Below are 46,109 nucleotides of genomic sequence, written 5' to 3'. Positions count from 1 at the left end.
TGGGGGGGTGGTGTTGTGTCTTGTGCGCGGGGGCGGGGGTACCTGCCCGGTCCAGGGCCACGGCGTCCAGGAGTTCTCATGCCCCACCGCCAGAAAACCCTTCTCCGCGGGCTGGTCACGTTGTCGACCGTCACGGCCTGCCTGCTGACCGTGTGGGCGCCGGCCACGGCGCAAGTGTCCATCGTGCCCGATCGGACCTCCGGCGGTGGTACCCGGACCTTCGCCTTCCGGATGGCCAACGAGCGGAAGGACACCAGGAGCACGCGGCTCGAGCTGGCCTTCCCGGAGACACCGCCGATCGCCTACGTCCGGGTCGATCCCGTGCCGGGGTGGAGGGTGAATATCCGTCCCCGGCCGTCGAGCCCGCCGCCGCGGCCCGGCGATCGGACGGCAGGCGAGGTCGCCGCGTCACTCGTCTTCGAAGGGGGCGCGGTGCCGCCGGGAGAATTCGAGCAGTTCCTCGTCACGATGGGACCTTTGCCCGCCGACGGACGGCTGGTCTTCGACGCGACGCAGAATTACGCCGACGGCGCGGTCGCCCGCTGGACCGGGGCCTCCGCCGGACCGGCGATCCTGCTCGGTTCCGGTGCTGTGGCCGGTGCCCCTTCGGTGCCGGCCACCGGAGGAGGACCGGGGCAGCCGCCCATGGTGCCCGCGGCCGAGCACCCGGCCGCTTCCCACGGAACCGCCGCCGGCGGTCGCTCGCCGTTGGTGTTGTTGTGGGGTGCGCTCGGAGTCGCGGTGGCAGTGATCGCCGGAGTCTGGCTCCAGGCGCGCCGCCGCAAGGCACGTACCGCGGAGTCCAGCGTGGATCTCTTCGACGAACCCGGGCAGACGGACGACACCAGGGCGAGCACCCGATGACCACGGTCCAGGATCGTCCACAACGGACAGTGAAGCGCCGGAGCGGTTCCTGGGTCCGGATCGCCGCCTTGCTGTCCCTGGTCGCGGTCTGCTGGGGGACACTGCTTGCCACGACACCCGCGGCGACGGGGAACCCGGTGCTCACCACGACCTCGCCCGGCAACGGGCAGCTCGTCAAGTCACCCGATCACGTGCTGCTCACCTTCGACCGGCCGGTGCCCGCGGGACTGGCCACGGTGCGCGTCCTCGACCCGGCGACCGGGCGCCAGGTCGTCTTCGAGCGGCCGGTCCATCCCGGTGGCGATCGGAACACGATCTCCGTGCCGATGCCGAAGGAACGGCACCAAGGCACGTACGCGGTGTCATGGTCGCTGCCGTCCAGCGGACTCCAGCCCATCAGCGGCTCGTTCACCTTCGACGTGTTCGCCTCGATCCCGCCCGAGGGCGTGCCGGAAATCGAGACCACGCACGACGTCACGGTCACGGTGGTCCACGCGGTGAGCCGGGCCGCGGCGATCGTGGCGATGCTGCTCCTCACCGGCGCGGTGTTCTTCGTGGCGGCCATCGGACCGTCCGCCGCAAGGTCGCGGATTGTCGTCAGGCTGGTCAAGTACAGCTGGTGCGGGCTGGTCGCCGCCACGCTCGGCACCTTCTTGTCGTTCGGGCCCTACGCGTCGTGGGCGACACTGAGTGGCGCGTTCGATCCCAGGCTGCTGACGGCCACCGCCGAATCGGATGTGGGCGGCGCCTTGCTCGCCCGGCTGTACCTCTTGGTGCCGGTCGCTCTCGGCATCGCGCAGCTGATGACCAGCCCGCCCGCCGGGACCTCGCGGGAACGCTGGGTGCGTGGCGGCACCGTATTGGCGTGCGCGGCGGCGTTGTCGGCCACCTGGACGTTCGCCGATCCTCGTCCGGAGGGCGCCCCGTCACCCCTCGCGCTCGCCGTGGACGCGCTGTTGTTCACGACGATCGCGGTGGCGGTCGGCGGTCTCGTCCTGCTGCGGATGTCAGGCAGCGGAGACCGCGATGTCGTGTCGCGCTTCGCGCGCCTGGCGATCGGGTGTGCCGGAAGCCTCGTCGTAGCTTGCGGATATCAGGTGTGGCGCGGCCCGCGCGAGTTCGGCTGGCTGCTCGCCGGGACGCTCGCGCTGATGCTGGTGCTCGTAGCCGTCGCCGCGATCTGCCGTGCCTGGGCAGGCCGGATATCGGTGGGCGGGAAGACCTCCGGCCGGGAGGCGAGGCCGCGGCTACGCCGGGTTCGTTCCCTTCTCCTGGCCGTGAATGGAGCCGCCGTTCTGGTGCTCGCCGGCACGGCGACGCTGGTGACCGTCGTGCCTTCGCAGGCAGCGCACGCGCAGGGCGTCACGGCCACGATTCCCGCGGCTGTCCGGCAGCAGGCGGCGCCGGCCAGGCTCGCGTTCGACACCGGGAAACCGGGCGGCCAGGGCTCCCTGGACCTGGTCCTGATCCCCGCCACCGGCCAATGGGGCCGGGTCCGGCTCGACGTGCACGTCACCGTGCTCACCGACACCGGGAAGACGAGGGACGACACGGCGCTGACGGGAGTGTTCACCCTGCCGGATCAGCGTGCCCCGGCGGTGCCCGTCGTGTTCGGTCGTCGTGCGAGCGGCTTTTCGTCGGGCATGGCGAGCCTTCCCGAACGCGGCCGCTGGAAGCTCGCGATCACCCTCCGGACCGCTGACGGGGGCACGCAAACGGTCGCCCAGCCCATCGACGTTCGCTGAACAACGCGTCCCGGCCGACGAGGAGTTGCTTTGCACGCACCGGAAACCGAACCACGGGCGGAGGCACAGGGCCGCCGGGCCCACCGACGGAATCCCTCGCCGGGGCTGAGCACCACGATCCAGACCGTGGCCCGGCGCGTGCACTTCCAGGCGGGCATCCTGGTCGCGCCCTTTCTCGTCGTCCTGTGCCTGACGGGACTCGTGTACGTGTTCAGCCCGCAGATCCACGAGAACCTGTACCGGTCGGACTTGTTCGTCAACCGCGCCGGGGGCACACCGCGGTCCTTGACCGACCAGATCCGGGCGGCGCTCACGGCCCATCCGGAATCGAAGCTGAAGTCGGTCGTCACGGCACCGAGCCCGGATCGCACCACACGGATCGTGCTCTCCGTCCCGGGACCGGCGGGGACCCCGGACCGGACGGTATTCGTCGACCCGTACACCGGTTACCTCAACGGCGAGCTTTCCACGGTCGAGAACCGCCTGCCCGCCAACACCTGGTTACGTCAGCTGCACAGCAACCTGCACCTGGGCAACCCGGGCCGGCTTTACGCGGAGCTCGCCGCGAGCTGGTTGCCGATCGTCGTCGTCGGTGGTCTGGTCCTGTGGCTCGCCAAGACCCGTCGCAAACGCCGTCCGCGCGAAGTGTTCCTGCCCGCGGTGCGTGACAAGAAGGGCTGGCCACGGGTACGGGCGATGCACGGGGCGCTCGGTCTGTGGCTCACCGTCGGCCTGGTGGCCGTCGGCGTGAGCGGCCTGACGATGTCCCAGTTCGCCGGCGGCCGGGCGAACGGGGCGGCCGATCCCCTTCACCTGCGGGCACCGGTGCTCACCGCGACACCCGTGCCGATACCGGCCGGTGTTCGCCAGATCGGTATCGATCAGGCGCTGGGGATCGGCCGGGCCGCGGGACTGAGTGGCGAGTTGGTCGTCACCTCGCCGACGAGTCCTGGCGTGCCGTTCACCGTCACGGAGATCAGCGAGGGCCTGCCGATCCACCGCGGTGCCGTCGCGATCGATCCGTTCACGGGCACGGTGACCGAGCGGATCCGCTGGAGTGATTACCCGGTCCTGGCGAAGCTGAGCACGGTGGCGACCGAGTTCCACACCGGCTCCCTGCTCGGGCTCGCGAACCAGATCATCCTCGCGGTGCTGGCCGTCGCAACGCTCGTGCTGATCGCTTGGGGCTACCGCATGTGGTGGATTCACAACCCGTATCGGGGGCGGTGGGCGTCGTTGCCCCGGCCGGTGGCACGCCGGCTACCCCGTCCGGCGCTGATCACGACGCTGCTGGGGATCGCCGTACTGGGTGCGATGCTGCCCGTGTTCGGCGCCAGCCTCGTGGTGTTCTTCCTCGTCGACGCCGGCGTCGGCAGGATCAAACGACCCAAGAAGCCCGTCGCGGCAAGGGTGTCACCGAGGCCGGCTCCGCGGCCGGCGGGATCAGAGGGATGAGGACGAGGCGGGGAACGGCCCGTCACACCGATGCGTAGCTGTCGGGCCGTCGTTCGTCGAGGTGCCGTGGGGCGTGCCTGGCGCCCGGCGGCTGGGCGTCGAGATCGAGTTCCGCGACCGCGAGGGCGGGCCTGGCGCCGGTGCGGGCCCTGATCACACCTCCGGAGTCGACGACCTTGGCCTGACCGACGAACCGGACGCCGTGCAGCGAACCGGTCTGGTTGGCCGAGACGAACACGATCTGGTTCTCCGCGGCGCGGGCACAGTCGTACAGGTCGAACAGACGGGCTTGCCGATCCCTCGACTCGGTTGTCCGCCCGCCGGCCGCCGGCCACGCCGAAAGGCAAGCCACCACCCGTGCCCCGTCGAGGGCGAGCGTTCGCGCGGATTCGGGGAACACCTTGTCGTAGTCGATCACCATGCCGAATCGGCCGACCGGGGTGTCGAAGGCGGCGAACCGATCACCGGCCGCGTGGATGGACGGTTCACCGGAGGGCTGGTGCACTTGGCGATGGCGGCCGAGTATCCCGTCCCCGGTCACGCAAACCGCCGAGTTGTACCAGTTACCGTCGTCGGCGGCCTCGTGATAACCGGCGCAGACCACCATCTCCGCGGCGAGCCCCGCGATCCGGTGCAGGTGCTTGTCGTCCGAGCCGAGCGCGGGCGGCAGCGTGTCACAGCCCGTCCTCGGCAGGGTGAAGTGGCAGCCGCCGAGTGTCCCGTCGGGGAAGACCAGCACGGAAGCACCCGCCCGGCGTGCGTCGTCGACGAAAAACGCGATCCGCCGCATGTCGAACTCCAGATCCCGGCCGAAATGCGCGGCTACGGTCGCGATCCGCACGAGACTGCTCATGTGGCGTTCTTCCTTTCCGTGATCGCTCGAGCCAGGTACCTCTGAACAGAACATGGCGCTCTCGCTCTTCTTGGCGCCCGACTGATACTCGGTGCCCGGACAGTGACCATCGAAATACAAGAGATGCGACGAGTTCGAGTGGTCTCCAGGCGACACGATGGCACGCCGCCCGGCTTTTGACCAGCGGCTGCCGAAATGGGTCGCGTTCGCAGCGTAACCTGGCCGAAACGACACGTCGTGTCGACGGTATGCACAGTTCCCGATCCCGGTGGGGCAACTGCGTACCGCGACAGCGGGCCTGCCACCCCCGGTTGTGTCCGGCGAGTGGTTGAGCGGCTCCCCGGCAAATATGTTACGCCCGCCCGATGTTCACGAGCCGCGCGCATCTCGTTGAGCTGCGGGTGGGCGAGCGTCGATACCGGTGACGCGGGTGCGTCGGCTGGAATGTATTTGAATTGCGGCCTCGATCGAATGGATCGAAGAACTTGTATTGCCCGCCGTGAAAAGTAATGTCGACGGAACTTTGGTTATATGGTGGTAACGCTCTCGCAGGATCGCGCAAGCAGGACGGCGATCTCCTTGCGCGGACACTACCCGTGGCCGGAACGAGCTGGTCGTCCGGACCGTCCAGTCCGGCCTCGGGCTCCGATTTCTCAGCATTGTCCACTCCGGACATCTGCCGCTTGGTGTGTTCTGAACGTGGAGGGGAGTTGGTGTAGGCCGAGTCCTTGATGCGGTGCTGCCCGGATGACCCCGAACTCGCCATGGTCACCGTGGCGGGCGCGATGCTGTGTCTCGGCCAACTGCTGCACGATCAGCCCGACCGCGACTCCGCCGCGTAGCTACTGGCCCGGCGCGATCAAGGCCGTGAACAGCCGGGGAAGCACCTCGGTCAGGTACCGGCTGTCGGCCTTCTCGGGGAGTTCGTCGAGGATCGCGCGTTCCAGCATGGTCTCGTAGAGGGCCACGATCGTGACGACGGCACTGCGCGGATCGACGGTCAGCCGCAAGTCCAGCCGGCCGAGCAGGTTCTGCAGGATGTCGGCGAGCGCGTCGTGGAACCGGCCCTCGGCGGCCGCGGTCGGCCCGCGCAGCTCCGGCTGCCGCATGGCCTGGGCGCGAAACTCGGCGTTGAGCAGGTACCACGTTTCGTCGGCGGCGAGGGATTCCATGAACAGAAGGCCTGCCTCCCGCAGCACCCGGTCGATCCTGCCGGGTGAGCCCGGATCGGCAGCGCGGGCGGCCTGGTCGACAGCGACGCGCAGCCGTTCGGCGCGCTCCTGCATCTCCGTTTCGTAGATCGCCAGGAACAGCTCTTCCTTGCTGGCGAAGTTGGAGTAGAAGGCGCCGCGGGTGAAGCCGGCGCGGTCGCAGATCAACTCGACCGGGGCGTCCCGGATGCCCAGCTCGGTGAACACCTCGTAGGCCGCCGCCATGACCCGTCGCCGGGTCTCCGCGCGTCGCCGGGTCATGCCCTTCGGAGTGCCGAGACCCGCGCTGGTGGTCGCCATGGCGTTCACCCTACTTTCCCCGTCTCACCCAGTGGAGTGACGGGATCCACTGTGCATCGGATACATCATGCATTACGATACACGACGTATCCAACGAGGTCAGGAGTCCTTGTGTCGTCGTTCCTCTACCGTCTGGGCCGCGCCGCCGCCCGTGCCCGGGTGCTCGTGCTGGCGCTGTGGGTGGTGGTGCTGGCGGCGGCCGGCGGGGCGGCACTGGTGTTCAACCAGGGCACCGACGACGCGTTCGCCATTCCCGGCTCCGAGTCGCAGGACGCCCTGGACCACCTCGGCCGGGTCTTCCCCGAGGTCAGCGGCACGTCGGCCCAGCTGGTCCTCGTCGTCCCGGACGGCGCGAAGGCCGACACCCCGCAGAACCGCGCCGCGGTGGCGCAGGCGGTGACGCGGATCGGGAAGCTGGACCAGGTCGCCACGGTGGTGAACCCGTTCGACAAGAACGTCAACGGCGCGGTATCGAACGACGACCGGGCCGCGCTGATCGCCGTGCCGTTGAAGGTGCAGCTCGCCGCTGTCGACCCGGCGACCAAGACCGGGCTCGCGACGATCGCCGACGACCTCGGGAAGCAGACCGGCGCGAAGGTGTACACCGGCGGCGACGCGTTCTCCAACCGGGTGCCCAAGCTCAGCCCGACCGAGGGCATCGGCCTGCTCATCGCGCTGCTGGTCCTGGTGCTGATGTTCCGTTCCCTGATCGCCGCGGTCATGCCGCTGGTCACGGCGGTCCTCGGGGTCGGTGTCGCCGTCGGGCTGATCTTCCTGGCCACGTTGGTCACGCCGATCTCGTCGACCGCACCGATGCTGGCGGTGATGATCGGCCTCGCGGTCGGCATCGACTACGCCCTGTTCCTGCTGTCCCGGCACCGCGACCAGCTCGGCGAGGGCCTCGACGTCGAGGAATCGATCGCCCGCGCCACCGCCACCGCCGGGTCGGCGGTCATCTTCGCCGGTCTCACCGTCGTCATCGCCCTGCTCGGGCTGGCCGTGGCGGGGATCCCGTTCCTGACCACCATGGGCGTCGCCGCCGCGGTCGCCGTGGCCCTGGCGGTCGCGATCGCCGTGACGCTGGTGCCCGCGCTGATGTCCTTCGCGGGCAGGCGATTGCGGCCGCGCGCCCCGAAACCGCGGCGGACCCGGCGCCGCCGGAAGCCGCAGATCGCGCGCTGGTGGGTGCGCACCGCGACGAAGGCACCACTGGTCACGGTGCTGGTCGTGGTCGCCGGGCTGGCGGTCTGCGCGATCCCCGCGACTTCGCTGCGGCTGGCCTTGCCAGACAACGGAACCGAGGAACACGGCAGCCCGGCCCGCGACACGTACAAGGTCGTCAGCGAGCATTTCGGGCCCGGCTACAACGGCCCGCTGATCGTCACCGCCGACATCATCACCAGCACCGACCCGATCGGCCTGGTCAACAAGATCGCCGACGAGATCCGGCACGTCCCGGGCGTCGCCTCGGTCCCCCTGGCCACCCCGAATCCCAAGGGCGACACCGGCATCATCCAGGTCATCCCCACGACCGCGCCGGACTCCGTCCAGACCGACGACCTTGTCGCCCGGCTGCGCGGGCTGGAGCCGCATTTCCTCGCCGCGTACGGCACGCAGACCGCGGTCACCGGTATCACCGCCGTCGGCATCGACGTGTCCACCCAGCTCGGCGGCGCGCTGCTGCCGTTCGGGATCCTGGTCGTCGGGCTCTCGCTGATCCTGCTGGCGATGGTGTTCCGCTCGATCTGGGTGCCGATCAAGGCCACCATCGGCTACCTGCTCTCGGTTGGCGCGGCGTTCGGCGCGACGTCCTTCGTGTTCGTCCAAGGACATCTCGCGGACGCGCTCAACGTGACGCACACCGGCAGCGTGATCAGCTTCCTGCCGATCATCCTCATGGGTGTCCTCTTCGGACTCGCCATGGACTACGAGGTCTTCCTCGTTTCGCGGATCCGCGAGGACTATGTCCACAAGGGCGATCCGCACCACGCGATCGAGTCCGGGTTCGTCTCCGCCTCGCGTGTGGTCGTCGCGGCGGCGGTGATCATGTTCGCGGTCTTCGCCGCGTTCGTGCCCGAAGGCAGCGCGACCATCAAGCCGATCGCGTTCAGCCTCGCCGTCGGGGTCTTCGTCGACGCGTTCATCGTGCGGATGACCCTGGTGCCCGCGGTCCTGGCGCTGCTTGGCCGCCGGGCCTGGGGGCTGCCGCCGAAGCTGGACCGGGTACTGCCGGTGTTCGACGCCGAAGGCGACGCCCTCGTCCACGAACTGCGGCTCGCCGACTGGCCCACCCCGAACAGCACCGAAGCGATCAGCGCCCGCGCGCTCCGGCTCGAAGACGACCGGGGCCGCCCGGTCTACACCGACCTCGACCTCCATCTGCCGTGCGGGGAAGTCCTCGTGCTGCACGGCACCGGCGCCTGCGGGAAGACGGCCCTGCTTTACACCCTCGCCGGGCGCGTCACCAAGTTCACCGGCGACCTCAAAGTGCTCGGCCGCGTGCTGCCCCAGCACACTCACGCCCTGCGCCGCGACGTCGCCGTCGTTCCCTGCCGCGACACCGGGGACCCGGCCCGGCAGATCGCTGCCGCCCTCGACGGCGACGCCGGACTGATCGTCGTCGACGACATCGACCTCGTGCTCCGCACCGACGTCCGCGATCAGGTCCGTGCCCTGCTCGCCGAGCGACGCACCCGCTCCGCCGGGCCCGCGACCTTCGTGCTGACCTGCCAGGACCCCGAGCGCATCCGGGACCTGCTGCCCGAGGCCGCTCACCTGCACGCCCTCACCGCCGCCCAGCCCGCCGAGGTCTCCTGATGCTCAAGCCCTTCGCCAATTCCGCCCGCGCCCTCGCCACGGGCCCGCTGACCTGGCGCACCTGGACCGGCCTCATCGCCGTCCCGCTCATCATCATGGGTTTGCTCACCTGGGCGTTCTGGAAGCCCGACACCAACCACGGCACCGCCAAGGCCGCCGTGGTCAACAACGACGAACCCGTCCAGGTCAACGGCCAGACCATCCCGCTCGGCCGCCAGCTCGCCGGATACCTCACCCACAGCGGCGACTCCGCCTACACCTGGGTCCTCACCGACGCCGACGACGCCGCGTCCGGCCTCGCCGACGGCAGCTACGCCGCCACGGTCACCATCCCGAAGGACTTCTCCGCCCGCGCCACCTCGGCCGCCACCGGCAAACCCCTCGAGGCCCGGCAGGCACAGCTGCAAGTGCGGACGTCCGACGCGGCCGGTGTCAGCGATCCCGGCCTGGCGGACCACATTGCCCAAGCCACGCAACGGACTTTGAACCAGCAGGTCGTACAGACCTATTTGGACAACGTCTACATCGGATTCACGACCCTCCACCAGAAGGTCGGCCAAGCCGCTGACGGCGCGACGCAGCTGGCCGACGGAAACCGTCAGCTGGACGACGCCGCCGGTCAGCTGCACACCGGCGCCGACCAGCTCGCCGCCGGAACCGCGCAGCTCGCCACCGGCTCCGGCAAGCTGGCTTCCGGGCTCACCCAGGCCGAGCGCGACACCGCGCAGCTGCCCGCGTTGACCCGGCAGCTGGCCGACGGCGCCGGCCAGGTCGCCGACGGCAACGAACAACTCGCCGGCGTGGTCGTGCCGCTGGCCAACCGGATCATCGCCGCTATCGACGCCCTGCCCTCGGCGAGCGGTGCGGCGACGCAATTCCAACAACTGGCCGGCCAGTGCGCGACCAACGGCGGTTCGGCCGCGTTCTGCGACGACCTCCGCCGGACCGCGGACCGGTTCACCACCGACGCGCAGAAGATCGACAACGCCAAAGCCGCCGTCCGCGCCAACGCCGTCAAGGCCCGCGACTCCATCCAGGCGCTGGCGACCGGGGCCCGCAAGGTCGCCGACGGCAACGCCCAGCTAGCCACGAAGTCCCAGGAACTGGCCACCGGCATCGCATCCGCCGCCAACGGCGCGAGGCAGCTCGACAACGGTGTCCAGCAAGCGAACTCCGGCGCGCAGAAGCTCGCCTCCGGAGCCGGCCAGCTCAAGGACGGGACCAAGAAAGCCGCCGACGGCGCCAAGGAACTCGCCACCCAGCTGGACCAGGGCCGCGACCAGGTGCCCAGCTACACCGACGCCGAACGCGCACATCTCAAGACCGTCGCCGCCGACCCCAGCACCGCCACGACAGACGGCACTCCGATCGGCCCCCTGGCCCTGACACTGTTCGCCGCGCTCGCCCTCTGGGCACTGGCCCTGGCCACCTACATCGTCACCCGGGCCGTGCCGGACGGCGTCCTCACCGCGCGCGAGCCCACCTGGCGGATCATCCTCCGCGCCGCCCTCCCCGGCGCGACCGCAGCCGCGCTGGCCGCGCTCGCCATCACCGCGATCGCCGTCCCCGTCCTGAAACTCGGCTTCGCCGGCACCATCGGCTTCCTGCTGATCGCGCTGCTGGCCGCATCGGCGTTCGTCGCCCTCAACCAGGCCGCCACGGCGATCTTCGGCCGCGCCGGCCGGATCGCCTCCCTGGCCGTGCTGGTCCTGGCAGGCGCGACCGGCGTCGTCTCGACGCTCCCCGGACCGCTGTACGCACTCGCGGACTACCTCCCGACCCACGGCGCCGTCCTGGCGCTGCGTGCCGCGGCCACCGACGGCACCGGCCTCACGACCGGCGTCGCCCAGCTCGCCGCGTGGCTGCTAGTCGGCACCCTCGTCTCGATCCTGATCACCGACCGCCGCCGGTACCTGTCCGCCAAGAGCATCCGGCTCCGCCACGCGCACCCGCTCGCGACCGTCTGACCGAGAGGGCCCTCCCATGAGCCGTGCCCAGCGCATCGACACCCACCAGCACCTCGTGCCGCCCCGCTATGCGGAGTGGATGCGCAACAAGGGGATCCGGCCTGGCGGGGTCGATCTGCCGTCGTGGTCGCCGTCGACCGCGCTGAAATTCATGGACAGCCACGGGATCGCCACCGGCATCCTGTCGCTGTCCACGCCGGGGGTCTACTTCGGCGACGTCGCCGAGGCACGCCGTTGGGCCCGAGACGTCAACGAGTACACCGCTTCGGTGGTCGCGGATCGCCCAGCTCGCTTCGGGTTCTTCGCCACCCTGACCCTGCCCGACGTCGAAGGCGCGCTCGCCGAAGCCGAGTACGCCCTCGACACCCTGCACGCCGACGGCATCGTGCTGCTGGCCAACAACGACGGCCGCTACCTCGGCGACCCCGGCTTCGGACCGCTGCTGAAATTCCTCCACGATCGGCAGGCCGCGGTGTTCATCCACCCCGGTGAACTGCCCGCCCCCGAAGTGCCCGGCATCCCGACGTTCACCGCGGACTTCCTGCTCGATACCACCCGCACGGCGATCAGCCTGATCCTGTCGGGGGCGATGGCGAAGTACCCGGGGATCAAGTTCATCCTCGCCCACGCGGGCGGGTTCGTGCCCTACATCTCCTACCGCATCCTGCTCACGATGCTGAGCACCAAGAACAAGGCGCAGCAGGCGTGGGCGCTGCTGGACCAGAAACACCAGGTGCCCAAGCAACTCGCCGTGCTACGCCAGTTCTACTACGACATCGCGCTGTCGGCCTCACCCGCGGCCCTGCCGAGCCTGCTGGAAGTGGCCGCCCCGGACCACATCACCTACGGCAGCGACTTCCCCTTCGCCCCGTCGCCTGCGGTGTCGTTCCTGAACAAGCAATTCGAACGCTACCCGCTGGACGGCTCACTGCGCGCGGCCATCGACCGCGGCAACTCGGAGAACCTGTTCCCGCGCCTCAAAAACTGACTATGCTCACCGAACCGGCGGCCACGGAACGCCCCACTGAGGAACGTGCCGTCATGCCGAACAGCACGTGTGAGAGAACGGGTCAGTGCACGTCTGTGAGCGGGGAGCAGTCGCTATGGCGAGCGGCCGCGTTGTCGGAGCCAGGGTTCGAGCGTGGCCAGCGTATGCGTGACGTCGCCATGGAAGCCGAGTTCCTCGGCCTCGACGAGACCGGATTGCAGGGCGAGCAGCTTGAACGTGCGGCGTCCGGATATCACGGCGCCGGTCGACGCGGCCTCGGCGTACACCTGTCCGTTGATTCCCTCAGACATCCGGTCGCCGAGCCAGTTGAACTGCCGCCTGCCGTCGCGGCCGAGTTCCTGGCCCGGCCGGTCGTCCTCGCGCCTCGGGACGCCGGGTCAGAGGAGGTAGGCGGTGATCGTGGCGACGACGAAGATCCCCCAGGCGATGGTGACCCATCGAAAAGGGGAGCGGCCCTTGCCGAGTGCGCTGCCGGAGCCGATAGCGCCGACGAGCAGCCCGGCCACCAGCCCCAGCCCCGGTAGGCCGGCGACGAAGCCTGGGCCCAGGGCCATGCAGGGTGCGCTGCGGCCCGAGCCGCTGCGGCAGTCGGCCATCACCAGGTAGAACCACGACAGCAGGGACACGCCGGCCCCGATGACTAGCAAGATCACCAACGCGACGACCGCCCCGTTGCCTGCTCGGTTCGGTGCAGGATCGGGATCAGACGTGCTCATGGTTACGATCTCCCGGGTTCACGACGTGGGGGTAGGGCTGCCGCGCCGGTGTGCTTCTGCTGTCCGGTGGCATCCGGTGGACACTGAAATGTCGGTGTTCTTGCCGGTCCCGAAAGAGAGAAGGGCGCCGTCGGGTTTGCCGACCACGACATCGTGGTCTTGGGACTTGTCACTGAAGACCTTGGGGGTGGGGTTAAGCCGTAGTTGGCGGCGATCTGCCGCGACGCATTGGTGGTCAAAACCCTCGTGGGTATCAGCTGCTCGCACGGCCGCGCCAGTAGGCCAGGCTGTCGCGTGTGGACACGGTATCGGGGTGAGCTGCCCCGAGAACGCGCAGCCGGTCGGCGAGGAGCTTGTCCAGTTCCACGACGGCGGTCGGCGCATCACCCGTCTCACCACGCAAACCGGCAAGGCTGTGGCGGGTGGTCAGGGTATCGGGGTGGTCGGGACCGAGGACGCGCAGTTCGTCCTCGAGGAGCCGTTCGAACGCGGTCGCGGCGGCGGCCAGGTCACCCAGCTTGCCTTGCGAACCGGCGAGGCTGCGGCGGGTAGCCAGGGTGTCCGGGTGGTCTGGGCCGAGGACGCGCAGCCGGTCGGCCAGAACCGCTTCGAGCGCGGCCGCGGCCTCAGCTACGTTGCCCGCCTTGCCGTGCAGTGTGGCCAGGCGGTAGCGGGTCGACAGCACGTGACGGTGGTTTGGGCCGAGGACGCGCAGTTCGTCCTCGAGGAGTTGCTCGAACGCGGTCGCGGCGGCGCTCAAGTCGCCTGCTTCGCCGCGGAAATGAGCGAGCTTGTAGCGAGTCGACAAGGTCTGGCGGTGGTCTGGGCCGAGGATGCGCAGCCGGTCGGCCAGAACCGCTTCGAGCGCGGCCGCGGCCTCAGCTACGTTGCCCGCCTTGCCGTGCAGTGTGGCCAGGCTGTGGCGGGCAGCCAAGGTATCGGGGTGGTCGGGGCCAAGGTGGTGATGTGCCGTTGTGCACAGCCGGTCGAAGTATTCACGCGCTTCGGTGACCAAGCCCGAGTCGTCGAGACTGTAACCGGCGCGGAACAGCAGTCGGTGAGCGCCGGGCGTCCAAAGATGCGACCCGCTGACGTCGGCCAGGGCAGCCGTGTTGGCGCGCAGCACCTGCCCGAGACGGGTATCGCGTTCGACGTCCGGCCAAATCCGCAGGAGCGCGTCTGCCGCCGTACGTGCCAGCGTCGGCAGTTCGCCCGGTGGCAGTGCGTCCCGGGTGGCGCGCTGGACCAGGGCGTGCACCCGCACAGTGGGAAACCTCAGCCCTGTGCCGTGTGTGATGAGGTTGAGACGGTGCAAGCACGTCAGCCCATCCCGAGCCTGCTCGGGACCGACCCGCCCTCCGCTGGTCGTGGCCAGCAAGGTGGTGACCGCATCGACAACGAACACGTCGACCGGAATGCCGTTGGCGTCGAGCAAGCCGGCCATTTCGAGCAGCGGCCGGGCCAACCCCGGGGGAGCGAGCCGGTTCGCTTGCTCGAGCGACAGCGACCACGTCGTCGCGACGGTGGCGCGTTGCTCGTCGGGCAGCCAATCGGACTCGGGAAACAACGTGGCCAGCTGCCGGTGACGCTCGTTCCACCGCGCGAGGTAAGCGGTACAGGACAGTCCGCGATCCAGCATGTAGGCGCACGCCTGAGCCAGCGCCAGCGGCAGGTGTCCCAGCGCGTTCGCCAGCGCGGGAAGGTCGTCGCGAAGGTCTGGGCTGTCGTCGAGAACGTCGTCGAGGTAGGCGTGCGCTTCGTCCGGGGTGAACACGTCGACGTCGATCCGGCGGCGGTGCGGGCCGCGGAGGGCGGCGTCGCGGCGGCGGGTGGTCACGACCACGCGGCCGGACGGAACCGGCGGTGGCCACAGCCCTTCCACGTCGCGGGGGTGCTGGAGATCGTCCAAGACGATCAACCACCGTGCCCGTGCTGTGGCCAGCCACGCGAGCAACCGCCGGGCGCCGTGTTCCGGGTCGGAATCGGTGAAACCGGTCAGGTCGGCGGCGAGCTGGGCGTAAGCGGACACGATCGCGTCCCGCGAACCGGCGGTCACCCAGATCAGCAGATCGACCGAACCCGCCGCCCACGCCCGCTCCGCGTAGTCCAGGACGAGCTGGCTCTTGCCGACTCCTCCCAGGCCTGTCACCACCCCCGTCAAAGCGGCCGGGCCGGAACTCGGGGCCGGGGCGTCACCGTGACCGAGGACGCGAGCAAGTTCGCCGGCCGCGGCGCGGGGCTGAAACGCGGTCGCACGGTGCGGCATGGACGCGGTCCGGTACGGCAGCGTAATGGCCGGCCGGCCGGGGGAGTGGAAATGAACACCGCCGTTGACGGTGCCGGCCTGGATGAGGTGCCCGTCGACATCACCGGTGACAAGGTTGGTCACGTGAGCGTCATCCGCGGCGCCAGAGCCCATGGAGCCGAGTATCGCACCGCTGTACGTGCCGCGCGGCCCGTTCTGTGAAATCCAGTGCCTGTTCCGCATTCCCCAAAGTCAGCAACGTGAGCCGCTGCTCAACAGCGGGAGGAGAAGGGCTGTCGACGATCTGTTGTGCCATTTCGCTGATCGGTTTGCCACGGGCGTAAGCGTGTGCGCGGATGAGCGCCGGCGCGTCGGTGGAGTCAGAAGAGGTTGGGTCGACGGCGTGCCAGGCGGCTCGCCCGTTCGGCGAGCCACAGTGATGGCAGCACGGTGAACGTCGCTCGCAAGGTCCACTTCGGACGATCGTCCTGACGATACCGCCGGAAAATTCCCTGTGCGGCGGGCATGTCGAGCATGGTGGAGACGCAGACCGGCCCTTTCCCTCTATCAGCCCCGCTCGTACTCGAAAATCCCGCAGCCCCGACCGTGGTGGGAGGTGTCACCGAACTGGGGGACAAGATGCGCGTCCTGCGCAGCTTCGGCACCGGCTGAACCAGCCGCCTCCTGCAGGACGCCCTCGCCGTCATGCTCACCGACCAGGACACGGTAGTCCACATAGAACAGAGCAAAGTGCACTACGCCGCCCCGCCATACCGTGCTCCGCTCCGCACGGGCACAGCACGGCGTCACCGCGATCGGTACCGACGGGCTCGCCCTCTGGATCCCCGTCCGCGACGAAACCGACGCCCTGGTCACCCTTGCCACCGACGGAATCGCCGTCGCGCCCGGCAGCCGCTACCACACCCAAGTCAGCGCCGTAGCCGGGTGGCCGCGGCCAGGATCGGGGTGGCCACCGCGGTGGCCGCGGCGCCGAGGGTGGTGTCGGTGGCCAGGATCCAGCGGACGGTTTCATGGCCAGCGTGAGGACTTCGCCGCCACGCAGGCGCATCCCGGCTTCGAAGCGCCCGATCGCGTCGTCGAGGGTCGTGGTGCCGTCGGTGGTCGTGTTGAGCTGGTCGAGCAGATCGGCGGCGTCACGGATGGCCGCGCCGGCACCCATGCCGGCGGTGGGAGGTGTGGCGTGGACGGCGTCGCCGAGGGCGGTGATCCGGCCGGTCTTCCACGGCGCGAGGTCGGTGGCGCGGGTCGAGGCGGCGTTGAACCGGAACGCGGCCACACTGGCCGGGTCGGCGCGGGCGATGACCTCCAGCGTGTGCCCGGACCACCCGCGGTCGCGGAACCGGCCGAGCAGCGCGGTCTGCAGCTGGGCGCCGCGCAGGTCGCGCAGGGACTCGGTCCTGGCGGACTCGGGGAACATCGCGCCCCAGATGTAGGTGGGGCCGGTGGTGACCGACATCCGCAGTTCGGGGGCGTCGAGGGCGGCATTGCCGACCGGGTCGAGGAATCCGATGTAGAGCGCGGCGCCGCGCGGGCCGATCGCCAGCGCCGAGCGCGGCCCGAGGCGCTGTTGTTCAGCGGGGCTGAGGTCGGTGCGCCGGGTGCGCCCGGAGAATCCGATGATGCCGGCCGGGCGGCTGGTCGGGCCCGCCGCCAGGTGCCGGGCGACGACCGAGTGGGTGCCGTCCGCGCCGACCACCAGATCCGCGGTGACCGACGTACCGTCGGCGAACGTCACCCGTGGCGTCCCGCGCTCGTCGTGATCGACACCCGACACCTCCCGCCCGAGACGCAGGTCGTCACCGACGGCTTCGGCCAGCAGCGTGCGCAGCGTGATGCGATCGACGTCGATGCTCGCGCTGCCGGTCAGGTCCGGGCCGTGCCCGAGCAGACGGCCGCGCCGGTCCCAGAACGCGTCCCGCTCCCGCAGCCGCAGCGCCGATCCCGACGCCAGCAGCCGCCGCATGATCTCCGGCGCCACCAACCGTTCCAGCGCCGACTGGGCCCGCTGGTCAAGGGTGATGTGGTAGCCGCCGGTCGCGGCGACATCGGTGTCACGGTCGTACACCGCCGTCTCGTATCCGGCGCGGCGCAACCCGGCACCCAACGCGAGCCCGCCGATCCCGCCCCCGACCACGACGACGCGCATGCTCATCCATCCTCCACTGCCGAGTGATCACTTGTCCGAACAGGACGGTGCCATCGGTAGTGGACACCGAATGACCAGTACCGGTGTCAGGATGGGACGATGGCGAGCACCTCACATCGAGCGTTGCGGCTGCTGTCCCTGCTGGGATCGCGCCGGCAGTGGCCCCTGCGCGACCTCGCCGCCCGGCTCGAGGTCAGCGAGCGCACTGTCCGGCGCGACCTGGACACGCTGCGCGGGCTCGGCTACCCGATCACGACCGTTCGCGGTCCCGACGGCGGCTACCGGCTCGGCTCCGGGCACACCGTGCCGCTGCTGTTCGACCACGACCAGGCGCTCGCGATCGCCGTCGCGCTGCAGACCGCGCCCGGCACCGTGTTCGGCCTGCAGGACGACACCGCCCGCGCACTGGCCACCTTGCAGCAAGCCATGCCCGAGACGCTGCGTGCCGCGATGGAATCCCTGCGGCTGACCCGGCTGCGGAACTACTGGGAGTTCCCCGTGCCACCGATCGATCCCGCCGCGCTCAGCGCCGTCGGCACCGCGGTACGGCACCGCCGCGTCCTTGTCACCGAACTCCTGCGCCCCGACGGGACGCGTCCCGCCCCCGAAGACCACGACTTCGCCATTGCCCATCGCATCGAGCCCCACCACCTCGTGGTGTGGGCGGGCCGGTGGTACGTCGTCGCCTACGACCTCGACCACCGCCAGTGGCGAGTACACCGTGTGGACCGGCTGCACCCCCGCCCCACGACCTCCCGCTTCAGCCATCGTGACCTGCCCGGCGACGATCTCGCCCACTTCGTCATGAGCAGCCACGACCGTGGCGACACTCCCGCGGCCTGGCAATGCACCGGCAGCGCACGACTCAACCTGCCCGCCGGCATCGTGGCCCGCGGGGCGCCCCGCGGCTCCGTGGTCGAACACCTCGACCCCGAGCACTGCCGCCTCACTCTCGGCGCCTGGTCCTGGGCAGGCATCGCCGGAATCCTCGCCACCTTCGACACCGATCTCACAGACCTGCATCCAGCCGAACTCCGCAAGGCGTGCCGGCACCTCGCGCACCGCTATCTGGCGATACCCGAGACCTGACTCGCGTTCACCGAACGGCCGGCTTCACGCTCGGCTCGAATGCGGCTGACGTCGCCCGGTCCGCTCTCGAGCGTGCGGACCGGGCCCGGCAGATCGGACCTCACTGCCGCCGGGCGCGGCGTTTCCGGCCGGCGAGCAGGAACCCGGTGCCTCCGGCGATGAGCGCCGCCGCGAGGACCAGCAACGCCGGCAGCAGGGGAATCCCGGTGCTCGCCAGGGGTGCCTGGGCCTGCGGTGCCGGGGGTGCCGGGTTTTCCGGCGGCGCGGGAGGTGTGGTGGACGTGGGCGGAGTGGGCGGCGGCGGGAGGTAGACCCCGGCGTCGATCGTGTGGTCCACACCACCGGGGTTGGCCGGTGCGGTGACCGGTGCGTATCCGTTGCAGAGCCGCCCCGTGGCAGGCGGGACCACATTGGAGTCGTGCGCCCGGTCGGGTCCGGCCGTGGGCAGGGTGAACCGCAGGTCCGTCGCCGGTGGCTGGGCGGGCACGTTGCTCGTGTTCGCGGTGCAGACGTCGAACTGCACGGTGTACTTCGCGTCCCGGGTGAGCTGGTATTTGGCTCCCACACCGCCGAAGTAGTATTCGCCGGCCGCGTCGGTCCTGGTCGTGGCGACCTGTTTGCCCGCGGCGTCCAGCAGGTTCACCGTCGCGTCCTTGAGCGGGACCTCGTCGGTGTGGTTCGGGTCCTGGATGCCGTTGTGGTCGCCGTCGAACCAGACGAGGTTGCCGATCTGGATCGGCGCGTTCGCCGCCTGGTACGCGATGTCCCCGAGCCCGCCCGCCTTGCCGAAGCTGTTCGTGGGATCGACGAACTGGTAGCCGTGCGCGGGATTGTCGTGGCCGGGACCGACGCCGGTTTCGACGTGGTAGTAGCCGACGCCGTCGGAGCTGATGTTCTGGGCCGGGTCGAGCTGGGTGCTGATCACCCACTGCTGCTGCGGGATGTAGGCCACCGATCCCTGTGCCGCTTCCTGGTGCAGGCCGTTGCCCGATCTGTTCGGGTCGAAGAAGTCGCCGTGGAAGTACTCGACGACACCGTCGGGTTCGTGGCCGTTGGTGGCGTAGGTGCTGTGGTTCGGGCACTTTCCGGTGCCCTCCCAGTCGTATCCGCCGCCCGGCGTCGCGCACGCCATGGTGATGTCGCCGCCGGACATGCCGGAGTTCACCTCGTTGTGTCCCGGCCGCGGGTCGAGGCCGGAGCCGACGACGTCCATGAACCGGTCCCGGAACCCGAGGATCATCGACCCGTCTCGGGTGAACGCCATGCTCGCCAGCGCCGGCTGCGGATTGATGGCCGGGCCGTGCTTGACGTATTTGTCCCAAGTGGACAGATCGTTGCTCCACGGGTTCCAGTGACTGGTGTCCGGATCCGTGATGGAGGCGATGACATACCCGCGGTCGTAGTCGAGGGCGTGGCTGAGCACCGGGGTGAAGGTCGTGCCGTCGTAGGTGTAGACGACGGCCCTCAGGTCTTGCCGCCGCTGACTGCTTTCGGCGGAACAGACCCCGCCGACGTAGAGCTTCGCGTCGTGCGCGGCGAGCCCGAACGGCCGCCAGTCACCCGGCGCGGCACACCCCGGGTCCGGGATCGGCACGGTCTTGCCTGCCTGCGCGGTGGCCCCGGTCGCGTCGAAACTCACCAATGACCGTGTCCGCAGATTCACCGCGTACAGCGTTTGGCCGTCCTCGGTCAGCGTAATGCCGCCTACGCTTTCCTTACCCGGCACGTCCACGAATTGCGGATCCTTACGCATGTCGGCGTCGCCGTGCGCGGTTATCGTGGCGTCCGGCACCGTCGCGAATAATTGTGGCGCGCCGGATCCCGAGACCGGCGTCGTGTAGATGGCCCCGCCGCCCTCCGGGCCGTAGACGGTAAAGCGCTTCGCGAACGCGGATTGGAATACGCGGTCGCGGTATTTGTCGTAGGCCAGGCCCCAGGTCGTGCCCACCTGGGACTGGGTGTTCAGCACGGTCGGACAGACCGCGTCCGCCGGGCACGTGCCACGCAGGCCGCGGTCGAACGCGACCAGCGCGCGGCTCTTCGGATCGGGGGTGCTGCCGTCGGTGTTGACCGCGGGGCTCTGCACGGGGACGTAGTAGCGGGCGTCCGGCAGCGTGTGGTCGGCCGGGTTCCAGACCGCGGTGACGACCGAAACGTCCTTGCCGTCACGGAGATCGACGAACGAGGTGAAGCTGTCGAAGTGGTTTTTCCCGGTCGACGCCGGGGCGGCCTGCAAATACGCGCGGTACTGCTCCGGAATGGACACGTCCACGCGGTACCGGCCGCCGCGCAGTTCTCCCGGATCGGTCAGGACGACCTTTCCCGTCGAGCCCGTGCGCCCGTGGAGGCGGTGGCCCGCCGGGTCGGTGATGTCGACGGCCATGCCTTCCTGCGGCGTGTCCATCGCCGCGTTGATGACGCCGGTGCCGAAGAAGTCCCGTAACACTTGGACGGTCAATGTCCCGTCCGCGCCCGGTGCGGGAGCCGCGTGTGCGGCCGGGGCGGTGCCGAATACCAGAAGTGCCGCCGACAGCAGGGAGGAGAGCCGGACGGCTCTGCTCGCCGCAATGCCTCTTCCGCTGCCTTTTTCGCCGCGTCTTCCGCCGCTCCGGCTCATGATTTGCTGCGTCCCCTCGCTCCGACCAGCACAGTCGACTCCGCGCCGGGGCGGCAGGCTTGCGCGCCCGGATCCGGAGGTCGCCATATTCAACCAGAAAAATGGTCACTCGCGAATGCGAAACTTGGGTGAATCATCGGGGAACCGCTTTCCTGCTACGGTCACTTGCCGTGCTGGCCAGAGCGGGAAGAGGGAAATCCGTGCCGTGGGTGAAGCGCCGGTGGGTGATCGCGGCCGGAGTCGCGATACTGGTCGTGGTCGCCGCGCTCACCTATCTCGTCACCGGTGATTCCGCGGGGACGAGTCCCCGCGCGCTGACCCCGGACGAAGTGAGCAGGCTGGCGATCACCCGGTTCCGCAATCACGAGGCGCGCGGCCGCGCCGTCACGATCACCGTGCCGGATCCGGCGGGCGCGCTCGTCGTCACCGGTTCGGTCGACTACCGCGCCAAGATCGGCTATGGGGTGGTGAAAGGCAAGGGCCGCAACGATTCCGGCAATGGGCTGGTCCAGTGGACGACCCACAGCCTCGCGCTGCACCCGATGGCGGACACGCCGGGCCAGGCCCCGGACGTACCGCCCGCGACTGGCTGGTATCGCCGTCCACTCGCCACGGCGGGCGGAGCGCTGGACCGCGCGCTGGCGATCGTGCTCGGCCTGGGGAGCGACCGGCCGGACAACGCGCAGTTGCTGCCGCAGAACGGCGCGGCCTGGGTGGGCACCGATCAGATCGGCGGCCACGCGGTCGACATCTTCACCGGCCCGGAATCGCGGGAGCGGCCCGGCACCGCGGATTCGGTGCGCTACTGGCTCGACGCGAACGGCGTCATGTATCGCGCCCAGGCAGCGGTCCCGGCCGAGCCGGAACCGGTCGTCATCGATTTCGACACCGGCAAATATACCGTTGTGCCGCCGATTCCCGGCCTCACGTCCGGCGGCTGACCTCAGGAAACCGGAATCGCCGCACGATCGGAGAACAACGAGACCGGCGGCACCCCGGCGGCGGCGACGTCCGGGAACACCGGCGCCGCGGGCAGCACCGTCGGCCCCGCGGTCAGCGCGTCCGGAAACTGCGGTTGCACCGGCGGTACCGCCACTTCGGTGAACGGAATTCCCGGCGGCGGTTTCGGCCGGGGCCAGGTGCCGGACGGCGACGCCGCCCCGGCGGCCGCCGGGCAGCGGGCGCCTGCCGTCAGCCCGTCCGGCATCGTGCGCAGTGTCCCGGCGTCCTGTACGCAGTTCCCGCTTCCCTTGGCCACACCGGGGAACGTCCAGCCGACATCGATGCCGTTCGCGGCGAAGGCACCGTCCACGATCCTGTTCCCCTGCGGCGGGATGTCCTGGGTCGCGGTCAGCACCACACCGGCGTGCACATTGCCGGTGATCCTGTTGCGCAGCACCTCGTTGCCACTGCCGCCGTCGATCCCGACCCCGATTCCCCAGCCGCCGTCGGCCTGTTCCGGCGTGGCCTGCTGCTGGTTGGCCGCGACCAGATTGCCGGCGATGACGGCACCGTGTTGCGGAAGCAGTTTCTCCTGGTGATCCGAGTTGGTGGTCAGTCCGACGCGGTTGCCGCTGAACCGGTTTCCCACCACGTACAGGTCTCCGCCCGCGTTGGTCCCCTCGTAGCCGACCGCGTTGAGTTCGGCGACGTTGTCGCGCACCACGATCCCGCAGGGTTTGCACTGTCCGACATAGATCCCCGAATCGGCGCCACCCGAGGCGTACGAATGTTCGATCACGCCGTTCTGCGCGGAGAAGGCGTAGATACCGTAGAGCCCGTTCCGGGTGGCGGTCACGTGCGAAACCAGGAACGAGTTCAGGAAACGGATCGGCTCGTCACCCGTGTCGTACCCGCCGCCCCGGCCCGGCAGTCCCGTGGCCGCTTTCGCCGAACCGGTGACCAGCACACCGTTCTGCAGATTGTTCCGGACGGTCAGGTTTTCCACCGCCACACCGGAAGCAGCGACGACGACGCCGTTGTCCTGCCGCAACCGGCCGTCGATGACGACCTTTTCCCGCACTTCACCGCGGAGCGTGACCCGCGCGGTGGTGATCTTCACCGACTCGTGGTACTCACCAGGGGCGACGAGCACCAGATCTCCGGACTGGGCCAGGGAAATCGCCGCCGAGATCGTCGGCGCGTCGGCGGGCACTCGGATCGTCACGTGCGCGCCGTCCGGCCGGTGTCCCTGTTCGGCCGGTGCGCCGCAGCCGCCGAGCGCTGTGGTGAAAAGCCCCAGAATCGCCACCACGACAGGAAGATCACGTCGACGCATCCGCTCAGTCTGGCACAGCCGCCGGAACCGCCCGCCTCGCCGTGTGTCACGCTGCCCGTCGTGACCGCCGCCGATCGCAGCCCGTCCCGTCGTGCCTTCCTCGGTGCCGCCGGTGCCATGGTGACGGCCGGTTTCGCCGCCGGTTGCTCCGCCGAACCCGCCACGACACCCGGTACCGCGCCCGGTCCCGTCCCGGCCACCGGGCCGCATCAGGCCGGGATCACGCTTCCCGCGCAACCGCAATCCCACTTGGTGATCGTCGTCGCCGACTTCGACGATTCCGCCGAGGCCGGGCCGATTCTCGCCGCTCTGGGCCGGAGCGTCCTGGCACTCACCGGCGGAGCCGACGACCGCCTGCTGGGCCTGCCGGCGGACGACCTCACGGTGACGATCGGGCTGGGCCCCCGGCTCGTGCGGAGGATCGACCCCGGACTGCCGGGCGCGACCGATCTCGTTCCGTCGTCCCGGGAAGAAATCGCTCCGCAAGCACGCGGCGGCGACCTGCTGCTCCAGTTGTGCGCGAGTGACCCGCTGGTTCTCTCGGTCGCCGCGGCGGCGCTGCTGGCGGCGGCGGGCGAGAAGGTACGCGAACGCTGGCGGCAGTCCGGCAGGCGCGGACGGCACGTGCCGGTCTCCGAAGGCCTGACCGCGCCCCGGAACCTGCTCGGGTTCGCCGACGGCATCGTGGGCCCGCACAGCGTTCCCGAACAGCAACGGGGATTGTGGCTCGCGGGGCCACCACGGGTCGCGGGCGGCACGATCGCCGTCGTCCGGCGGATGGAACTCGACCTGCCGCGCTTCGCCGGCCTGAGCGTCGCCGCGCAGGAGGCCGTCATCGGCCGCCGCCGCGACTCCGGAATCCCGTTGTCCGGCGGGATCATCGCCGACGGCCCCGATCTCGGCGCCAAGACTCCCGACGGGCGGTATCTGGTCCCCGCGGACGCCCACGTCCGCCGCGCCCACGCCAACCTCGTCGGCGTCGACCTCATGCTCCGCCGTTCCTACAGCATGGACGAACCCCAGCCAGGCCTGGTGTTCATCAGCTTCCAGAACGACCTGCGGACCTTCACCGCGACCCTCACCCACATGGAAGCGTCGGACGCGCTGCTGCCGTTCACCACCACCACGGCCAGCGGCACCTTCCTGATCCTCCCCGGCTTCGATCAGCGCGTACCGCTGGGAGCCTCCCTGTTCCCGTGAACCACACCCCAGCCGATCTCCGCGGTCATTCCTCGCGCGGGTGAGTGACTTCGGGCCCTGCACGTCATGCCCGGACAGCCGCGATACTGGAACCCCGACGTGTCACGAGCGTGGGTGGAGGTGATGTCATGGCTTCCTCCGTGCCGCGCGAGCCGAACCCCAGTCCTGCTGTGCCGTTTCCGGTGGTGGCCCTCGTGACCGCCGCTTCGGAGCTTGACGGGCTCGCCGCGGTCGTACGGGTTCTGGCGGCGCTGCCGCTGGGGCTGCCGGCCGCGCTGGTGGTGGCCAAGCACATCCAGGCCGGCGACGCGGAACGGGTCGTGCACCTGCTGGGCAGGCACACCGACTTGACCGTGCGCGCGGCCAGCCATCCCGACAAGCTGTCCGCGGGCGTAGTGCTGGTCGCACCCTCCGCCGGGCAGCTGCTGGTCACCGGTGACGGGCGGGTCGGCATCGTGCGGACGCACGCCGGCCGGCCGCAACCACCCGCGGCGGATCTGCTGCTCATCACCCTCGCCAACAGTTGCGGCCCCCGCGCGCTGGCCGTGCTGATGACCGGGCAGGCCCCCGACCCGTTGGCCGGGCTGCGCGCGATCGACCACCACGGTGGCACGGTCTTCGCCCACGACACCGTGCGCACGACGCGCACCGCACGGACCTTGGTCCAACGCTGGCTCCCGCTCGCCGACATCGCCCCGGCCATCGTCGGCTGGGCGCGCGACCACCAGCCGTAGCCGTCGTTCCCGGACCGGCACTGTGTCCACATGCGACACTCGAGAGGGTCGTCCGAGGGGTGTTCGCCCTCGGACGACCCGGGCCTGGTGGAGGGGTTGTGGTGTGCCGGCCTGGCCAGCCGTGGTCGTTCAGAGGCTGCGGGCGGCGATGTCGCCGTGGGACGTGGTGGCGTGGATCTCGAGTTCGGCCGTCCCGTTGTTCTTGAGGGTGTTGCTGATGCGGCCGTAGGAGGTGCCCGCGTCGAGGGAGGCCGAGACCCCGGCGGCGGCGCCGACGGAGATGCCACCGGACTGGGTGGTGAGCACGACCGTGCCGCGGGTCGCCTCGGTGATCCGGATGTCGCCCCGGGTGGTGCTGATCCGGGCGGGGCCGTGCAGGCGGCCGACCTCGACGTCGCCGTCGACCGCGGTGAGGCGGACACCGTCGGCCTCGTCGATCTTGATCCGGCGGTACGCGCCGTCGAAGGCGACTTCACCCAGTCGGCCGACGCCGCGCAGCTCGGCGGCACCGGTCGTGGCCTCGACGCGGGAGCCGGCGGGCAGCTGGATGGTGACCCGCAGGGATCCGGTCGGGCCGAAGTACTGGTTCTTGGCCGCGGGGGTGTGGATCCGCAGGACGCCGTCGGTGTAGTCGACCGTGGTCAGCTCGGCCGCCTTCACGTCGCGGCCCTTCGTGGCGTCGGCGGGCAGGACCTCGACCACGGTATCGGCCCGGTCGGCGGCGACGAGCTGGACGCTTCCCGCGGGGATGTCCAGGACGGCGGAGATCGGGGCCGGGGTGGCGAACTTCTGCATCGTGCTCTCCTGACTGTTCGGGCTCCCCGCTGTCCGGGGCGCTGAAACCACGATCGCCCGCCCGGCTGACACCACCCGGCCACCGGGCTGACACGGTCCTGTCATGCCATCGGGCCTGCTCGCCGTGTTCCGGCGGCGGTCCGGACAGGGAGGCCCGGCACCCGGCTGCCGTGACGGCCGCGGCATGGGGCGTGGCGACCGTGGACGGCGGGTACGCGCTGGCCACCGCGCTCGTCTCGGGTGCGGTGATCGTGGTGCTCGCCGTGCGGACGGCGTGGACGTGAACGATCGTCGCTTACCCGGGTGACCTCGGCACGCACCGCTGACGCAGGGCAGGACGATGACATCCGAATTCCGGGGAAAGCGTGAATCGCCGCTCAGCGCGTCAATGCGATCGGCGTATACTGAGGGGTGCGACGCCGCCCTCCCGCGCGAAAAACCGAATCACTTTTTCCGGCACTCTCTGGACCTAGGAGTGGGAGCAATGGAAGGTCGCGTCGAGGCCACGGGCTACGGCTGGACCGTGGGCATCGAGGACAATCTCATCCTGTTTCGTCGCTTGCACGCGACGCACGAGCAAACCAGTATCCCGCTGCGCGACGTCGTCCGGGGGGGCCCCCGGCCACCCCCCGGGGGGGTCAAGGGCGTGGTCGTCGGCCGCCATAACCAAAATGAAACCACCAGAGTGCACTTCACCCGGAGTCAGGCACCCGATTTCGCGAAATTGTATTCATCTATTCAGGCTGCCCTGTCGCATCTCGCTTAGCGAGTACCTGGTCGACGCCGATCCGGTTCCGCTCGAAGGCGAGCGCGGAGGCGGCGAGGTAGAGCCGCCATACCCTGGCCCGCCCCGGCGTGACCAGGGCGATCGCCTCTGCCCAGTGCGTTTCCAGGTTCCGTACCCAGGCACGCAGTGTCGGCCCGTAGTGTTCGCGCAGCGCTTCGACGTGCCGGATCTCGAAGCCGGTGTCCTCGATCAGTTTCACCGTCGTGCCGAGCGGCGTCAGCTCCCCGTCGGGGAAGACGTACCGGTCGATGAACTCGTCGAGGCGGTAGGCTTTTTCGTCCGGCATCGGGCGGCGGGAGATCTGGTGGTTCAGTAGCCGTCCTCCTGGTTCGAGCAGGCCGTACAACGTCTCGGCGTACTGGCGATACCGGGCCGAGCCCACGTGTTCGGCCATCCCGATCGAGCAGATCGCGTCATAGGGGCCGTCGGTGATCTCCCGGTAGTCCTGGATCCGGATGTCCACCCGATCGGACAGCCCGGCGTGAGCGACGCGTTCGCGTGCCAGCGCGGCCTGCTCGGCGGAAATGGTGACGCCCACCGCGCGGGCGCCGTAGTGCCGCGCGGCGTGCAGCGCCATCGAACCCCAGCCGCAGCCGACGTCGAGCAGCCGATCTCCCTCGCGCAGGTCCAGCTTGCGGCAGACCAGATCGAGTTTGGCGGCCTGGGCGTCCTCCAGGGTGCCGAGCCCGCCGTCGGGGCCGTTCCAGTAGGCGCAGGAATAGACCATGGACGGGCCGAGCAGCAGCGCGTAGAAGTCGTTGCCCACGTCGTAGTGGTGGCTGATCGCCGCGCGGTCACGCCGCACGCTGTGCCGCGTGCCGCGCCGCCGCCGGTTTTCCTCCGGCGGTGGCGCCGGGGGAAAGCCGGGGCCACCGGCCAGAAGCACCATCTCGCGCAGCGCGGACATGGTCTGCCGGTCCCGCATTGTCGCGAGCGCGCGGCGCGCGTCGCGGTGCCACGATCGAGTGGCGTCGTGCTCGTCGACGAATCCGGCCAGCCGCTCCAGCGCGTCGAAGAGGTCACCGTCGACGTCGAGCTCGCCCGCGACCCACGCGCGAGCCAGGCCGAGTTTGCCCGGCCGCCACAGCAACCGCCGCAGCGCGCGCCGGTCACGGAACACCAGCGCTGGCGCGTCCGGGGGCCCCGCTTCGCTGCCGTCCCAGGCACGTATCCGTACGGGTAACGGGTCGCCGAGGACCGGCGTCATCGCCGCCGCCAGCCGGTCCGCCTTGCGCGCCATCGCGTACCTCCCTGAGGCAGTGTGCGACGCCACGTATCGGCGGGCAACCGGGTACACCTTCGTGGCTGAGCGCACCGGGCCGTGCGCCGGGGCACGGCCTCGCCGCGGGCCGGTCAGCGGGTGACGATGGCCGGATCGCTGGTGCCGGGCTTGCCGTTTTCGACGTGTCCGGCGAAGCGGCGCAGGAACGCCTTGTCCGTGCTCGAAGTGACGGTGATGTCGTACCAGTGGTGGTTCGCGCCGAGGGGTTCGGTGTGGGACACGGTCTGTCCCGGTTTCACCGTGAAGGTCGCCTTCCGCCCCCGGTAGGACTCGGTGAGGCTCAGGCGGCATTCGGCCGTGCCCGTGTTGGTCATGACGAGCTCGACGGCGTCGTTCGCGGGGCGGTGGCGGGCGGTGATCTCCGGGCCCGCGGCCGTGGTGTACCCGGCGAAGCCACGCAGGAAACCGTTCGGGCCGTGCACCGTGAGGTCGTATTTTCCTTGCTGCCCACCGGTGTGCCAGGTGTCGGCGATCGTCTTTCCCGCTTCGGTGGTGTACGTCCACGGCCCGTCCTTGCGGTTGCCGGACCGGACGTGGAAGCACACGCCGGCCGGGCCACCGCCGAAGGTCAGGGTCAGTCCGCCGATCGAGGGAGACACGACCACGTCGGTCCACGGCGCGTAGCGAAGCGGACGGGTGTGTTTCGAACCGGATTCCTGTTTGGGCAACACGGGATGCGCGGGCGGAGTGGAGCGGTAGACGGGTTCCGCCGGGGGTTTGCCATGGGGCTCGTACGCGGCGGTGCTCGGCAGTGACGGCTTCGCGGGGTGTTGCAGGGTGAAGTCGAAGGCGGCGGTGAGGTCGCCGCACACGGCGCGCCGCCACGGCGAGATGTTCGGTTCGCGCACGCCGAAACGGGTTTCCATGAGACGGAGGATCGACGTGTGGTCGAACACCTCGGAGCACACGAAACCGCCGGTGCTCCACGGCGAGACGACGAGCATGGGGACACGCTGGCCGAGGCCGTAGGGGCCGGCCGGATTGCCGGGGCTGCCGGGGTACTGCTCGCCGGTGGTGGCGACGGTGGACAGGCCCCGGTCGGCCGACGACGGCGGGAAGGGCTGGGGCACGTGGTCGAAGAAGCCGTCGTTCTCGTCGTAGGTGATGAGCAGGACGGTCTTGCTCCACACGTCGGGATTCGACGTGAGCGCTTCGAGGACGCGGGAGATGTACCAGGCGCCGTAGTTCGGCGGCCAGTTCGGGTGTTCGCAGAAGGCTTCCGGCGCGGCGATCCAGGAGATCTTCGGGAGTTTCCCGGCTTTGACGTCGGCGGTGAGGACGTCGAAATAGCCGTCGCCCTTCTTCGCGTTCGTGCCGGTGCGCGCCTTGTCGTAGAGCGGCTGACCGGGTTTGGCGTCGCGGTAGGAAGTGAAGTACAGCAACGAGTTGTCGCCGTAGTTGCCGCGGTAGGGATCGTCGATCCAGCCCCACTTGCCCGCCTTGTCGAGGCCGTCCCCGATGTCCTGATAGAACTTCCAGGAGACGCCCGCCTTTTCGAGACGCTCGGGGTAGGTCGTCCAGCCGTAGCCCGCCTCTTCGTTGCCGATGACGGGGCCGCCGCCCTTCCCGTCGTTGCCGACGTAGCCGGTGTACATGTAGTACCGGTTCGGGTCGGTCGGCCCGTTCAGCGAGCAGTGGTAGGCATCGCAGACGGTGAACGCGTCGGCGAGCGCGTAGTGGAACGGGATGTCCTCACGCGTCAGGTAGGCCATGGTCCGCGCGGTCTTGGCCGGGATCCACTGGTCGGCCTTGCCCTGGTTCCAGGCGCGGTGCCCGCCTGCCCAGCCGTGGTCGAGGCCTTCGATGCAGCGCATGCCCAGACCGGAGTCGGCGGGGTGATAGGGCAGCACGTCCTTGCCGCCGTCGGACTGGTACCAGACCGGTTTGCCGCTGTCGAGTGTGATGGGCCGGGGGTCGCCGAGGCCGCGGACGCCCTTCATCGAGCCGAAGTAGTGATCGAAGGAGCGGTTCTCCTGCATCAGCACGACGATGTGCTCGACGTCGGCGAGCGTGCCGGTGCGGCGCGCGGCGGGGATGGCGGCGGCGCGGGCGATGCTGTCCGACAACGCCGTGAGGCTCGCGGTCGCCCCGGCGATCTGCAGGAACCGCCTGCGGTTGAGTTCGGCCATGTCCTGGGTCCTCTCGCGCGCTGCGGGATGTGACGCGCCTCATAGGGGCGACTGGTCGTGGACATTTGTACATGTTTCGCGTACTGATGTCCACGCTTCGCCGGCGAAAAGTTGATGAATGCCGCGCGTATTGCGGGTTTTCGAGCACTTTCGTGCACTTCGGGTGCCCGCGACGGGCAGGCCCCGGGCGGCGTGATCTCCTAGTCCACTGTGGACTGACGGGACGTAGGTCCCGTCCGGTGGTGACGAAGGCATGCGGTGCCGAGGGGACCGGCCGGAATAGCGTCGGGTGCAGGCCCCGGACAGGGAGGTAACCCATGCGAGCCCGTGACGTGATGACCTCGCCGGTGATCACCGTCCGCACGGCGACGACGGCGAAGGAGGCGGCGGAAATCCTTGCGCGGCAAGGATTCACGGCGCTTCCGGTGGTGGACGACGACGATCGCCTGATCGGCATCGTCACCGAGGCGGATCTGATCCGCGACCGGATCCCGGCCGATCCGCGCTCGTGCCACGGCGAGGAGCCGCCGCGCCCGCGCGAGGAACCCGGGCTGACCGTGGGCGCGCTGATGACCAGCCCCGCGACCGGGATGTCGCCGGGCACCGACGTCGCCGATCTCACCCGCGCGCTGGTCGGCTCCGGCATCCGCGCGATGCCCGTCGTGGACGGCGCGAGGGTGATCGGCATCGTGACGCGCGGTGACATCGTCCGGGTGCTGGCGCGAGACGATCATGCGATCCTGAACGACGTCCGGCACCACCTGGAGATCTACGGCGGGCCGGACCGCTGGACCGTCGAGGTGGAAGACGGGGTCGTCCGGGTCGTCGACGCCTACGACGACGAAACCGATCGGCATGTGGCGGCCTTGCTGGCCCAGTCCGTCCCTGGCGTGGTGGACGCCCAGGTCGTTTCCGAACACGAGGAGAGCATCCGATGAGCGACACCATCCTGGTCGGGACCGACGGTTCGGACGGCGCGAACCGGGCCGTGGCCTGGGCCGCGGCGACCGCCGCCGTGCACGGCGACGTGCTGAGGATCGTGAGCGCGGTCAACATCGCCGGGCTGTACTACGGCGGTGGCGCGCCGCTCGGCGAGAGCATGCTGAACGACCTGCAGAAGGCGAGCGAAGGTTTCGTCCGCGAGGCGGAGGCACTCGCGCGGTCGCTGCGTCCCGGACTGCGGATCGAGGGCCGGACACAGCCGGAGGCACCGGTGCCACTGCTGGTCGAGCAGTCCCGGGACGCGCGGATGCTCGTCGTCGGCAGTGCCGGGCGTGGCCAGTTCCTGGCGACGGTGCTGGGTTCGACGACGTCGGCACTGGTGGGACACGCGCAGTGCCCGGTCGCGGTGGTGCGCGGCCGGGCGGTCGGCGGCGAGGTCCCGGACGACGGCCCGGTGGTGGCCGGGATCGACGGCAGTCCGACCAGCGAGCGCGCGATCGCCGTGGCGTTCGAGGAGGCGTCGTTGCGGAAGGCGCCGCTGGTGGCGTTGCACGCGTGGAGTGACGTCGTCTACGACTCCGCTCGCGCCACGGCCCGGTTGCTGCCCCAGTGGGAATCACTGGTGGCCGACGAGGAGCGGCTGCTCGCCGAGCGGCTCGCGGGCTGGCAGGAGAAGTACCCCGATGTCGAGATCAGCCGTGACGTGCGGCTGGACCGGCCGCGGCACGCGCTGCTGGAACTGTCCGAACGGGCGCGGCTCGTGGTGGTCGGCAGCCACGGCCGCGGTGGCTTCGCCGGGATGCTGCTGGGCTCGACCGGGCAGGCCCTCGTCCAGCACGCCGGCTGCCCGGTGCTGGTCGTGCGCCCGGAGGTCACCCGCTGACCCGCGGGTGGAAGCCGGGACGCCGCGGTGCCGTCCGCTGCGGGACTGAGGACTCCATGCGCGGGGCCTTTCGCTGTCTTTCACCCGGCAGGCGGAACGTCCAGCATCGGGGGTAACGGGGCGTGATGGAGTCAGGGATGAACGCGGATGCGACAGGGGACTGGTCGGCGGGCGACGTGGAGGTGCTCGCGCGGGCGGTGGTGCGGGCGCCGTCGGTGCACAACACCCAGCCGTGGCGGCTGGCGTTGCCGCCGGCGAGGGCCGAGGTCTTCGAACGTCCCGACCTGGCGCTGAACCGGCACGATCCGGACGGTCGTGACCGGCTCATCTCCTGTGGGGCGGCGTTGACGAACCTGGAGCTCGCCGTCCGGGTGCTCGGCCGCGGAGTGGCGCTCGCGCTTCCCGGGCCCGGTGCGGCGACCACCCTCGCCGGGGCCGTGCTGGTCACCGGGCAGGAGTCCCCGTCCGCGGCGGAACTGCACGCGTACCAGGCGATTTCCCGGCGGCGCAGCCACCGCCGCCGGTTCGCGGACTCCCCGGTCCCCGACGAAGCGGCCACCGCCGTCGCGAACGCGGCGACGGGGCCGGACGTCGTGGCCGCCCCGGTGCGGAAGACTCACCTCCCCGCCTTGGCCGGGCTGTTCGAACGGGCGGCGCGTGTCCTGCGTGGTGACCGCGAATACCAGGCGGAGCTGGCGGAGTGGACGACGGCGTGGCGTCCGGACGGGGTCGGTGACGGACTGCTCGCGCCTTCGCACGGCCGGGCGGGACCACTGTGGGCGGACCTCGTCCCGCCGCGGCACCGGGTCCCGGACCCGCAGACGCTGCTCACCCGGATGGAGCGCGAGCACCTGCTCTTCTTCGTCACGGCGGGTGATGACCGGGCGGATCACGTCCGTGCCGGCATGGCCATGCAGCGCGCGTGGCTGACCGCCGTCGACACGGGGCTCGCCGCTTCCGTGCTGACCCAGCCGCTGCACGTCGCCCCGGTCCGGGAACAGCTGGCGGAACGCCTGCGGTTGCCGGGCGTGCCGCAGCTGGTGATGCGGTTCGGGAGCCCGGCGGAACCGGTGGGCCGCCGGACACCGCGGCGTCCGAGCGCGGAGGTCCTCCACGAGGGACCGGCACGGACCGGGAGGCCGTCGCCTTGGCAGCGGAGTGGCGAGATGGAACCCTGATGGCGCGGGAGGCTTCGCGGAGAGCGCCTCAGGACATTACGGAGCGATGTGTGATGGGTGCGGGGGCGTCGGTACCGGGGTCGCTCACCGGTCTGCGTCTCGACGAGTTGCTGCACGAGGTGCAGGACCGGCTCACCGAGATCGCGAAGACCCGCGATCAGCTGCAGGGGCTCGTGGACGCGGTGATGGCGGTGGCCACCGGTCTGGAGCTGGATTCGACCTTGCAGCGCATCGTGCAGGCCGCGGTCGATCTCGTCGATGCGCGGTACGGAGCCCTCGGTGTGCTCGCCGAGGAAGAGGGATTGTCGGAGTTCGTCTACGTCGGCATCGACGCCGAGACCCGCGCGGGGATGGGACACCTGCCGGAGGGACGCGGCCTGCTCGGGATGCTGATCGAGGATCCGCGCCCGGTACGGGTACCGGATCTGACGCGGCATCCGGCGTCGGTGGGGTTCCCGGCGAATCATCCGCCGATGCACAGTTTTCTCGGCGTTCCGGTGCGGGTGCGGGACAAGGTCTTCGGGAATCTGTATCTCACCGAGAAGCGTGGCGCGGCCGAGTTCACCCCGGACGACGAGGTGGTGCTCGAGGCGCTGGCGGCCGCGGCCGGGGTGGCGATCGACAACGCGCGGATGTTCGAGCGGTCCAAGACCCGGGAACGCTGGCTGGCGGCGGTGGCCGAGATCAACGGCGGCCTGCTGGGCGGGGCGTCGGCGGCGGACACGCTCGGCCTGGTGGTCGAGCGGGCGTGCGAGGTGGTGGCCGCGGACGGCACGTTCATCCTGCTCGGCGAACCCGGCCCGGCGATGTCGGTGAGCGCGGCGTCCGGGGCGAGGGCGGGACTGGTGCTCGGCGCGTCGATCGCCATGGACAACACGGTGATCGACGAGGTCATGACGACCGGGCAACCGCGGCTGGTGCCCGACATCGACTCGGCGCTGCCGGGGGACCCGGAGCCCGCGATGGCCGGATTCGGGCCCGCTGCCGCGGTTCCGCTGGTCAGCACGGCCGGGGTCGGCGGCGTGCTGCTCGCCGTGCGGGACAAGGGCGCGGCGCAGTTCAAACCCGATCAGGTACCGATGCTGTCCTCGTTCGCCGATCAGGCGGCGGTGGCGCTGGAGTTCGCGGACAAGCAGCGCAGCCAGCGGCTGCTGGACGTGCTGGCCGACCGGGACCGCATCGCGCAGGACCTGCACGACCACGTCATCCAGCGGTTGTTCGCGACCGGGATGAGCCTGCAGAGCATCATGCCGCGAGTCGGGGACGAGCTCGCGCGGACCCGGGTCGCGACCGCGGTCGAGCAGCTGGACCAGACCGTGCGGGAGATCCGGACGTCGATCTTCGACCTGCACAGCGCCGGCACCGACGCCTCCTCCAGCCTGCGGCGCAGGCTGCTCGACCTGATCACCGAGCTGACCACGGCGACCACGGTCGCGCCCTCGGTACGGATCTCCGGCGCTGTCGACACACTCGTGCCGGGCGACCTGCGCGAGCACGCCGAAGCCGTGGTCCGGGAGGCGCTGAGCAACGCGCTGCGGCACTCGGGCGCCGACTGGATCTCCGTCGACGTCGTGGCGGGGGACGACCTGGTCATCACGGTCGCCGACAACGGGATCGGCCTCCCCGACGACGTTCCGCGCAGTGGCTTGGACAACCTCCGGCGGCGCGCGGAGCAGAACGACGGGACCGTGGCGTTCACCGCCGGGCCCGGCGGCGGGACCACGGTGACCTGGCGGGCTCCGTTGCGCCAGGCCTGACCGTTCCGGTGCCGCTCCGAGGAGCCCTTGGTTCCGGGAAGGCCGGGACCAACGTCCCGTGAGCCGGGGACCGGTGGTGGCGGCGAGACGGTGTGGCAGCGGGCGAAGCTGGACGGGCAACGGAGTTCGAGCCCGGGAGCTGTGATGACACGCTCACTGTCCATTGTGGTCGATCAGGCGCTCGCGGCGGCGGTGCGGGCTCCGTCGCCGCACAACAGCCAGCCGTGGCGGTTCGCGGTCGACCGCGAGCGGGTGGAGGTCCGGCTGGACCGTGACCGGGTGCTGAGTGTGGCCGATCCGGACGCGCACGAGGCCAGGCTGTCCTGTGGCGCGGCGCTGTTGAATCTCGTCGTTTCCTTGCGCTTTCAGGGTTTCGAGCCGCGCGTGCGGCTGTTGCCCGACGCCGCCGAGCCGGATCTGCTGGCGGTGGTGACCCACGACGGGAACCACCGCGTCTCGGTCGAGGACCAGACGCTCGCCGACGCGGTGTTTCGCAGGCATACCCATCGCCGGCCGTTTCTCGATCGGTCGGTGCCAGCCGGTATCCGGGCCGCGCTCGTTCGTGCGGCGGGCGGTGAGGGTGCCACTCTCCATTTCGTGGACGCCGAGTATGTCCGGCTCACCGCGCTCGCGCGGCGCGCGGAGTTCCTGCAGGCGGGCGATGACGCCTTTCGGGCCGAATCGGCGCGGTGGACGCGCCGCCACGCCGCGAGTCCGGACGGGGTGCCGCTGGGGGCGGCGGGTCCGCCGCCGGATCACGAGGGTGTGGTCGCGTTGCGGGAATCCCACCTCGATCCGGATCTTCCGGTGCGCGCGTATGAGCGGCAGCCCTTGCTCGCGGTCGTGCTCACGCCGGACGCCGGTCCGGCGGCGGATGTCCGCGCGGGCCTGGCGATGCAGCGGGTCCTGCTGACCGCGACCTCGGTGCGGGTGGCGACGTCGTTCCTTTCCCAGCCGTTCGAAGTGGCCTCGACACGAGCCGGGATCACCGAGTTGTTCCGTCCGCTCGGCAGGCCGCACGCGGTGCTGCGGATGGGATACGGCTACTCGGCCGCCTCGTGGACAGGCCGACGGCCTGCCCACGACGTCGTGGCGCGGATCGTGGACGGGGAGAAGCGAAACGGCGGAGGATGACGAGGGCCGGTCAGCGGACCACGACGACCGCGATCATCGTGAGCGCGGCCAGCGCGCCGACCCCGAACACGGTGGCCAGCAGGCCCATCAGGGAACCCGCCGAGCTGAGCAGGGTCGACACGACGGCCGCCACCCGGCGCAGCAGTTTCGCGAACGCGATGGTCAGTATCAGCGCGAGGACGATGGCCAGCGTGGGGCCGGTGGAGACACTCTGCGCGGCCGAGGCGGCTTCGGCCGCCAAGGTTTCGATCGCCGGGTTCATGACATGCGCTCCCCTGAATCGATGGACGCCGTGCGGCACCATGCGCGGTGACGCGACGTCGCGGGTGGCGCGGCCGGGCGGGCCGCGTGGGAGGGTGCTGACGGGGGTGTTCATCGACTCCTGTCCACTCGGACTTCAGGTTATAAACTGAAATTTTGGTATCTCAGCTGCATTCAGGTTAGAGGCCTGTCGGGCAGGTCGGCAATGCCCGTTTCCAGCTTGTTGTATCGAGGTCGGTGCGCGGCGGTACACGCTTGCACGTCAAGGTGTGGCTGACCGGACCACAGGTGTATGGTGCTCGTATTCAGTAGTTGAGCTGAAGTTCAGCCAAGGAGCTGCTCGTCGTGGTATCACCGGTCGGCCCGGCCGTCGAACTCGCGCGGCGCCTGCGGGAGCTGCGCAAGTCCCATTGGCCCGGCGCGCACATCACCCAGCTGCAGCTGGCCAAGGCGCTGGACGGCAGCGGCCCGCTGATCTCGTCGTGGGAGCGGACGTCGCAGCCCGAAACGCCACCGGAGACGCGGCTGGAGGCGTATGCGCGGTTCTTCGCCACCCGGCGCTCGGTGGAGCGGCCGCCGTACCGGCTGCTCGGCCTGGACGAGCTGACCGACGACGAGCGCGCGGAGCGGGACAGGCTGCTCGACGAGCTGAAGGAGCTGCGCGACGCGGCACGCGGGACGGCGAGGGGAAACGCCGACGAGGAGACCGGCGGGCTGCTGCGTTTCCCGCCGCGCGAGGACATCGCGATCGTGTGCGCTCCGCTGCCGCCGGAGATGCGGGCGAAAAATCCCTACTCCGACCCGGACAGCCCGGACTACGACGAGCTGTACAGCTACACCGACCTCGGCGCACTGGTCGAGTTGTACGGCCAGATCCGGGCGCTCAACCCGGGCAACGCGGTCAAGCTGCGGTTGTCGAACGAGCTGACGCTCGCCGACTACACCTCGCACCTGGTGCTGCTGGGCGGCGTCGACTGGAACGAGGCGACCAGGGACCTGTTCCTGCAGCGGCGCCTGGAACTGCCCGTCCGGCAGGTCGCGCGGGACGATTCCGACGACGTCGGCTGGTTCGAGGCGGACACCGAGGACGGCGTGGTGCGGTTCGAACCCCAGCTCCGGGACAACGCCGGCCGCCGGGAGGTGATCGAGGACGTCGCGCACGTCTACCGGGGTCCCAGCCCGTACAACATGGAGCGGACCGTCCTGTCGTTCAACGGGATGTACGCCAGCGGCACGCTGGGGGCGGTGTGCGCGCTGACCGACGTTCGTTTCCGCGAACGTAACGAGAACTACGTACGGGAGCGTCTCCCCGGTTATGCTCAATGGTCTTTGCTGATGCGGGTGAAGATCGTGAACCGGCAAGTGGTGCCTCCCGATTGGACCGATCGGGCGACGCGCCTGCACGAGTGGTCGGCGGCGGTGGGGATTGTCAGAGGCCAGGGGAGGGACGCGTGACCGGAGCAGGTCGTCGCCCAACCATCACGGCTCGCACCGGGCTTTGCTGGAACAGGTCCCGTTTCGCGCGGAGGCCGAGCCGGTGCTCGACGCCATCCTCGTTCCCATCGCCCACGAGACCGCGGAGCTGACCAAGGCGATCGGGTTCGCCGCGCGACTGGACTGCGTCCTCGTCGCCTTCTGCAGTCAACGGGCGTCCGCCGCGGAGGCGGTCCGGCTGGCCGAGGGCCGCGGCGTCGAGCTGGTCGCCGTCGACATCGATGACATGCCCGGCGACCTGCTGCCGGCGTTCGCCACCACCGACGTCCTGCGGGAAGCGGCCTTCGACTACGCGAAGGACACCAGCGCGAAGCGCAATCTGGGACTGGTCTTCGCCCAGTTCGCCGGATGGGAACGGGTGGTGTTCCTCGACGACGACATCCACCTTCCCGACCCGGACGATCTGGAGCGGGCCGCGCAGCTGCTCGACCACTACGAGGTCGTCGGGCTGGAGATCGGCGAGTTCCCGGACAACTCCGTCGTCTGTCACGCTCATCGCGCGACGCACGGCGAGCAGACGACGTTCATCGGCGGTGGCGCGCTGGCGGTCGGGCGCGCGTCGATGGGGTCGTTCTTCCCGAAGATCTACAACGAGGACTGGTTCTTCCTGCTCAACGGCGACCGGCTGCGTCCGGCGGCCGTGATCGGCGCCGCCGAGCAGAAGTTCTACGACCCCTTCGCCACCGAGGAGCGGGCACGGAGCGAGGAATTCGGCGACAGCCTGGCCGAGGGCGTGTTCTGGTTGCTGGATCAGGGCAACGGCCTGGCGGGCGCGTCCGCGGCGTACTGGCGTGAGTTCCTCGATCACCGCTGGCGGTTCATCGGCGAGATCATCGGCAGGCTCGACCGGACCGATCACCCGCCGGAGCGGGCCGGGCGGATCAGGGCCGCGCTGGAGGCCGCCCGCTGCGAAAGCGAGCGGATCACGCCGTCGCTGTGCGTGGACTACCTCACGGCGTGGCGGGAGGACCGCGAGCGCTGGCACAAGCACGTGGAGACGATGTTCGCCGACCACGCGGCCGGGCTGAGCCGTCATCCCGGCGGCACGAGGGCGGAGAAGGTGCTGTGCGAACTCGGGCTAATGGAGTGCGCCGGCTACGTTCGCCGTGGCGAGTGACGGCTCGGCGACGGCGAGGTCCTTGACCAGCACGTAGCACTCTTCGGCTTCCAGCGTTTCGGTGTGGCACACGACGGTGCCGTGGCCCCAGTCCCGGTAGCCGAGGCGTTCGTAGAGCCGGGCCGCGTCGGCGTTGTCGGTACGCACGGCCAGCGCGACCCGATCCTGGTTCTGCTCGCGCAGATGCTGCTCGAGCCGTTCGACGATCGCCGTGCCGATGCCGCGGTTGCGCCGGTCCGGCCGGACCTCGAGGTGGGTCAGCAGCGGGACGCCGGGCAGGTACGCGCGGATCGGCGCCTCCTCGGCCTCCTCCTGCCACAGGTAGACGTCGCCGACCGGGCGTCCGGCCAGCCACGCGACGAACAGCATGCCCCTGCCGTTCTTCTGCCGCTCGTGACGCTCGACGAAGAATCCGTGGTCACCGAACACCTCGGCGAGCGGGCGCAGGTCGCCGAAGCATGCCGGCCGGACTTCGGGCTCGGCCATCGGCAGGTCTCCTGTTCGCCGGACACGTGCTACGAAATTACGTCGCAGGATACTGGGCGGCTCCGGGGACTCGCTCGAGACCCGGTTGAATCCATTCTGGACGGTAGCTGCCCAGCCGAGGGGTAGTACGCGCCCAACGGGGCGGTGTTTCGGACATGCGGATGACGGGTCCGAGGCTCTTGAGATCTCCGTAGACGGTGTCGTCGTCCGTGACCGCGTAGCGCTCGAATTCGTCGGGCCGCAGACGGCCGGGTGCGTCTTCGAAGTCGTGAATCAGTCCTTGACGCTGAAGGAGCATCGCGGACTGGCTGAGCGAGACCTGCACTCGGTAGCTACCACCTTCGCGGCTGCGTCGGGCGAGAGCGAGCATCGCGCCGAAGCTGGCAAGGAAGCCGGTGAGGAAGTCGCAGAGGTAAACCGGGGTGAGCCGGGGGCGGCCGGCGTTCGTAGCGTTCCCCTGGATGTCGCAGATCCCGGTGACCGCCTGGGCGATCTGGTCCCAGCCCGCACGGGTACCGAACGGACCGCCCGACCCGAAACAGTTGACGCTCACGTACACCAGTCCGGGGCGCAATTCCGCGAGTTCTTCGGCGCCGAACCCGTGTGCTTCCAAGCGGTGCGGGCGGTAGCCCTCCAGGAACACATCGGCGTCGCGAGTCAGGTCGCGCAGGCGCGCCGCCTCCTCCGGCTTGGTGAAGTCGAGGTAGGTGCTGCGCTTGCCGTGGCTGGTGTCCCGCACGAACGGGGGCACCTGCGGCAGGTGCGGGGCGGTCACCATGAGCACGTCCGCTCCGTGCTCGGCCAGGCTCAGCCCGGCGGTCGGACCGGCGAGGATGCGGGTGAGGTCGAGCACCCGGACGCCGGGAAGGGGTTCGGCGCCGCCGGGCAGGGGCTCGGGCGCGCTGTCGCCGATCCTGGTGATTTCGACGACCGGGCGCGAGGCGAGATGAGCGCCGTGCGGATGGGTCAGCCATTCCGCCGCGGTGCGGACGATTCCGCCGCACGCGCCCGCGGCGGCGATGGCGTCTTCGAGATCGTCCGCTTTCCAGGTGCGGACGGCGGCTTCGACCGACGCGGGAGTGGCCTCGCAGTTCAGGACGTCCAGCACCCGGCGTTCGAGGTGCGGCAGATTGAAATGCGGCACGAACCACCGGTCGTCGGCGGTCCGCCAGGGCTGGGTGAGCGACACCATGTGCTCGACGTCGGGGGAGAGCGGAACCGGCCGGTATTCGCCGGAAGCGTCGCGTACGAGGGTCATGTCCTCGCCGCCGAGGGCCGTCGCGGCAGCGGCTCGCACGTCGACGGCGATGCGCTGGCGACGGCCGGTTCGCAGTTCCCACAGGTCGTTCGCCGCGACCGCGCGGGCCGCCAGGGCGTCGGCGAGGGTCGCGCCGATCCGGAACGGCGAGGCGAACAGCGGATCCGAGCCGCTGATCGTCACCTCGTCGGCGGTGGGCCTGCTTCCACCTCGGATTGCCATGAGTTCGTCGAACGCACGCGGATTCTCAGGTGTCTTGGTCATCGTGTTCCTTGCTTGTCTTCCGTACTTCCGTGTGGGGGTGATCTGCGCGATTTCGACGGTAGGCAGCCGGAAGAGCGGCGTGAAATGCCTGTTGAGGGCGATCCATGCGTCCCCGGCATAGATCGGTAGGGTGGTCCTCGTGGAGGTGGAACTACGGCACCTGCGGGCGTTCGTCGCGGTCGCGACGCGGCGTTCGTTCACGGCGGCCGGTGGTGACCTCCTGATCACCCAGCCCGCGCTGTCCCGCACCATCCAGCAGCTGGAAGCGGCGGTGGGGGCCCGGTTGCTGGAGCGCACGTCGCGCAGCGTCGAACTCACCGACACCGGCAGGGAACTGCTGGAGCGCTTGCGTGTCGTACTCCACGACCTCGACGCGGCCTTGATCGCCGCGCGCGGGCGGGCGAGCCTGCGGATCGGTTTCCAATGGGCGTTGCCCGACCCGTGGATCAGCGATCTGCTGGCGGCGTTCGAGACCGCCACGGGCGCGACGGCGACGCTGGTGCGCCGGGACGACATCGTGACGGCCCTGCACTCCGGGGACGTCGATGTCGCCTTGGTGCGTGCCCCGGTGCACGCTTCGGGCATCACGCAGACGGTGCTGTTCGAAGAAGAGCGGGTCGCGGCGGTTTCCGCCGAATCGCCGCTGGCCGCCCGCGCGGAGCTGGAGTGGGCGGAGCTGACCGCGTACCCGCTCGTCGTCAACACCGTGAGCGGGGCGACGAGTGCCGACCTGTGGCCACCGGAACAGCGGCCGGAACGCGTGCTCGAATGCGGCAGCTACGACGAGTGGCTCGCCATCATCGCCGCCGGTCGCGGCGTCGGCTCGACGACCACCTCGGCCGCCGAGACGCACATCCACGCGCGGGTCGCCCACGTGCCGCTGACCGGCGCGCCACCGGTGGCCGTGCGACTGCTGTGGCCCACTCGCCGCCGGAGCGACGCGCTGCTGCGGCGCTTCGGCGAACTCGCGTCCGCCGTCCGGTAAGGCCCCGGCGGACGTGTGCTCCGCCGCCATGTCCCGAGGGCGGGTTGTGGGTTCCGCGGACATGGCCGGTGTCCGCGCGCTGGCTTACCGTTCTGCGCCATGACCAGCGAGTTGAGTGGGCGGACCGCTCTGGTGACCGGGGGCGCGAGCGGGATCGGACTGGCCTGTGTCCGGGCGTTGGCGGCCGCCGGTGCGAAGGTGCACGTGGCCGACATCGACGCCGCCGGGGCCGAGCGCGCGGCCGCCGAGAGCGGCGGATGGGCGCACGCCGCGGACCTGACCGATCCCGCCGCGATCGAGGCGCTGCCCGCCGACGTCGACATCCTGGTGAACAACGCCGGGATCCAGTACGTTGCCGCGCTGCCGGACTTCCCGCCGGAGCGGTTCAGGATGATCCAGGACCTCATGGTGACCGCGCCGTTCCTGCTGATCCGCCGCGTCCTTCCGGCGATGTACACGGCGGGCTGGGGCCGGATCGTGAACATTTCGAGCGTGCACGGAGTGCGGGCCAGCCCGTACAAGGCCGCCTACGTCGCGGCGAAACACGCGCTCGAAGGCCTGTCGAAAGTGTCCGCTTTGGAGGGTGCGGAGCACGGGGTGACGAGCAACTGCGTCAGTCCTGGCTACGTGCGGACCCCGCTGGTCGACGGCCAGCTCGACGCGCAGGCCGCCGAACACGGCATTTCGCGTGACGACGTCGTCGGGCAGGTGCTGATGCGGCACGCGGCGATCAAGCGGCTGATCGAACCCGCCGACGTCGCCTCCCTGGTGGTGTGGCTGTGCGGCCCGCACGCGGACCACGTCACCGGCGCGTCCCTTCCGCTCGACGGCGGCTGGACCGCCGCCTGAAAACCCTTGCCCCCCAACACCCTGGCCCCCCGACGAAGTGGAGTCCACAGTGCACACAGCGAACCGGCCGCCGATCGCCAGGATCGTCGGCGCGAGCCTGATCGGGACCACCATCGAGTGGTACGACTTCTTCCTCTACACCTCGGCCGCGGCGCTGGTGTTCAACAAGCTGTTCTTCCCGGCGTCGGATCCGCTCACCGGTACGCTGCTGGCGTTTCTCACCTATGCCGTCGGATTTCTCGCTCGCCCGATCGGCGGACTGGTCTTCGGGCACTTCGGCGACCGGCTCGGCCGCAAGAAACTCCTCATTCTCAGCCTCGTGCTGATGGGCGGTTCGACGTGTGCGATGGGGGTGCTCCCGACCTTCGCCACAGCGGGCGTCGCGGCACCGCTGCTGCTTACCTTTTTGCGGCTGGTACAGGGTTTCGCGCTCGGCGGTGAATGGGGCGGGGCGGTGCTCATCGTGTCCGAGCACGGCGACGAGAAGCGGCGCGGCTTCTGGGCGTCGTGGCCGCAGTGCGGCGCGCCCGGTGGCAACCTCCTGGCCACCGCGGTGCTGGCGATTCTGGCCGCCACGCAGTCGGACGCGACGTTCCTGGCGTGGGGCTGGCGGATCCCGTTCCTGCTCTCGGGCGTGCTGCTGCTGATCGGGCTGTGGATCCGGCTGGCCGTCGCCGAATCCCCGGTTTTCCTTGCCGCGCGACGACAAGCGGCCGAACGCGGCGAGAAGCACGTGCCGGTGGTCGACGTCTTCCGCCGCAACGGGCGCCAGGTGCTGGTCACGATCGGCGCGCGGATGGCGGAGAACGTGTCCTACTACGTGCTCACCGCGTTCATCCTGGTCTACGTCACCACCGGGCTGCACCTGCCGAAGGGGACCGGGCTCACCGCGGTGCTGATCGGCTCGGCGGTGCACTTCGTGACGATTCCGTTGTGGGGCCTGCTTTCCGACCGGGTCGGCCGCAAACCGGTGTACCTGTTCGGCGCGATCGCCATGGCCGTGTGGGGCTTCGCGTTCTTCGCGCTGCTGGACACGAAATCGACGGCGGTGATCGTCGTGGCCACCACGATCGGGCTCGTGCTGCACGGTGCCATGTACGGGCCGCAGGCGGCGTTCTTCGCCGAGCAGTTCCCGACTCGCGTCCGCTACACCGGGCTCTCCGTCGGCGGCCAGCTGTCCTCGATCGCCGCCGGTGCCGTCGCCCCGCTGATCGCGGTCGCGCTCTTCCAGCGCTGGGGCAGCACGATCCCGGTCTCGCTCTACGTCGCCGCGATGTGCGCGCTGACCGTGGTGGCGCTGCTGGCGGCCCGGGAGACGCGGGGAACGTCGCTGCACAGCGAGGATTCCGACGAAGCTATCGTCGTGGTGCCGTCGCGCGGTGGAGTTTGAGCGCGAGCTGGATTTCCAGGGAGCGTTCCGGTTCCTGCCAGTCCTCGCCCAGCAGGGTGGCGACCCGCTCCAGCCGCTGCGTGACGGTGTTGACGTGGACGTGGAGGCTCTTGCACGCACGGGCCGGGCTGCGTCCCGCCGCGAAATAAGCCTCCACAGTGGACACCAGTTCGGTTCCCCGGCGCCGGTCGTAGTCGAGAACGGGGCCTAGGACGTCGTGCAGGAAGCCCTGGAGATCGCTGTGCTTGCCGATGACCAGCCCCAGGAAACCCAGATCGCGCAGGCACGCGCCCTCGCCGACACGGTCGAAAGCGAGCAGAGCGTCGAGGCAGCGGGTCGCCTCGTCGTGCGCGCCGGGTATCGCCGCCAGGCCCGTGGCAGGTCCGGCGGCGCCGGTGGTGACACCGAGTTCGGCGGCGACCGCGCGGGCCGCCGCGCCGGGATCGTGGCCGGGCAGGAGCAGGATGTGCCTGCCGTGGTGGCGGGTGGCCAGCCCCGCCCGGGTGGTGGCGAGGCGGACGAGGACACGGCCGAGCTGGTGCGGCTCGTGCACACCGGAGTCCACGACCACCACGGTGTGCGGCCTGCCGAGGTCGATGCCCAGCGCGTCGGCGCGGGCGGCCAGCCGGTCGGGGTCGCGGTGCGGGGTGAGGATGAGGTCGGCGAGCAGGTCGCCGCGGACCCGGTGCTCGGCCTCCGCGGCCGAGCGGCGCAACAGCAGCAGCACGGCCGTGGCCAGCGCGGCCCGCTCGAGGATCCGCTGCTCCCCGTCGTCCAGCCCGGTTTCCCGGGACAGCACCAGCGCGCCCAGTTGCTCGGCACCCGCGGCGATGCGGGCGATCCACCGGCCCTCGCTGCGGGTGACCCGGGAATGCGCGCGGGCGACGGCGATGGCGTTCTCGTCATCGAACTCACCGCAGAGCCGGCGGCCGGTGGCGTCGAGCACCAGCAGACTGCCGCCGAGCACGTCGGTCACGGCGCCGGCGACGTCGGAGAGGCTGCCGCCGCGCAGGACGAGGTCGGTGAGCCGATCATGGGCGTCGGCGGCGCGTTCCAGGGACGCGGTGCGTTCCCGCAGCAGCTGGGTCGTGGTGGCCAGTTCGGTCAGCGCGGCACGGGTTTCCTGCAGCCTGCGGGCATTGTCGATGGCGATCGCGGCGTGGTCGGCCAGCGAGCCGAGCAGCGAGACCTCCTCGGCGGGGAACGGCCGTTGCCTGCGGTCGGCCGCGAAGAGCACGCCGATCACCGACGAGCCCAGCCGCAGCGGCACGCCGAGGATGCCGATCAGCCCTTCCTCGGCGACCGCGTCGTCGATGGACCGGGTGTGCTGGAACCGCGAATCGGACGGGTAATCCGGGGTGGCGTACGGGGCCGCGGTCTGCGCGACCAGGCCACCGAGACCGGCGCCCATCGGCAGCCGCAGCCGCTGGAACGCGGCGGACACCGAGCCCGATGTCATACGCATGTAGGTGTCGCCGCGTCCGGGGTCGTGCAGGGCCAGGTAGGACACGTCCGCCTGCAGCAGGGCGCGGGCGCGGTGCACGATGGCCTGCAGCACCTGGTCGAGGTCGCGCAGCGCGGCGAGATCGCCCGCGGTCCGGAACAACGCGGCCAGCTCGGCCTCGCGGCGGCGGCGTCGTTCGAGTTCCTGGTAGATGTCCTCGGCCATGGTGCCCAGCCTGTGCCATCGGCCGGTGAGCTTCGCGGCCCTTCCGGACATCGTCATCTCCACGTGACCCGTGCGCCAGGTCGCGGCCTGTGTCCACAAAGGACTCTCGTGCCGTGGGGCCTCCGCCCGGCGTCGCGAACGCTCCGTTGCCGACGATGAGCGTCCCGAACGGAGCGTTCGCG

Annotated in this window: 37 protein-coding genes; 20 read left to right on the top strand and 17 right to left on the bottom strand. The window is 70.2% G+C overall.

Annotated elements, in window-relative coordinates:
* Positions 1 to 78: 78 nt before the first annotated feature.
* The 3 genes from ACFWX1_RS16550 to ACFWX1_RS16540 are packed head-to-tail and all read left to right on the top strand — an operon-like array spanning position 79 to position 4,064.
* A complete protein-coding gene (locus ACFWX1_RS16550; RefSeq protein ID WP_378388072.1) occupies positions 79 to 864 on the top strand; it encodes a DUF1775 domain-containing protein in 786 nt (261 codons plus the stop codon).
* Positions 861 to 2,609, top strand: coding sequence for a copper resistance protein CopC (locus ACFWX1_RS16545; RefSeq protein WP_378388070.1), 1,749 nt, complete (start codon positions 861 to 863; stop codon positions 2,607 to 2,609). The genes ACFWX1_RS16550 and ACFWX1_RS16545 overlap by 4 nt, the downstream gene beginning before the upstream one ends.
* Before the next feature lie 30 nt (positions 2,610 to 2,639).
* Positions 2,640 to 4,064, top strand: a complete 1,425-nt coding sequence (locus ACFWX1_RS16540; RefSeq protein ID WP_378388068.1) for a PepSY-associated TM helix domain-containing protein — start codon at positions 2,640 to 2,642, stop codon at positions 4,062 to 4,064.
* Positions 4,065 to 4,086: 22 nt separating this feature from the next.
* Here ACFWX1_RS16540 and ACFWX1_RS16535 read toward each other — a convergent pair whose 3' ends face one another.
* Positions 4,087 to 4,917, bottom strand: a complete 831-nt coding sequence (locus tag ACFWX1_RS16535; RefSeq protein ID WP_378388066.1) for a carbon-nitrogen hydrolase family protein — start codon at positions 4,915 to 4,917, stop codon at positions 4,087 to 4,089.
* Between the two features lie 842 nt (positions 4,918 to 5,759).
* Positions 5,760 to 6,428, bottom strand: coding sequence for a TetR/AcrR family transcriptional regulator (locus ACFWX1_RS16530; protein ID WP_378388064.1), 669 nt, complete (start codon positions 6,426 to 6,428; stop codon positions 5,760 to 5,762).
* 111 nt (positions 6,429 to 6,539) lie between these two features.
* Here ACFWX1_RS16530 and ACFWX1_RS16525 point away from each other — a divergent pair, with 111 nt between their 5' ends.
* From ACFWX1_RS16525 to ACFWX1_RS16515, 3 genes are read left to right on the top strand one after another with little or no spacing between them, the layout of a single operon-like run.
* On the top strand, positions 6,540 to 9,245 hold the full coding sequence (locus ACFWX1_RS16525) for an MMPL family transporter (RefSeq protein ID WP_378388062.1): 2,706 nt from the start codon (positions 6,540 to 6,542) through the stop codon (positions 9,243 to 9,245).
* A complete protein-coding gene (locus ACFWX1_RS16520; protein ID WP_378388060.1) occupies positions 9,245 to 11,212 on the top strand; it encodes a YhgE/Pip family protein in 1,968 nt (655 codons plus the stop codon). The genes ACFWX1_RS16525 and ACFWX1_RS16520 overlap by 1 nt, the downstream gene beginning before the upstream one ends.
* A 16-nt stretch (positions 11,213 to 11,228) precedes the next feature.
* Positions 11,229 to 12,200 (top strand): amidohydrolase family protein, encoded by a 972-nt coding sequence (locus ACFWX1_RS16515; RefSeq protein WP_378388058.1) that lies wholly within the window; start codon positions 11,229 to 11,231, stop codon positions 12,198 to 12,200.
* Between the two features lie 113 nt (positions 12,201 to 12,313).
* Here ACFWX1_RS16515 and ACFWX1_RS16510 read toward each other — a convergent pair whose 3' ends face one another.
* The 6 genes from ACFWX1_RS16510 to ACFWX1_RS16485 form a co-directional block, all read right to left on the bottom strand.
* Positions 12,314 to 12,511 (bottom strand): hypothetical protein, encoded by a 198-nt coding sequence (locus ACFWX1_RS16510; protein WP_378388057.1) that lies wholly within the window; start codon positions 12,509 to 12,511, stop codon positions 12,314 to 12,316.
* Positions 12,512 to 12,598: 87 nt separating this feature from the next.
* Positions 12,599 to 12,937, bottom strand: coding sequence for a hypothetical protein (locus ACFWX1_RS16505; RefSeq protein WP_378388055.1), 339 nt, complete (start codon positions 12,935 to 12,937; stop codon positions 12,599 to 12,601).
* 18 nt (positions 12,938 to 12,955) lie between these two features.
* Entirely contained in the window at positions 12,956 to 13,204 is a 249-nt protein-coding gene (locus tag ACFWX1_RS16500) for an LppA family lipoprotein (RefSeq protein WP_378388053.1), read from the bottom strand.
* Positions 13,191 to 15,326, bottom strand: a complete 2,136-nt coding sequence (locus ACFWX1_RS16495) for a tetratricopeptide repeat protein (RefSeq protein ID WP_378388051.1) — start codon at positions 15,324 to 15,326, stop codon at positions 13,191 to 13,193. The genes ACFWX1_RS16500 and ACFWX1_RS16495 overlap by 14 nt, the downstream gene beginning before the upstream one ends.
* Positions 15,327 to 15,562: 236 nt before the next feature.
* Complete coding sequence (locus ACFWX1_RS16490) at positions 15,563 to 15,709, bottom strand: hypothetical protein (RefSeq protein ID WP_378388049.1); 147 nt, start codon at positions 15,707 to 15,709, stop codon at positions 15,563 to 15,565.
* Between the two features lie 182 nt (positions 15,710 to 15,891).
* A complete protein-coding gene (locus tag ACFWX1_RS16485; protein ID WP_378388047.1) occupies positions 15,892 to 17,355 on the bottom strand; it encodes an FAD-dependent oxidoreductase in 1,464 nt (487 codons plus the stop codon).
* 93 nt (positions 17,356 to 17,448) lie between these two features.
* Here ACFWX1_RS16485 and ACFWX1_RS16480 point away from each other — a divergent pair, with 93 nt between their 5' ends.
* Positions 17,449 to 18,438 (top strand): helix-turn-helix transcriptional regulator, encoded by a 990-nt coding sequence (locus ACFWX1_RS16480; RefSeq protein ID WP_378388045.1) that lies wholly within the window; start codon positions 17,449 to 17,451, stop codon positions 18,436 to 18,438.
* Positions 18,439 to 18,538: 100 nt separating this feature from the next.
* On the opposite strand, the gene ACFWX1_RS16475 is transcribed toward ACFWX1_RS16480, so the two are convergent.
* A complete protein-coding gene (locus ACFWX1_RS16475) occupies positions 18,539 to 20,896 on the bottom strand; it encodes an SdrD B-like domain-containing protein (RefSeq protein WP_378388043.1) in 2,358 nt (785 codons plus the stop codon).
* A gap of 359 nt (positions 20,897 to 21,255) precedes the next feature.
* Between ACFWX1_RS16475 and ACFWX1_RS16470 the strand changes: the two genes are divergently transcribed.
* Positions 21,256 to 21,996: a hypothetical protein gene (locus ACFWX1_RS16470; protein ID WP_378388041.1), complete on the top strand. Its 741-nt coding sequence runs from the start codon at positions 21,256 to 21,258 to the stop codon at positions 21,994 to 21,996.
* 2 nt (positions 21,997 to 21,998) lie between these two features.
* Here ACFWX1_RS16470 and ACFWX1_RS16465 read toward each other — a convergent pair whose 3' ends face one another.
* Complete coding sequence (locus tag ACFWX1_RS16465; protein ID WP_378388040.1) at positions 21,999 to 23,333, bottom strand: nitrous oxide reductase family maturation protein NosD; 1,335 nt, start codon at positions 23,331 to 23,333, stop codon at positions 21,999 to 22,001.
* 60 nt (positions 23,334 to 23,393) lie between these two features.
* On the opposite strand from ACFWX1_RS16465, the gene ACFWX1_RS16460 reads away from it, so the two are divergent.
* Positions 23,394 to 24,533, top strand: a complete 1,140-nt coding sequence (locus tag ACFWX1_RS16460; protein WP_378388038.1) for a Dyp-type peroxidase — start codon at positions 23,394 to 23,396, stop codon at positions 24,531 to 24,533.
* Positions 24,534 to 24,661: 128 nt separating this feature from the next.
* Complete coding sequence (locus ACFWX1_RS16455) at positions 24,662 to 25,267, top strand: chemotaxis protein CheB (protein ID WP_378388036.1); 606 nt, start codon at positions 24,662 to 24,664, stop codon at positions 25,265 to 25,267.
* Positions 25,268 to 25,396: 129 nt separating this feature from the next.
* On the opposite strand, the gene ACFWX1_RS16450 is transcribed toward ACFWX1_RS16455, so the two are convergent.
* The 3 genes from ACFWX1_RS16450 to ACFWX1_RS16440 form a co-directional block, all read right to left on the bottom strand.
* On the bottom strand, positions 25,397 to 26,062 hold the full coding sequence (locus tag ACFWX1_RS16450) for a DUF4097 family beta strand repeat-containing protein (RefSeq protein WP_378388034.1): 666 nt from the start codon (positions 26,060 to 26,062) through the stop codon (positions 25,397 to 25,399).
* A 734-nt stretch (positions 26,063 to 26,796) separates the two neighbouring features.
* Complete coding sequence (locus tag ACFWX1_RS16445) at positions 26,797 to 28,089, bottom strand: class I SAM-dependent methyltransferase (RefSeq protein ID WP_378388032.1); 1,293 nt, start codon at positions 28,087 to 28,089, stop codon at positions 26,797 to 26,799.
* A 113-nt stretch (positions 28,090 to 28,202) separates the two neighbouring features.
* Positions 28,203 to 30,260, bottom strand: coding sequence for a phosphocholine-specific phospholipase C (locus ACFWX1_RS16440; RefSeq protein ID WP_378388030.1), 2,058 nt, complete (start codon positions 30,258 to 30,260; stop codon positions 28,203 to 28,205).
* Positions 30,261 to 30,577: 317 nt separating this feature from the next.
* Here ACFWX1_RS16440 and ACFWX1_RS16435 point away from each other — a divergent pair, with 317 nt between their 5' ends.
* The 5 genes from ACFWX1_RS16435 to ACFWX1_RS16415 all read left to right on the top strand — a co-directional run bounded on the left by ACFWX1_RS16435 (position 30,578) and on the right by ACFWX1_RS16415 (position 36,154).
* Positions 30,578 to 31,198, top strand: a complete 621-nt coding sequence (locus ACFWX1_RS16435; RefSeq protein ID WP_378388028.1) for a CBS domain-containing protein — start codon at positions 30,578 to 30,580, stop codon at positions 31,196 to 31,198.
* Positions 31,195 to 32,085 (top strand): universal stress protein, encoded by an 891-nt coding sequence (locus ACFWX1_RS16430; protein WP_378388026.1) that lies wholly within the window; start codon positions 31,195 to 31,197, stop codon positions 32,083 to 32,085. Before ACFWX1_RS16435 ends, ACFWX1_RS16430 begins: the two co-directional genes overlap by 4 nt.
* A 137-nt stretch (positions 32,086 to 32,222) precedes the next feature.
* Entirely contained in the window at positions 32,223 to 33,263 is a 1,041-nt protein-coding gene (locus ACFWX1_RS16425; protein WP_378388024.1) for an Acg family FMN-binding oxidoreductase, read from the top strand.
* A 53-nt stretch (positions 33,264 to 33,316) separates the two neighbouring features.
* On the top strand, positions 33,317 to 35,020 hold the full coding sequence (locus ACFWX1_RS16420; RefSeq protein WP_378388098.1) for a GAF domain-containing protein: 1,704 nt from the start codon (positions 33,317 to 33,319) through the stop codon (positions 35,018 to 35,020).
* A gap of 144 nt (positions 35,021 to 35,164) precedes the next feature.
* Complete coding sequence (locus ACFWX1_RS16415; protein ID WP_378388022.1) at positions 35,165 to 36,154, top strand: Acg family FMN-binding oxidoreductase; 990 nt, start codon at positions 35,165 to 35,167, stop codon at positions 36,152 to 36,154.
* Between the two features lie 10 nt (positions 36,155 to 36,164).
* Here the strand turns inward: ACFWX1_RS16415 and ACFWX1_RS16410 are convergent, their stop codons facing one another.
* The gene (locus ACFWX1_RS16410; protein WP_378388020.1) at positions 36,165 to 36,530 is read right to left on the bottom strand and encodes a hypothetical protein; all 366 of its coding nucleotides are present in this window, start codon (positions 36,528 to 36,530) and stop codon (positions 36,165 to 36,167) included.
* 230 nt (positions 36,531 to 36,760) lie between these two features.
* Here ACFWX1_RS16410 and ACFWX1_RS16405 point away from each other — a divergent pair, with 230 nt between their 5' ends.
* Together ACFWX1_RS16405 and ACFWX1_RS16400 are read left to right on the top strand one after the other, a co-directional pair.
* The gene (locus tag ACFWX1_RS16405; protein WP_378388019.1) at positions 36,761 to 37,870 is read left to right on the top strand and encodes a helix-turn-helix domain-containing protein; all 1,110 of its coding nucleotides are present in this window, start codon (positions 36,761 to 36,763) and stop codon (positions 37,868 to 37,870) included.
* Between the two features lie 43 nt (positions 37,871 to 37,913).
* Positions 37,914 to 39,026 carry a hypothetical protein gene (locus ACFWX1_RS16400; protein WP_378388017.1) on the top strand — a complete coding sequence of 371 codons (1,113 nt, stop codon included), beginning with the start codon at positions 37,914 to 37,916 and terminating at the stop codon, positions 39,024 to 39,026.
* On the opposite strand, the gene ACFWX1_RS16395 is transcribed toward ACFWX1_RS16400, so the two are convergent.
* Both ACFWX1_RS16395 and ACFWX1_RS16390 read right to left on the bottom strand, forming a co-directional pair.
* Positions 38,988 to 39,512, bottom strand: a complete 525-nt coding sequence (locus tag ACFWX1_RS16395; protein WP_378388016.1) for a GNAT family N-acetyltransferase — start codon at positions 39,510 to 39,512, stop codon at positions 38,988 to 38,990. The genes ACFWX1_RS16400 and ACFWX1_RS16395 overlap by 39 nt on opposite strands.
* 37 nt (positions 39,513 to 39,549) lie before the next feature.
* Positions 39,550 to 41,034 (bottom strand): CoA transferase, encoded by a 1,485-nt coding sequence (locus tag ACFWX1_RS16390; RefSeq protein ID WP_378388014.1) that lies wholly within the window; start codon positions 41,032 to 41,034, stop codon positions 39,550 to 39,552.
* A gap of 139 nt (positions 41,035 to 41,173) precedes the next feature.
* Between ACFWX1_RS16390 and ACFWX1_RS16385 the strand changes: the two genes are divergently transcribed.
* The 3 genes from ACFWX1_RS16385 (at position 41,174) to ACFWX1_RS16375 (ending at position 44,258) form a co-directional block, all read left to right on the top strand.
* Positions 41,174 to 42,019: a LysR family transcriptional regulator gene (locus ACFWX1_RS16385; protein WP_378388012.1), complete on the top strand. Its 846-nt coding sequence runs from the start codon at positions 41,174 to 41,176 to the stop codon at positions 42,017 to 42,019.
* A 99-nt stretch (positions 42,020 to 42,118) separates the two neighbouring features.
* The gene (locus ACFWX1_RS16380; RefSeq protein WP_378388011.1) at positions 42,119 to 42,868 is read left to right on the top strand and encodes a 3-hydroxybutyrate dehydrogenase; all 750 of its coding nucleotides are present in this window, start codon (positions 42,119 to 42,121) and stop codon (positions 42,866 to 42,868) included.
* A 49-nt stretch (positions 42,869 to 42,917) separates the two neighbouring features.
* Positions 42,918 to 44,258, top strand: coding sequence for an MFS transporter (locus ACFWX1_RS16375; RefSeq protein WP_378388009.1), 1,341 nt, complete (start codon positions 42,918 to 42,920; stop codon positions 44,256 to 44,258).
* On the opposite strand, the gene ACFWX1_RS16370 is transcribed toward ACFWX1_RS16375, so the two are convergent.
* Positions 44,224 to 45,978, bottom strand: a complete 1,755-nt coding sequence (locus ACFWX1_RS16370) for a helix-turn-helix domain-containing protein (RefSeq protein WP_378388005.1) — start codon at positions 45,976 to 45,978, stop codon at positions 44,224 to 44,226. The two genes, ACFWX1_RS16375 and ACFWX1_RS16370, sit on opposite strands and share 35 nt — an antisense overlap.
* Positions 45,979 to 46,109 lie beyond the last annotated feature (131 nt).

This window comes from Amycolatopsis sp. NPDC059021 (genome assembly GCF_042739895.1).
Classification (GTDB): domain Bacteria; phylum Actinomycetota; class Actinomycetes; order Mycobacteriales; family Pseudonocardiaceae; genus Amycolatopsis.
This window is presented reverse-complemented; position numbering and strand designations above follow the sequence as displayed.

Excerpts from the sequence above, each read along its gene's own strand:
- ACFWX1_RS16515 (WP_378388058.1), top strand. The coding sequence starts at position 11,229 with ATGAGCCGTGCCCAGCGCATCGACACCCACCAGCACCTCGTGCCGCCC.
- ACFWX1_RS16465 (WP_378388040.1), bottom strand. The coding sequence starts at position 23,333 with ATGCGTCGACGTGATCTTCCTGTCGTGGTGGCGATTCTGGGGCTTTTC.
- ACFWX1_RS16455 (WP_378388036.1), top strand. The coding sequence starts at position 24,662 with ATGGCTTCCTCCGTGCCGCGCGAGCCGAACCCCAGTCCTGCTGTGCCG.
- ACFWX1_RS16485 (WP_378388047.1), bottom strand. The coding sequence starts at position 17,355 with ATGAGCATGCGCGTCGTCGTGGTCGGGGGCGGGATCGGCGGGCTCGCG.
- ACFWX1_RS16370 (WP_378388005.1), bottom strand. The coding sequence starts at position 45,978 with ATGTCCGGAAGGGCCGCGAAGCTCACCGGCCGATGGCACAGGCTGGGC.
- ACFWX1_RS16450 (WP_378388034.1), bottom strand. The coding sequence starts at position 26,062 with ATGCAGAAGTTCGCCACCCCGGCCCCGATCTCCGCCGTCCTGGACATC.
- ACFWX1_RS16530 (WP_378388064.1), bottom strand. The coding sequence starts at position 6,428 with ATGGCGACCACCAGCGCGGGTCTCGGCACTCCGAAGGGCATGACCCGG.
- ACFWX1_RS16440 (WP_378388030.1), bottom strand. The coding sequence starts at position 30,260 with ATGGCCGAACTCAACCGCAGGCGGTTCCTGCAGATCGCCGGGGCGACC.
- ACFWX1_RS16445 (WP_378388032.1), bottom strand. The coding sequence starts at position 28,089 with ATGGCGCGCAAGGCGGACCGGCTGGCGGCGGCGATGACGCCGGTCCTC.
- ACFWX1_RS16410 (WP_378388020.1), bottom strand. The coding sequence starts at position 36,530 with ATGAACACCCCCGTCAGCACCCTCCCACGCGGCCCGCCCGGCCGCGCC.
- ACFWX1_RS16380 (WP_378388011.1), top strand. The coding sequence starts at position 42,119 with ATGACCAGCGAGTTGAGTGGGCGGACCGCTCTGGTGACCGGGGGCGCG.
- ACFWX1_RS16480 (WP_378388045.1), top strand. The coding sequence starts at position 17,449 with ATGGCGAGCACCTCACATCGAGCGTTGCGGCTGCTGTCCCTGCTGGGA.
- ACFWX1_RS16420 (WP_378388098.1), top strand. The coding sequence starts at position 33,317 with ATGGGTGCGGGGGCGTCGGTACCGGGGTCGCTCACCGGTCTGCGTCTC.
- ACFWX1_RS16490 (WP_378388049.1), bottom strand. The coding sequence starts at position 15,709 with ATGCCCGCCGCACAGGGAATTTTCCGGCGGTATCGTCAGGACGATCGT.
- ACFWX1_RS16435 (WP_378388028.1), top strand. The coding sequence starts at position 30,578 with ATGCGAGCCCGTGACGTGATGACCTCGCCGGTGATCACCGTCCGCACG.
- ACFWX1_RS16415 (WP_378388022.1), top strand. The coding sequence starts at position 35,165 with ATGACACGCTCACTGTCCATTGTGGTCGATCAGGCGCTCGCGGCGGCG.
- ACFWX1_RS16395 (WP_378388016.1), bottom strand. The coding sequence starts at position 39,512 with ATGGCCGAGCCCGAAGTCCGGCCGGCATGCTTCGGCGACCTGCGCCCG.
- ACFWX1_RS16550 (WP_378388072.1), top strand. The coding sequence starts at position 79 with ATGCCCCACCGCCAGAAAACCCTTCTCCGCGGGCTGGTCACGTTGTCG.
- ACFWX1_RS16545 (WP_378388070.1), top strand. The coding sequence starts at position 861 with ATGACCACGGTCCAGGATCGTCCACAACGGACAGTGAAGCGCCGGAGC.
- ACFWX1_RS16535 (WP_378388066.1), bottom strand. The coding sequence starts at position 4,917 with ATGAGCAGTCTCGTGCGGATCGCGACCGTAGCCGCGCATTTCGGCCGG.
- ACFWX1_RS16425 (WP_378388024.1), top strand. The coding sequence starts at position 32,223 with ATGAACGCGGATGCGACAGGGGACTGGTCGGCGGGCGACGTGGAGGTG.
- ACFWX1_RS16510 (WP_378388057.1), bottom strand. The coding sequence starts at position 12,511 with ATGTCTGAGGGAATCAACGGACAGGTGTACGCCGAGGCCGCGTCGACC.
- ACFWX1_RS16390 (WP_378388014.1), bottom strand. The coding sequence starts at position 41,034 with ATGACCAAGACACCTGAGAATCCGCGTGCGTTCGACGAACTCATGGCA.
- ACFWX1_RS16520 (WP_378388060.1), top strand. The coding sequence starts at position 9,245 with ATGCTCAAGCCCTTCGCCAATTCCGCCCGCGCCCTCGCCACGGGCCCG.
- ACFWX1_RS16430 (WP_378388026.1), top strand. The coding sequence starts at position 31,195 with ATGAGCGACACCATCCTGGTCGGGACCGACGGTTCGGACGGCGCGAAC.
- ACFWX1_RS16505 (WP_378388055.1), bottom strand. The coding sequence starts at position 12,937 with ATGAGCACGTCTGATCCCGATCCTGCACCGAACCGAGCAGGCAACGGG.